The organism is Pseudomonas marginalis (assembly GCF_001645105.1).
In the GTDB taxonomy this organism is placed as follows: Bacteria; Pseudomonadota; Gammaproteobacteria; order Pseudomonadales; family Pseudomonadaceae; genus Aquipseudomonas; species Aquipseudomonas petroselini.
In genome coordinates this window covers 1-57,671 of the sequence record NZ_LKEG01000036.1, presented here as the reverse complement: position 1 = coordinate 57,671, position 57,671 = coordinate 1, and the positions used below count along the sequence as shown (strand labels likewise).

The window sequence follows — 57,671 nt, the reverse complement described above, 5'->3', positions numbered from 1 at the left end:
TGGGGATATTCCAGAAGGTCAGGATATTGCCATCACCGAGCACCGCACCAAGGCTGCGGTAGTTAAAGGTGGCCGCGAGCACGTGCTGATGCTTGCCCCACAGGCGACGTCGCACTTCGAGGTTTTTTTTCTGGTTCTTGTGCGGCAGCTTGATCACCACCATGCCGTGCTCATCGAGCAAGCGCAGGGCGACATAGTTGCCGGAACCGGAGATGACCGGCGGCAGGGTCAATGCAACCCGCGCCACTCGGCCGGCAGCGGTCGGTGCCGGCGTGTGCACGGCGTTATCGAACTGGCCCTTGAGCAAGCGCACGGCCTGCTGCTCCTCCGGCAGCGGCAGCGACACGCGCCGCGACTGCAAGGCGAACGTCAGGCTGCGCCCATCCAGGTTGCGCGTAATCTGCACGCGGTGGGTGCAGACCTTGGGATCCGTGGGCGGCAAGCGCTGGCCGACCACCCAGCATTCTCCAACCGCGTGGTCGGCCAGCGCGTCACGCCAGGCCAGCCAATGGTCGTCGCTCACGACCTCGTAGGTGCGGGCGTCGAGCAGGCGCTTGAGCTGCGCCGATGAGTCCAGCTCATGCAACTCGGGCGTGGCTTGCAGAATGCCCCAGCGCAATTGCGCCCCCGCCTCTTCGGCACGCCGCGCCAGCAGCATCAACAGCGCCAGGTGCACCAGGCGCGCAGCCCCCAGTTGCAAGGGACCCGCATCAAACAGCACCACAATCAGGCGGTTCGCTTCACGGGCACGGTAGTGCGGGGCGAGGAACATATGCTCACCGCCGACCGCCCGGCGCAGGAACTCATCAGGCACTTCATCGGCCAGCAGCCATTCACTGGACAGCAGTCGCTCATAGGCGCCGCGCCGATGCAGGTCGCCCAGGCCATCGGGCTCCGGCACTCCGCCCTGGTGCAGGCCGCGCAGCGGTCCGAGCAGAGGGTTGAGTCGACCGAGCAGGTCGGCGAACAGGGGCAGGTGTTGCGGGGCAAACCACTCCAGCCACTGCCGCCAGGGTTGCAGCGCCTCAGGCAGTTGCATGGGCGACTCCCCAATAGGCGGCGATACGTTGCAGATGCGCGGGCGACACGGCCAGCAGACGGTCCAGCGGGATCACCGCCTGCGGGTCGTGCCACACCAGCAAGGGCGCGCGTTTGAAGCGAGCGGACAAGGCCTGCCCCAACAGGTCCTGTGGCACCTGCGGTTCCCAACTGGTCGGCAGCCAGAGGTGCGGCGCGCTGGTGCTGGGCGCAGCGTAAGCAACACCGTCGACCCAAGGCAGGTCAGCCATTACGCCCGTCACCACCAGTACATCACCATTGGCAGTGGCTTGCAGCCGCGCCGCATGGTCGGCCGCGAGCAGCGCCAGGCGTGTGTGCAGGCGCCGGGCAACACCGCCCCAGGCCACGGCGGCCTGAGCCTCGGCGGGCACTGGCCGTGAACGCCAGGCCCAAGGCTGGGTCAGCGCACTCATTCGCTGGGGGTCAGCAATCGAGTGAGTTGTCCCCGCGCCTGCTGCAGAGGTTCGGGCAGGGTCTGGCTATTGAAATTGGCATCGATCTCGCGCAACAGGCCTTCGAGCAGGCTACTGGCCGGCGGCTCGGCACGGGAGAGGTAGTCTTCGGCGGTTTCCAGCAGCCGATTCACACGTGACATCGGCTGCAACGTCGCCTCTTCCACCGCGCTGAACAAATGGCTGTTGCTGGAGGCAGCAAACAGGTCGCGCAATACTTCGCGGCCGTGTTGCTGGGTAGCCTGGGTCGGCAACACGTACAGCAGCGGCCACAAGTCGGCGTCGCTGGCTTCCAGGCGACCACTGAGCAATGCAGCGGCCGCGATCAAGCGCTGGGACTTGACGATGCGCCGGTCAGACAACTGGATGCCGGCTTCGCGCAGCCGGCGAATGGCTTGGGCCAGGGCTGGGCGCACAGCGGTCAGGTCGACGTGTTTCAGGGCCTGGCCGAGCGTGTCCAGTTGCGCAAGGCCGAGCAACTGTTGCACCGGGCGCTGCTCCGACTGCCAGCCGCCGGCCAGCATGGCTTCCAATTGATTGTCCGGCACCGACTCGACAAACAGATGCAACAGGAAACGGTCGCCGAAGGCCGCCAACGCCTCATCATCCGGCAGGCCGTTGGCGGCGCCGACGCACACGCGCAGCGGGCATTGCACCTGGGTATGGCCACGACGGAATCGGCGCTCGTTGAGTACGCCCAGCAAGGTGTTGAGGATCGCGGTAGAGCCCAGGAAGACTTCGTCGAGAAACACGATATCGGCTTCCGGCAGCATGCCGCTGACGTCGGTTTCCACCGTGCCTTCGCGCAGCTTTTTCAGGTCTACCGCGCCGAACAGTTCGGACGGTTCGGTGAAACGTCCGAGCAGGTATTCGAAGTAACGCCCACCCATGGACTGCGCGACACGCCGCACCACCGCGCTTTTTGCAGTGCCGGGCGGCCCGATCACCAGGATGTGCTCCTGGGCCACGGCTGCCAGCACGATCAATTCGGCCAGTTGCTCGCGCCCGACCAAGCCTTCGGTAGCGGCACGCACGGCGTGGCGGATTTGCGCGGCAGCGCTCTGCAACGGAGCAATCATGGGTGTCTTCCCTGAAACCAAAGCGGGGAATCTTGCCTGAGGCTAAGGTATTAGCAAAGCGTTGTTACATACTCATATCAGGAGTCAGCCCATGCAGCTTGAAGGATCCTGCCATTGCGGCGCCGTGACGTTCAGCCTCACCAGTGCCCACCCCTACCCTTACCAGCGTTGCTACTGCTCGATCTGTCGCAAGACCCAGGGCGGTGGCGGTTATGCGATCAACCTGGCTGGCGATGCCCAGAGTTTGAAGGTGCGCGGGCGCAAACTGATTTCGATCTACCACGCCAGGCTCAAGCCCGAGGGGGCCAGCCGGGCCCATGCGAGCAGCGCTGAACGGCACTTCTGTTCGCAATGCGGCAGCGCCTTGTGGCTGTTCAGCCCCGAGTGGCCGGCGTTGATCCATCCGTTTGCCTCGGCCATCGACACGCCATTGCCGGTGCCGCCGGAACATACGCACCTGATGCTGGGCTCGAAGGCGCCGTGGGTGGAAGTGACGTTGCGCCAAGGCGATCTGCAGTTCGATGAGTACCCCGAAGAGTCCATCGCCCAATGGCATGAGCGCCTCGGGCGACGCCTTCAAACGTACCCATCCCCCCTGAGTTTCTGACCCCATGAAACCCCTGATGCGTTGCAAAAACCTGTGCCTGTCCCTTACCTCCGTGTGTTTGCTCGCGGGAGCCGATGGGATGAACCAGATGTGGAGCGGCGGTTGCAGACGTTGGTGATGGGGGTACTGGAATACAGCTTCTGACCTGATAACCGAATTAAAAATGTGGGAGGGGGCTTGCTCCCGATAGCGGTGTGTCAGTTGATAGACCTGGGACTGACACACTGCTATCGGGAGCAAGCCCCCTCCCACATTTGATCTGTCTTGCTTTCAAACTCGTTATTCGGCATACGCCCAGGTCATCCGGAACGACGCCCCGCCCCATTCCGAATCCAGCACTTGCACTTGGCCGCCGTGCCACTGCGACACCCGCTGCACCAGCGCCAGGCCCAGGCCGAAACCGCCGGTGCGGCGGTCGCGGCTGGCGTCCAGGCGCGTGAACGGCTGGAAGATCTTCGCCCGGCCTTCCTCCGGCACGCCGGGGCCATCGTCACACACGCGCACTTCATAGCCGCTGCCGAACCTGACCAGCGACACTTCCACGCGGCGCTCGGCGTAGCGCACGGCGTTGCGCAGCAGGTTGATCACCGCACGCGCCATAAAGCGCGGCTCGATCTGGATAACGTCCACCTCGCAGGTGCGCAACGACAGCTGGATGCCGGCCGCCTCGGCCTCCAGGGCCACGCTGCCGATCACACTGTCGAGCCAGCTGTGGGCCTCGATGCGCTCACGGGTGACCTGGGTGGCGCCACGCTCCAGGCTGGCGTAGGTGAGCAGTTCGGAGACCATTTCTTCCAGCTCGCCCAGGTCGGCATACATGTCGGCGATCAATTCGCTGCGCTGGCGCGGGTCGGTCTGTTGTTTCAACTGGTCGAGCTCGAACGACAGGCGTGCAATCGGCGTGCGCAATTCGTGGGACACGGCGTTGGTCAGTTCGCGCTGGTTGGCGATCAGGCTTTCGATGCGCTCGGCCATCTGGTTGAAGTGCCCGGCCAGCTCACGCACCGTGGAACGGCGTGGCAGCAGAATGCGTGAACCGAGGTCGTTGTCACCGAAACGTTGTGCCGCCAGGCGAATATGTTCCAGGTCACGCCAGTGCGGGCGCACCCAGAAATACAGCACGATCGCCAGGCTCAATCCCAGCAGGCAATAGGCCCACAGGTACAGCCATTTCGGTTCTTCGGGCAGTTTGATATTAAGCAGCTGCGGGCCGCCATCGATATTGGCGATGAACTCCATGAAGTCGCCGCGTACCACCAGTTTTCCGGCGGCAAGCAACTGTCGTTCACGCGGGTCGAGCGCCAAGTCATCGCGCTGGACCAGTTTCAGGTGCAGGCCGTAGTGGGGTTGCAGCTCGCTCAGGCGCGCCGCGCGGGCATCGCCCGGCAAGGGTCGCAATTGTTCCACCAAGCCATAAGCCGGGCCGCGCAGGGCTTCGCGGTTATAGGTTTCATTGGCTTCGGGCAGCAACTCATCGAAGGTGTAGTTGACCAGCCAGATCGCCCCCGCCAGCCCCAGCGCCAGGATGATGTACAGGCGAATGTAGAGCCGCAGCATCTAGACCTCCCACGCGAAGGGGTTGAACAGGTAGCCCTTGCCCCAGATCGTCTTGATGCACACCGGTTCGCGGGGGTTGTCGTTGAGTTTGCCGCGCAGCTTGCTGATGTACACATCGACACTGCGGTTAAGGCCGTCGAAGGCGATGCCGCGCATGCGGTTGAGGATGTCATCGCGGGACAGGATCGTGCCCGAGTTACTGGCCAGCAGCCACAGCAGCTCGAATTCCATGGTGGTGAGGTCGATCTGTTCGTCCCCAAGGCTGACCACGCGGCAACTGCGATCGATGGCCAGCCGCCCGAAGGCCAGGGCCCCGCGCACCGTCGGCTCCGGGGCTTGGCGCCGTTGCAGGGCGCGCAGGCGTGCCAGCAGCACGGGGGGCTTGATCGGCTTGATCACATAATCGTCGGCACCGGACTCGAGGCCGAGGATATGGTCCAGGTCGTCTTCCTTGGCGGTGAGGATCACGATGGGCGTGTCGGACACCGTGCGAATCCCGCGGCACACGTGCAGGCCGCTCTGGCCGGGCAGCATCAGGTCGAGTACGACGATCTTTGGCTTGAACTCCAGGAACGCCGCCAGGGCTTTGTCACCCCGGTGCTCCACGCGCACCTCAAAACCATGCTGCGACAGAAAGTGCGCGATCAGCCCCGCCAGTTTCTCGTCATCCTCAACGAGCAAGACCTTGCCCAGCCCCAGGTTTTCCATAAGTTCCCAATGTGCAGACGCGGATTGAAGAGCGGGCATTATAGGTGGCAAGCTGGGCAACTAAAGCCGTTGGTCAGCACAGGCCGACGAAGCTTCATGCTTTTAAGAGTTTTTAACAAATAAGCTGCAATCTTTAACGCCATGTACAGGGAGTTGTATGCGCAAGGATTACCTGGCGTTCTTTGTTTCGCTGTTCCTGTCACGGCTGGCGGACCAGATCCTGCTGTTTATCGTGCCATTGATCGTGTTTCAGACCACTCAAAGTGTGGCCTGGGCCGGGCTGGCGTTCTTTGTCGAGTCGCTGCCGCGCTATCTGGCGTTCCCGGTGTGCGGCGCAGTGTGCGACACGTTCGCGCCGGTGCGCATCCTGCATATCAGCCAGGTTTACCGGGCGCTGGCCTGTGTGCTGGCGGTTGCCCTGTACGGGGTGTTCGACGGTATTTACTGGGTCGTGCTGCTCTCGGCAGTGTGCGGGGTACTGACCACCCAAGGCATCATGGCGCGAGAAGTGCTGATGCCGCATATCTTCGCGCAATACAGCTATGCCAAGACCCTCTCCTATTCGCAGATCGCCGACCAGAGCGGGCTGGTGCTGGGGCCGTTGGTGGCCGCACTGATGCTTGAGGTATGGGCGTGGCACTGGGTGGTGCTGGGCGTGGCCGGGCTGTTCCTGCTCGCAGACCTGGCGATGCGGGTGTGGCAACGCTCCAGCACGGCCAGCCTGGCAACCTTCGAGCAACATCGGGATATCTGGCTGCGACCGCTGAAGATTGCCTTCGGACATATCCGCCGCCTGCCGGAGTTGAAGCGGGTCATCACGTTGGCGGTGGGTGTGAACCTGATCATTGGCGTCACGCTGGCCACCTCTGCGGCCATGGTGACCGGCCAGTTTGCGGCGGGCAAGGACGCCTATGCCCTGCTCCAGGCGGCGGGCGCGCTGGTGACCATCTGCATTCTGTTTTATCTGGCGCGGGCCGGCCTGCCCCTGAAGGTGCTCGGCGGACTGTCTTATTCGATGATCGGCGTGGGCGCAGTGATCATGGCGATCAGCCCCGACGTGTGGCTATACGTAGTGGGCTTCCTGCTGGTCACCGGCTTCGACAAGATGTTCAACGTCTACCTGCGCAGCACCCGTCAGCGGGTCATCCCCGTGCAGGACTTTGGCAAGACCGTGGGCGTGATCACGCTGCTCAATAACCTGCCGCAGCCCCTGGCAGGGCTGGCGGTTGCGCTGCTGGCGGCGCCCTTGGGCACGCAGACGGTGATCCTGCTGCTGGCCGCGATCACCGCCTTGATCGGCGTGGCCGTGGCCTCAGGCTGGCACGCCACTGTGAAAGCGGAACTCGATGTCGGGTGACTCGATCAGTTCCTGCTCGGTCGCCCTCACCCGCTCGATCACCTGGGCGATGTCCTTGGCGTCACCGTACTGGTACGCCAACTTCAGGTAACCCTGGAAGTGCCGCGCCTCGCTTTTCAGCAGGCCGAAGTAGAACTTGCCGAGTTCTTCGTCCAAATGCGGCACCAGCGCTTCGAAACGCTCGCAACTGCGCGCTTCGATAAAGGCGCCGACCACCAGGGTATCCACCAGTTTGACCGGTTCGTGGCTGCGCACCACTTTGCGCAAACCGGAGGCATAGCGCCCGGCGTGCAGCTGGCGCAGCTCGACCTTGCGCTTTTTGATCAAACGCATGACTTGTTCGTGGTGCACCAGCTCTTCGCGGGCCAGGCGCGACATCATGTTGATCAGGTCGACATGGCCGTGGTACTTGGCGATCAGGCTCAGGGCGGTGCTGGCGGCTTTGAATTCGCAGTTTTTGTGGTCGATCAGCAGGGTGTCCTGATCGGCCAGAGCGGCCTGGACCCAGGCATCAGGGGTGCGGCAACCGAGGAATTCGTGGATTTCTGGCAGGTTCATCGGGCTCACGGGCAAAAGGATCACAAAAGGCCGGCGATTATACCGACCCCGCCGCAGACCACCAGCCACCGGCCTTGATGTGCATCAACATGACGTGCGCCAGCCAGCAACTATAGTTGTTGCAGCCCCCACCCTTTTTGGAGATCCCGATCATGCAAGCCATCCGCAGCATCCTGGTGGTCATCGAGCCCGAGCATTCGGAAAGCCTGGCCCTCAAGCGTGCCAAGCTGATCGCCGGGGTCACCGGCGCACACCTGCATTTACTGGTCTGCGACAAGAAGCATGAGCACTCGGCGCTGCTGGCCCTGCTCAAGTCGGGCTTGCAGGAGGACGGCTACAGCGTCACCACCGAGCAGGCGTGGAATGACAGCCTGCATGACACCATTATCGACGTGCAGCAAGCCGAGGGCTGTGGGCTGGTGATCAAGCAGCACTTCCCCGACAGCCCGTTGAAAAAAGCCCTGCTGACGCCTGCGGACTGGAAGTTGCTGCGTTACTGCCCGACGGCGGTGTTGCTGGTCAAGACGGCCACGCCGTGGGCTTGCGGCGTGATCCTCGCGGCGATCGATGTGGGCAATACCGATGGCGAACACCGCTCGTTGCACACTTCGATCATCGACCATGGCTTTGATATCGCCAGCCTGGCCAAGGCGCAGTTGCACGTGATCAGCGCCCATCCGTCGCCGATGTTGTCGGCGGCGGACCCGACGTTCCAGCTCAAGGAAACCATCGAGGCGCGCTATCGCGAGCAATGCAAGGCGTTTCAGGCCGAGTTCGATGTGGACGAATCGCACCTGCATATCAAGGAAGGCCCGGCGGATGTGTTGATCCCCCATCTAGTTCACACCCTGCAAGCGGCGGTAACGATCATCGGCACCGTGGCGCGCACCGGAATCTCCGGGGCACTGATCGGCAATACGGCAGAGGTGATACTGGATGCGGTGGAGAGTGATGTGCTGGTGCTCAAGCCGCANGCGTTGATGGATCACCTGCAAGAACTCGCCAGCAAGCCCTGATCCAACCTTATGAACGATGGAGATCAAAATGTGGGAGGGGGCTTGCTCCCGATGACGGTGTGTCAGTTACAGATTAGCTGACTGATACACCACTATCGGGAGCAAGCCCCCTCCCACATTTTNGTTGTCAGTCAGCGAGCGCGTCTCTCAGGAACCCCGGCGCGATATAGCGCTGGTAATGCGCCTCGGACAGGATAAAGAACTCCCGATCAATGGCATCGCGTAATTCCGGCAAGGCCCAGTCACGAAATTCGGGTAACAGCACCATGCCGTAGGCCTCCAGGTTATTGATCACCCGCGCCCCACGCGCGATCAATTGATAGGCCCAGCAGTACTCGGACTGGTGCGGCACGAAGCGGATCTTGCGCTGTTCCAACTGGCCGCGCAGGGTTTTGGGGTCGAAAACTTCGAGCTTTCCGGCCATAACCTGCACCAACAATTGCTCCAACCGCAGCCAGACCGCGCGTTTTTCTTCTTCGTTATAGCCATTCCACAGGATCACTTCGTGGTGGAAGCGCTTGCAGCCACGGCACACGAGATCGCCGTAAACCGTGGAGCACAGGCCGACGCAGGGGGTCTTGATGGTTTGGTTGGACATGGGCAACAACACGCAGATCAGCGAAACAATGCGCCATGTTAGCCCTTTGTCTAACCTTCATCACCCTGCAAACTTGGCGAGGCAACTTACCTTTAGAATTTTTTTGCCGTAGAATCATCCGGCCTTGTAAGGCGCCAATAATCCGCTGGAAGCTGTTTTCAAAGCGTCACGAGCACAGTCGTTCCTTCAGAACGGTGTTGGCGATGGTTAATGACTCGGTAGGTCAGAGCCCTCGCCAACCCTCATCAGCTCCGTTCTGCAGGCGTAAAACTTTGAAAGCAGCTTCTGTGAGGAATGCCGGCAGCGCTGGCTTTGCGGCCCAAAAAGCCCCCGAGCGCATGCGTGCCGTTCATTTCTGGATGAGCGTCCCGTGGGACCACTGATGAGGGTAATAACTGTGCTTGAAGCCTACCGCAAACATATCGAAGAGCGTGCAGCCCTGGGTATCGTTCCCCAGCCGCTTAACGCCGAACAAACCGCAGGCCTGGTCGAGCTGCTGAAAAATCCTCCGGCTGGCGAAGAAGAATTCCTCGTTGACCTGATCACCAACCGCATTCCACCAGGTGTTGACGAAGCCGCTTACGTCAAGGCCGGTTTCCTGTCTGCCCTGGCCAAGGGCGAAGCCACTTCCCCCCTGATCGACAAGAAACGCGCGGTTGAACTGCTTGGCACCATGCAAGGCGGCTACAACATCGTGACCCTGGTTGAGCTGCTGGACGACGCCACACTGGCACCGGTCGCCGCCGCCCAACTCAAGCACACCCTGCTGATGTTCGATGCGTTCCACGACGTCGCCGAAAAAGCCAAGAACGGCAACGAACACGCCAAAGGCGTGCTTCAGTCCTGGGCTGACGGCGAGTGGTTCAGCAACCGCCCTACCCTGGCCGACAAAATCAGCCTGCGCGTGTTCAAGGTCACAGGCGAAACCAACACCGACGACCTGTCCCCTGCGCCGGATGCCTGGTCCCGTCCTGACATCCCGCTGCACGCCCTGGCCATGCTGAAAATGGCCCGTGAAGGCATCGTGCCGGACGAGCAAGGCAAGACCGGCCCGATGAAGCAGATCGAAGAGATGCGCGGCCAAGGCTTCCCGATCGCCTACGTCGGCGACGTGGTCGGTACCGGTTCCTCGCGTAAATCCGCGACCAACTCCGTGCTGTGGTTCTTCGGCGACGACGTTCCCTACGTGCCGAACAAGCGCGCCGGCGGTTTCTGCTTCGGCAGCAAAATCGCTCCGATCTTCTACAACACCATGGAAGATGCGGGCGCACTGCCCATCGAGTTCGACGTCTCCAACATCAACATGGGCGACGTGATCGACCTGTACCCGCATGCCGGCAAAGTCTGCAAGCACGGTACCGACGAAGTCATCACCACCTTCGAAATGAAGACCCCGGTGCTGTTGGACGAAGTTCGTGCCGGCGGCCGTATCCCGCTGATCATCGGTCGCGGCCTGACGGACAAGGCACGTGCTGAGCTGGGCCTGGGCCCTACCGACCTGTTCAAGCTGCCTGAAGCGCCTGTCGACACCGGCAAAGGCTTCACCCTGGCACAGAAAATGGTCGGTAAGGCGTGCGGTCTGCCGGAAGGCAAAGGCGTTCGTCCTGGCACCTACTGCGAACCGAAGATGACCACCGTGGGCTCCCAGGACACCACCGGTCCTATGACCCGTGATGAACTGAAAGACCTGGCGTGCCTGGGCTTCTCGACCGATCTGGTAATGCAGTCGTTCTGCCATACCGCGGCCTATCCAAAGCCGATCGACGTGACCACCCACCACACCCTGCCTGACTTCATCATGACCCGTGGCGGTGTATCGCTGCGTCCAGGCGACGGCATCATCCACAGCTGGCTGAACCGCATGCTGCTGCCGGACACCGTCGGCACCGGTGGCGACTCCCACACCCGTTTCCCGATGGGCATCTCGTTCCCGGCCGGCTCTGGCCTGGTCGCGTTCGCCGCAGCCACTGGCGTAATGCCACTGGACATGCCGGAATCGATCCTGGTGCGCTTCAAAGGCAAAATGAAACCTGGCATCACCCTGCGTGACCTGGTTCATGCCATTCCGTACTACGCGATCCAATCGGGTCTGCTGACCGTAGAGAAAAAAGGCAAGAAGAACGCCTTCTCCGGCCGCATCCTGGAAATCGAAGGCCTCAACGACCTGACGCTGGAGCAAGCTTTCGAGCTGTCCGACGCCTCGGCTGAACGTTCGGCTGCCGGTTGCACCATCAAGCTGTCGAAAGACTCGATCACCGAGTACCTGAACTCCAACATCACCCTGCTGCGCTGGATGATCGGTGAAGGCTACGGTGACCCGCGCACCCTGGAACGTCGCGCCCAAGCGATGGAAGCCTGGGTTGCCAACCCGGAACTGATGGAAGCCGATGCCGACGCGGAATACGCCGAAATCATCGAGATCGACCTGGCCGACATCAACGAGCCGATCCTCTGCGCACCGAACGACCCGGACGACGCCCGTCTGCTGTCCAGTGTTGCCGGTGAGAAGATCGACGAAGTGTTCATCGGTTCGTGCATGACCAACATCGGTCACTTCCGCGCTGCCGGTAAGTTGCTGGAGCAGGTCAAGGGCCAGCTGCCGACGCGTCTGTGGCTGTCGCCGCCGACCAAGATGGACGCTCACCAACTGACCGAAGAAGGCTACTACGGTATCTACGGCAAGGCTGGCGCACGCATGGAAATGCCGGGCTGCTCGCTGTGCATGGGTAACCAGGCACGTGTAGAGCCGAATTCGACCGTGGTGTCGACCTCGACCCGTAACTTCCCGAACCGTCTGGGTGACGGCGCTAACGTCTACCTGGCTTCGGCCGAGCTGGCGGCCGTGGCGTCTACCCTGGGTCGCCTGCCGACCGTCGAAGAGTACATGGGCTACGCAGCGAAACTGGACACCATGGCCAGTGACGTCTACCGCTACCTGAACTTCGACCAGATTGCTGAGTTCCGTAAGATTGCAGCGAGCGCTAACATCCCGGTGATTCAAGCCTAAGGGTTTAGCGATGTAAAAACGCCGCGTATCGCAAGGTACGCGGCGTTTTTTTATGCGTGGGAATTGGCCAGTTGCACAGCACCGTCGACGCTCAAACCGCTGAGCAGCACGTGCGGTGGCAACGCTTCAGGCAGCGCCTGCAACACCTCAAGGGCATCATGCCTTACCCGCGCCAGCACCAGCCGCTTGCCCTCCCCGCGCACCTGCGCAAAAAATGCTGCCAGCGCTTCGATACTGGTTCCGTCGAGGTCGGGGGACTCTTCGAGGCTTAGCACCACCGTCTCTGCCTGGGACCGGCGCATCAGGCGCAGGGCCGCGCCCAGGATACGTTCGGCATTGGCGAAAAACAGCGCTTCGCTGGGACGCACGATCAATAGGCCCGGTACGTCCAGCGCATCAGCATGATGTTGACGGCCTACAAAGTCATGACTGTCACCCAGGCGACCGAGCACCTGGATGTCTGCCGACGACATCTGGCGCAGCATCAACAAGACGCTGACCGCCACTGCCAGCAGCAATCCATCCAGCACGCCGAGCACCAGCACCGCAGCGACGGCACAGATCACCAGCAAGCGATCACGCCTCCACAGGAAGTAGCGTCCCAGAGGCTGCAGGCTCAAGCCACGTCCCAGCGCGTACATGACGATGGCTGCCAGCACTGGCTCCGGGGTTAGCGCAACATAGGGCAGCACCGTCAACACAATCACCAGTACCACCAGCGCGGCAATGATGCCGGCCAAACGTGAACCCGCACCCGCCGCTTCATTGGCCGAAGTCGCCGAATACCCGGCACCGACCGGCATGCCGTGGAACAATCCGGACACGAGGTTCGCCGCGCCCAACGCCAGCAAATCGCGGTTGGATGACACGCGGTCGCCATGTTTAAGCGCGAATGAGCTGATGGAGCCGTAGGACTCAGCGTACAGAATCATGACCAAGGCAAACGCCAGCTCGCCCAGACGCAACCAGTCGGCGAATGGCAACACCGGAAGGTGCCCCAGCTCCAGGCGCAGTTCGATCACGCCAATCAGCGCCACGCCATGGGTCTGCAGATCCAGGTACTGCCCGGCAACGATGCCCAGCACCACCACCAATAATCCGCCGGGCAGGCGCGGGATTCGCGCGCACAGCCACAACACCAGCAACGCAACGGCGGCCACCAGCGCAGCCGGCCAATTCCAGCGTGGCCATTGCTCCAGCAACTGCGGCAGGAAGCGGACAAGGTTGTTGTCGGTCAGGTGCACCCCAACCACGCTGGCCAATTGTTTGAGGATGATGGTCAGCGCCAGACCGAAAGCAAAACCGCGCAATACCGGCTTGGCGATAAACGAGGTGACACCACCGAGCTTGAACAGCCCGGCCAACAGGAAAAACGCACCTGTGACCAGCACCAGTCCGAATGCCAGGGGGAGCCTCAGCGCCGGGTCATCACCTGCCAGGCTAGCGGTTGCGGCCGCCAGTACCGCAGCCGAAGACGAGGTGGCCGAAACGATCGCAAAGCGGCTGGTGCCCATCAGGCCGTAGCACAGCAACCCGGCAAACAGGGCAATGACGCCGGCCTGGGGCGGCAGCGCGGCAATACTGGAATAGGCCACCGCCTCTGGCAGCAGCAAGCCGGCGATGGAGAGCCCGGCGAGTATGTCCTGGGTGCGGTTGGGTGAAGCGACGACGGCGGGAGGAGTTTGAGTGTTCAATCGGGCCAACCTTGGGGGTCTCCAAGACAGAAACCAGTAAGCCGATAAGCTTAGCCCTCATTGCAGGGCCGTGGGTTGATCCTTGTGCGGGTTTGCGCACCTAAAAAAGGCCGATTCGCGGTGTACGCGAATCAGCCTCTGTCGGTGCCATCTGTTATCGATAGGTATCTACTCCTCTTCAATGTGATAGTGCGTAAGCGCAGGATCACTCAAGATACGTAGATACCTACACTGCGATCAGGACAGCAGTGAGTAAACCAACGCAGTAATCGCCACCAGGCCTACGGCGGTGACAAACACATTCGACGCCTGCCCACGGTACTTGGCCATGGCCGGCACCTTACGAATGGCGTACATCGGCATCAGGAACAGGATCGACGCGATGATCGGCCCGCCCAGCGTCTCTATCATGCGGAGGATACTTGGGTTAAGCGTGGCAACCATCCAGCACACCACCAGCATGAAAGCGGCAGTCATGCGGTCCAGGCTCTTCGCTCCGGGCCGGCGACCGGTTTTAAGGACCAGGCCCTTGAGGCCTTCGCTGGCGCCGATGTAGTGGCCCAGGAACGACTTGGCAATCGCCACAAACGCGATCAACGGAGCGGCAAACTCGATGGTCGGGTTATCGAAGTGGTTGGCCAGGTAGGACAGGATCGACAGGTTCTGCGCCTTCGCTTCGGCTAACTGCGCCGGCGACAGGGTCAGCACGCAGCTGAACACGAAGAACAGCACCATCCCCACCATCAAGAGATGCGCGCGAGACAGGATCTGCGAGCTGCGTTCATCGGCATGGACGCCGTACTGGCGCTTCTGATCAACCGCAAAGGCCGAGATGATCGGCGAATGGTTGAACGAGAACACCATCACCGGAATCGCCAGCCACAGCGTATTGAGCAGTGCCGACGGTGCCGGGACTACGCTGGCGGTGCTGAGGATGCCGCCATTCCAATGCGGAACCAGGTACACCGCCAGGAACAGCAAGGCGACGATGAACGGATACACCATCAGGCTCATGGCCTTGACGATCACTTGCTCGCCGCAACGCACCACAGCCAGCAGGCCGAGGATCAGCACCAACGACAGGATCGCCCGTGGCGGCGGCATGATGTGCAGTTGATGCTCCATAAAGCTGCCGACGGTGTTGGTCAACGCCACGCTGTAAATCAGCAGGATCGGGAAGATCGCAAAGAAGTACAGCAAGGTGATCAGCGCACCGGCCTTGATGCCGAAGTGTTCTTCCACCACGTCGGTGATGTCGGAGCCTTCACGGCCGGACAGCACGAAACGGGTCAGGCCACGGTGGGCGAAGAACGTCATTGGGAAGGCCAGCAGCGCGAGGATCACCAGTGGCCAGAAGCCTCCCAGGCCCGCGTTGATCGGCAAGAACAGCGTGCCGGCGCCAATGGCGGTGCCGAACAGGCCAAGCATCCAGGTGGTGTCCTGGCGGCTCCAGGTCGTGAGGGTTGCAGGTGTCGTCTCATAGCGTTGGTCGACGCTATTGGCCTGATCATTCATCCAGTCGGATCTCCGCATTTACACGGCCGGGACGAGTCAGAAAAACCTGACAGGCAGCGCCCCGACCATAGAAGGGGCCGGATTGTCCGGGATTCTTGTGAAGAAGCAAAGACTTAGCTGAGGAACGGTGGCGTGGTACATCGACGCGCCGCGCACAATTCAAACACATTCGTTGACAACTTGGCGCCGCTCTCAGCATGATCCAGCCATGAACCGTATTCAGCTGAACCTCACCCGCACCACCACCACGACCGCCTCAGGCGGGTCGTGCGGTTGCTGTGGGTGTTCACGCTAAACACCTCACAGATTCAACCCAAGGCCCCGCCAGCAATGGACGGGGCCTTTTTATTGCTCCGCCATCTGGCCATTGCAAGGAGCAACACCATGACTGACGCCCTGCTGATCATCGACATGCAAGCTGGCTTATACGACGGTCCGGAAAAGCCCTTCGAGCGCGAACGTGTACTCGCCACCATCAACCAGCTGATTCAGCGTGCCCGCAACTGCGATGCACCCATCTTCGTCGCCCGCCACACTGGCCCTGCAGGTTCGCCAATTGAAGCCGGCAGCCCGCCCTGGCAGCTATGGCATGCGCTGGAGGTAGACGAGTCGCGTGACCACCTGTTCAACAAGACCCGTCCCAGTTGCTTCCTGGGCACAGACCTGGAAGCGCAATTGAAAGCGGCGCACGTCAAAGAGCTGGTGATCGTCGGCATGAAAACCCAGTTCTGTATCGATACCACGTGCCGAGTCGCGGTGGAACTGGGGTTTTCAGTGGTACTGCCCGAAGACGGCCATACCTGCATGGACACGCCGACGCTGAAGGCCGAGGTGATTATCGAGCATCACAATGCGACCCTGGCCGGGGCGTTTGTGAAGCTCACAAGCGCCGTCGAGATCAGCTTCTAAACACTCAAATACGGCATACTCCTTCCCTCAAACCCTTCAGGAAGAGCCTTCCGATGACCGCTACTGTTCTGGTCCTGGTTGAAACCATCAACGAATACCTGCCCATCATCGAGAGCAATGACTTTCACGTGATCCTGGCGCCCACACCCGCCGAGCGCACCGCGGCCATCAAGGCCCACGGCAGCCAGATCAAGGCGGTGCTCACCCGCGGCCCACTGGGCTTGTACGCCGAGGAAATCGCCGCGCTGCCCCTGCTGGAAATCATTTGCGTGATTGGCGCCGGCTACGAACACGTGGACCTGCAGGCCGCCAGCAATCGCGGGATCGTGGTCACCAATGGCGCCGGGGTGAATGCGCCGTCGGTGGCCGATCACGCCATGGCGCTGCTGCTGTCGCTGGTGCGCGGCATCCCGCAGACCGACGCAGCCGTGCGCCGCCATGAATGGCCGAAGGTGATGCGCCCGTCACTGGGCGGCAAGCAGTTGGGCATTCTCGGACTCGGTGCGGTGGGCCTGGAGATCGCCAAGCGTGCGTCCCTGGGCTTCGGCATGGAGGTGAGTTACCACAACCGCCAGCCACGCGATGATGTGGACTACACCTACTGCGCGACGGCGGTGGAGCTGGCGCGCACCTCGGACTTCCTGATCCTGGCCACGCCCGGCGGCGCCAGCACCCGCCACCTGATCGATCGGCACGCCCTGGATGCCCTGGGCCCGAATGGCTACCTGGTGAACATCGGCCGTGGCAGCGTGGTGGTCACCGCCGACCTGATCGCCGCCCTGGAACAGCGCCGCATCGGTGGCGCCGCGCTGGATGTGTTCGACGATGAGCCCAAGGTCCCCGACGCGCTCAAGAAACTCGGCAATACTGTGCTCACCTCCCACGTCGCCGGCCTGTCGCCGGAAGCCGCCCATGACACCGTGCAACGGGTGGCCGATAACCTGGTGGAGCACTTCGCCGGTCGCCCGGTACTCACCCCGGTCGCCCTGCCCCCGCCCACTAAATGACCGATCAGGCACGCTGATCATCATCCAACACGCTAACCTATTAAGCCGCCCCGACCTTGTCGCTGGGCGGTGGTGCGCATTAGATTAGGAAATAGTCCGAGGCCTTTAGAATAAGCAGAAGGGATAAGCATGGCGCTGAACGACCAATCGACCCAGATTCGCCCAGGTGAAGAACTTGATGCCAGCCTGATCGATCCCTACCTCAAGGCCCATATCCCGGGCCTGAGCGGCACGCCCACGATCAGCCAGTTCCCCGGCGGCGCGTCCAACCTGACCTACCTGCTGGAATACCCGGGCCAGGAATTCGTGCTGCGCCGCCCACCCTTTGGCCACAAGGCCAAGTCGGCCCACGACATGGGCCGCGAATACCGCATTCTCAACCAGCTCAAAGACGGCTTCCCCTATTGCCCCAAGGCCTACGTGCATTGCACCGACGAGTCGGTGATCGGTGCCGAGTTCTATGTGATGGAGCGGGTCAACGGCATCATCCTGCGCTCCGACCTGCCAGCCGAGCTGGGCCTGGACGCCGTCAAGGCCGAGGCGCTGTGCAAAAGCTTCATCGATAAGTTCGTCGAACTGCACCAGGTGGACTACAGCGCCTGCGGCCTGGCCGACCTGGGCAAACCCGAGGGCTATGTGGCACGACAGATCCGTGGCTGGAGCGATCGCTACGAAAAAGCCCTGACCCCCGACGCGCCACACTGGGAAGCCGTGCGCGCCTGGCTCAACGACAAGATGCCAGCCGATCACCCGACGTCGAGCATTGTGCACAACGACTACCGCTTCGATAACGTGATCCTCGACCCGCACAACCCGATGCAGATCATTGGCGTGCTGGACTGGGAGCTGACCACCCTCGGCGACCCGCTGATGGACCTGGGCAACACCCTCGCCTACTGGATCGAAGCGGCGGACCCGGCGCCAGTGCAGTTGATGCGCCGCCAGCCGAGCAACGCGCCCGGCATGCTCACTCGCCGTGAGTTCGTCGATTATTACGCCGAGCGCTCCGGCATCCAGATCGACAATTTCGACTTCTACTACACCTACGGCCTGTTCCGCCTGGCCGGCATCGTGCAGCAGATCTACTACCGCTTCTTCCATGGCCAGACCCAGGACAAACGCTTTGCGCAGTTCATTCAGATGAACAAACTGCTGGAGCAAATGAGCCTGAACGTCATCAGCAAATCCACGCTCTGATCGCCGACCACAAGGAACCCCCATGTCCAAGACCCACCTGTTCGACCTCGACGGCAAGATTGCTTTTGTCTCCGGCGCCAGCCGCGGCATCGGCGAAGCCATCGCCAAGTTGCTGGCCCAGCAAGGCGCCCATGTGATCGTTTCCAGCCGCAAACTGGAAGGCTGCCAACATGTGGCCGATGCGATCATCGCCGACGGCGGCAAGGCCACGGCCGTGGCCTGTCATATCGGCGAAATGGAGCAAATTACCCAAGTATTCTCCGGTATCCGTGAGCAGTTCGGCCGTCTGGATATCCTGGTCAATAACGCCGCGACCAACCCGCAGTTCTGCAATGTGCTGGACACTGATCTCGGTGCGTTCCAGAAGACCGTTGACGTGAACATCCGTGGCTACTTCTTCATGTCGGTGGAAGCCGGCAAGCTGATGCGTGAAAACGGTGGCGGCAGCATCATCAACGTCGCCTCGATCAACGGGATTTCGCCGGGTGTGTTCCAAGGCATCTACTCGGTGACCAAGGCCGCCGTGATCAACATGACCAAGGTGTTCGCCAAGGAATGCGCGGCGTTCGGCATTCGTTGCAACGCCCTGCTGCCTGGCCTGACCGACACCAAGTTCGCCTCGGCGCTGGTGAAGAACGACGCGATCCTGAAAATGGCCCTGGCGCAGATCCCTCTCAAGCGCGTGGCAGACCCGAGCGAGATGGCCGGCGCGGTGCTGTTCCTGGCCAGTGACGCGTCCAGCTACACCACGGGTGTGTCGCTGAATGTGGACGGCGGTTTCCTGTCCTGATCAAGCATTCGGCGGTTGCTGCCGAAAGCTCACCGCCAGGCGGTTCCAGCCACTGATGCTGGACACCGCCATGGTCAGGTCGACCAGTTCCTGCTCGCTGAACTCCAGCCGCACGGCGGCGAACAGTTCATCCGACACCGTTGAGGTCGGCAGCGTCGCCACCGACTCGCTCCAGGCCAATGCGGCCTTTTCCCGCGCCGTGAAAAACGGCGAATCACGCCACACGCACAACGCGAACAAGCGCCGCTCGGTTTCGCCGCGCTGACGTGCCGCCATCGAGTGCATGTCCGTGCAGAAACCACAGTGGTTGAGCTGCGAGACGCGAATCTTGATCAGCTCCAGCAAGGGGGCATCGATGGACAGACCAAACGTCGTCGCCTCCAGCATCAACATGCCCTTGAGCGCTTGCGGCGAGGCGGTGTAGTAATCCAGGCGGGGTTCCATGGGGCGGTTCTCTGGCGGCGAATGCAATCACAGTCCAGCCTAGGGGCCATGCGGCACTAGCCCTATAGCCAATCAGCCGGTTTATGCAGAGACCATTTTGAGCCTGTTACGCAGGCGCGTAATCTGGGCGCAGATTGAATGCCCCGGGATACCCCATGGAACTGCACGTTGTGATCAATGGCCGCAAGGATCTGGCCGAACAGCTCTACCAACAGCTGCGCGAAGCCATCGGTTCCGGGCGCCTGGCCGCCGGTGCGCAACTGCCGCCCAGCCGCTTGCTCGCCGAGCAACTGGGCGTGTCGCGCAAAACCGTGTCAGACACCTACGCCACCCTCACCTACGAAGGCCTGCTGGTCGGCAAGACCGGCCGTGGCACCTTCGTCAACGCCCGCGCCCCCCAGTCCGAACGCCTGCACACCTCCACCGACCTGGCCTGCGCCGCCCACCTGGCGAAGTGGCAATCGCTGCCCTCGCCCATGCGCCATCCCACCCGCGACAGCACGCTGCGCTATGAATTTATCGGCGGTGCCACCAGCCGCAACCAGTTCCCCCAGGATGAATGGCGGCGCTGTACCCAGGACGCACTGCGGCGTATTGCACAAAACAGCGGGTTCTACAGCCAACCCGAAGGCCTGCCCGCACTGCGCAGCGCAATCGCCGGGCATATCGCGTTCTCATGCGGGGTCAACTGCCGCGACAGCGACATCATCGTCACCAACGGCGCACAGCAGGCGCTGGACCTGATCGCCCGCGTGGTACTGGAGCCGGGCAGCATGGTCGCCATGGAAGATCCCGGCTACAGCCCTGCGCGCCAGTTGTTCGTGGCGATGGGGGCGAATGTCGCCAGTGTGCCGGTGGATGCCGAGGGCATCCAGGTCGACCGGATACCCGATGGCACACGACTGATCTACGTGACGCCCTCCCACCAGTTCCCCCTCGGCATGCCGATGAGCATGCCACGCCGCGAAGCCCTGCTGGCAAGGGCCTTCGAGTTGGGTGCGATCATCATCGAGGACGACTACGACAGCGAATTCCGCTACGAAGGCCGGCCCACCGACTCCCTGCAAAGCATGGACACCCACGGTGTGGTGACCTATGTCGGCACCTTCTCGAAAACCCTGCTGCCCGAATTGCGCCTGGGATACGCCGTGCTGCCACCGGCGATTTACGGCGCGGTGCTCAAGGCCAAGCAACTCACCGACCAGCACAGCTCGACGCTGCCGCAATGGGCCCTGGCCAAATTCATCAGCGAGGGCTACCTGCTCAAACATATCCGCCGCTGCCATACGGTCTATGCCGGGCGCCGTGAACGCATCCTGCAGCGCCTCGCGGGGGATTTGTCGCCGTGGTTCGAAGCGGTGCCTACCGTGGCCGGGTTCCACATGGCCGCGTTGTGCAAGGTGCCGGTGAATATACCGCTGCTGATGGAACTGGCGCGCCGGGTGGAAGTGGGTGTGTACCCGCTGGAAGTATTCTTCCACGATGCGCCCGTACGTCCCGGCCTGATCATTGGCTTCGGCGCCATCGAAACCCTCGATATCGACCCGGCGCTGGACAAAGTCCGCGATATTCTCCAGCAGATTGGCTAGCGGGTTTTCCGCCGGATTGGTCCTTGGTCCTGTCGCAACGAGGCCCTAGCCTGTGCACTGACACCTGACCTCGGAGACCATCGCCATGCCAGCCTGTGCCTGCAACACTGTCCATGTCCGCGCGGCGGCCGGGCGCTCAAGGGAATTGGGCGAACGCCTGCAGCAGATAGCCAACGCCGTGCGCACCGCTCCCGGCTGCCTGGACTACGCCGTTCAGCGCGACCCGCAGGACCTCGACCTATGGACCGTCAGCGGCCGCTGGACCTGTGCCGACCAGTTGGTTGCGCACTTCCGATTGCCGGCCCTGCAAGGGTTTATCGAACTGACCGGCGAGCACCTGGCGTGGCGCCTGGATTTCGACCATTGAGGCATTGGTCTCCTGGTCTTCGCCGGGATTGGTCATTGGTCACCCAGGCATCGCGGCGTAGGGTGAAGCGGTCTCGAACGACTCGGAAACCTCGCCATGAAACGACTGCTCGCTACCTCGCTGATGCTCGCCTCGCTCAGCGCCTTTGCCCACGAACCGGTGTACAACCAAGAGTCGATCAACGTGCTCCAAGAGCACGCCTTGCCCCATGTGCCCGGCAAGAAAACCATCATGCTCACCGTCGATTACGCCCCCGGCCAGGCCACCGTGCCCCACAGCCACACCGGCACCGCCGTGGCCTACGTGCTCGAAGGCGCGATCACCTCGCGGGTGAATGACGAGAAAGCTAAAACCTACAAGGTCGGTGAATCGTTCTACGAACCGGCAGGTTCGCGGCACTTCGAATCGAGCAATGCCAGCCAGACCCAACCGGCCAAGTTGCTGGTGGTGATGGTGCTGGATGACAAGGCGGAAGTGCTTACCCCCCTACCAAAATAACGTATCGATACAACGATGCAGCAACCACGCTAACCACGATGCGAAGCGAGAGCGGTGAATCAGGGCCGTTCAAACTGGCGGCGCAGGTCTTCGATCCTTGACCGACAAGCGCACCCTTCCAGATGATCATTGACCATCCCCATCGCCTGCATCAACGCATACATCGTGGTCGGCCCCACAAACGTCCAACCCCGTTTCTTCAACGCTTTGGACAAACGCACCGAAGCCGGCGACGTGGGATTCCCCGTCCAATACGCCATGTCCACCACCGCCGGACGCTCTTCCTCACCAGGCTCGAACGCCCACAACCAGCGCGCCAGCGAACCGGTTTCATCCACCAACTCACACGCCCGGCGCGCATTGTTGATCGTGGAGACGATCTTGGCCCGATTGCGCACGATGCCTGGGTCCTGCATCAGCCGCTCGATATCCGCGTCGCCATACTGCGCCACCCGGCGAAAATCAAACCCTTCGAACGCCACGCGGAACTGCTCGCGCTTGCGCAAAATGGTGATCCAGGCCATGCCGGCCTGAAAGCCTTCCAGGCAGATCTTCTCGTACAGCTGGATATCATCCGCCACCGGCACGCCCCACTCCGCGTCGTGATAACGCGGGTATTCCGGCGCGGCCGTGCGCCAGGTGCAGTGGGACTGCCCGGTTTCATCAAGGGTCAGTCCTGGTGTGTCCATCCATCACCTCCTGTGCCGAGCGACGGATGATAAGCGAAAAAAATTCCACGTCGCCAACCGCTCAAGCATCGCCTTCGGCGACCAACTGGTCAGACCGGGACCCGTCAACCGATGAATAATGACTTGTTATTTCAAAAATACCTGGCCTAGACTGGCGACGCACTGGACTTACCGGTATGACCACAACAATTAAGCCCTGGAACCACCAGGGCACCGAATAGAGATCCCTCCCATGCTCAGATGGTGCTCGCGTTCGATTTTCCTGCAAGTCGTGATTGGCCTGATGCTAGGCGTAGTCTGCGGCCTGGCCCTTCCCGAATTTTCCTCGCAACTCAAACCCTTGGGTGACGGCTTTATCAAGCTGATCAAAATGCTGATCGGCCTGATCGTATTCTGCGTGGTGGTCAGCGGCATTTCCGGTGCCGGCGACTTGAAGAAAGTCGGCCGCATCGGCCTCAAGTCGGTGATCTACTTTGAAGTATTGACCACCGTCGCGCTGGTGATCGGCCTGGTCATGGCCTTCAGCACCGGTATCGGCACCGGCGCCAATATCCATTTGGAGCAGCTGTCGTCCGCTGGCCTCAATGAACTGGCCGACAAGGGCCAGCATATCCGCGGCACCAGCCAATTCCTGATGGACCTGATCCCCAACTCAGTGATCGGCGCCTTTGCCGACAACAACGTGCTGCAAGTGCTGCTGTTTTCAGTGTTGTTCGGCAGTGCGTTGAACCTCGTGGGCGAAGCGGCCTCAGGCATCTCGCGGCTGATCAATGAGCTGAGCCATGTGATCTTCCGCATCATGGGCATGATCGTGCGCCTGGCGCCCATCGGTGTGTTTGGTGCGATCGCCTTCACCACCAGCACCTACGGGCTGGACTCCCTGCAACACCTGGGCAGCCTGGTGGGCCTGTTCTACCTGACGTGCCTTGCCTTCGTCGGGCTGATCCTTGGCCTGGTGATGCGCCTGTCCGGCCTGCGCATGTTGCCGCTGCTCAAATACCTGCGTGAAGAACTGCTGATCGTGATGGGCACCGCCTCCTCCGACGCCGTGCTGCCACAAATCATGCGCAAGCTTGAGCACCTGGGTATCGGCAGCTCTACCGTGGGCCTGGTGATTCCGACGGGCTATTCGTTCAACCTCGACGGTTTCTCGATCTACCTGACCCTGGCTATCGTCTTCATCGCCAACGCCACCGGCACGCCGCTGTCGATGACCGATCTGATGACGATCCTGCTGGTGTCGCTGATCACGTCCAAGGGCGCCCACGGAATCCCCGGTTCAGCGCTGGTGATTCTGGCAGCGACCCTCACCGCCATCCCGGCGATTCCGGTGGTGGGCCTGGTGCTGGTACTGGCGGTGGATTGGTTCATGGGCATCGGTCGCGCATTGACCAACCTGATCGGCAACTGCGTGGCGACCGTGGCCATTGCGCGCTGGGAGAAAGACATCGATATCCAGCGTGCCAACAAGGTGCTGGACGGCCAGCAAGGTTATGCCTTCCAGGCCAAGAAGCCGGTGTTGCCGGCGCATCAGGAATTCTAGTGAACACCGCCGGCTAAAGGTGGGAGGGGGCTTGCTCCCGATAGCGGTGAATCAGCCTGCACACCCGGCGACTGACACACCGCCATCGCTGGCAAGCCAGCTCCCACAGTAGATCTTCGTTGGATTCACCACCGTATGTGCAACATCAAGGAGCCATCGACGTGATCAGCACCTCAACCGTCGTCAATTCAGTGGTAGAAAAACTCCGTGCCGCCTTGGCGCGTGGCCAGTGGCGCCGTGGGGAAATGCTGCCCGGCCAGCGTGAACTGGCCGAACAAATGGGTATCAGCCGCCCCAGCCTGCGCGAAGCAGTGATCGTGCTGGAGACCCTCGGCCTGGTGCGCTCCATGCCGGGCAAAGGCGTGGTGGTGTTGGAAACCAGTGTCAGCGAACCGCAATCCAGCGATGCAGTGGCCGACGCCAGCCTGGAAGACATCCTGCAACTGCGCTACACCCTTGAACCGTTCATTGTCGGCCTGGTGGCCCAGTCCATCAGCAGCAAGGAGGTCGGCCAACTGCGCCTGACCCTGATGGACATGCGCGAAGCCCTCGACGCCGGCGACGCCGAAGCCGGGATGAACGCCTACATCGGCTTCCACGAAGAGCTGTTCGCCCTCACCTCCAATCCGATTTTCCAGAACGTGGTGCAACAAACCAGCAATGCCCTCAAGCAAAGCGCCCAGGTGCTGCGCAACTCCCCCGAGCACCTGGCTGAGCGCCTGCAGGAGAATGAAGCGGTGGTGCGTGCCATCCGCAATAAGAACAGCGCCTTGGCCAGTGCCGAGATGCGTCGGCATATCCTCCAGGAAGGCCTGCGCATGGGTATTCGCCTGAACATCCCGGATGACCATCTGGGCAGTTGATTTTTTGGAGACAGGCCATGACCGCCCACGCCCTGCAATACGACCCTATCCTCCCTGCCCTGCGCCTGGTCGCCGGTAAAAAACCGTCGGTGGACGACATCTACCCACGGCTGTTCGACGCCATCCTCGAGCAACGCATTGTCCCGTCCAGCCGCTTTACCGAAGAAGGCCTGGGCGAGACCTTCGGTGTGAGCCGCAGCGTGATTCGCCGCGTGTTGGCAAAGCTGTCCCATCAGCAAGTGATCATCCTGCGCCCCAACCAGCGCGCCCAAGTGGCGGCGCCGGATACGCAGCAAACCCGGGAAATTCTGGAAGCGCGGCGACTGACGGAAATCACCGTGGTGCAATTGGCCAGCGCGCAGGCCACGTCGGCGCAGATCCGGCATTTGCGCGAACTGATTGCTCGGGAGCGTGAGCATATTGAACGGGACCAACGCGGGCCAGCCATTCGCCTCTCCGGAGAATTCCACCTGCAACTCGCAGCGATGGCGCGTAATGCGCCCTTGGCGCAATTTCTCAACAGCCTGGTGCCGTTAACCTCCTTGATCATTGCCCAGTACGAAGCGAAGGCGTGCACCTATTGCGCGTGGCAAGAGCATGAAGCGATTGTGGATGCAGTAGAACAACGCGATGTGAACAGCGCAATAAACCTGATGACCCAACATCTGGATCACCTGGAAGCCAAATTGCTGAGCCACGATGGCCAGATGGCCCACCCTGACTGACTACAATTACAACGCTGATCTACGAAATGACCGACAGCACGGACGGTTATAGACCTGCAAAACTGTATTCATTCCTAAAGCCTTGAACGCGGATGAATAGCACGATGCAACCCCTCACTTTCGCACTGGTCACCGCCGCCCTGGTCGTTACGCAGTTCAATCTCTCCGTACGAGCCGGTGACGCTTTAACTGCCGGGACTGACATCATCACCCCGGCAGCCCCCGTGTGGTTGCTTGAACAACCCTACGCGGATAGCCCGATGCTAACCGCCCGTACGTTCGGTGACAGCGCTTACGGCGACTATCACGTCAAGGCCAGCCTTGAGATCAGCTGCTTCCCAAAGAGCCCCACTGCCAGTATTGCGCTGCAGATCACACCGGCAGCGCTGGGCTTTGACGTCGCCCCCTTCGAAGGTCCAGACGCCAGCGCCAATGGGCCGTTGCGCATCACTACGGCGACACGCACGGCCGTCGATCACTCGGTAAACGGCGTCTGGACTTACGGCGGAGCGTTCCAGATCGGTACGATATTTGCGCTCAGTGCTGCTGTTGCGCATGACGAATTAGCCTACTGGGCCAGCGACGCCTCACGCGGTCAAACACTCAAACTTTCAATAGCGCCCGCCAAAGAGGGTGACAAACCGCTGACCGCAACGTTCTTATTGCCTGCAAACAACAACGGCTTGAAAAGAGTCATCCAGCCGTGCCTGGTTAATGCCGGTTTTTAGGTCTAAAAAAAGCCCCGTATCTCACGATACGGGGCTTTCTGTCCTGCTAAGTCAAACCGCTTACAGCACCGACTGACCGCTCAACGCCAGGTCCAGCAGCTCACGGTTGGCCACCGCATACATGGCGTAGTCCGTGCCGACCGCAGCACGGATCTCCACCATCATCGCGACCCAGCGATCGGCCATGTCCTTGTGCTGCTCAAGCCACAAGGCCACGCGGGCTTCCATGTCTTCTGGCGCGTCGGCCATTTGCAGGACGGAGATGGTAATCGCGCGTTGCTGCCAGTCCACATCATCGCGGAACGCTTCACGGGCCTGGGCCTGCCAGTTGTTGGCCACCGGCAGATCGCTGATCTGCTGCAGGTACCACGGCAGGTCCAGGGCGCTGCCGACGGCGAAGTAGGCCTTGGCCACTTCAGCGGCGTCGTGCCCGGTGACGTCGGCGGCTTCGATGATCGGCAGCAAGGTGTACAGGTGGGTAGTGCCTGCAACCATGCGCGCCAACAGCTCAGGCACACCCGCTTCGGTGTAGGCCTGGTAGCGGTTCTGCCAACCTTCGCGGGTCGGGCCTTCCAGCAGTTCGTCGAGCTTGAGGCCCAACGCGGCCAGGTGCGGACCGAAGTGCGCGGTGTCACGGCCAGCGTCCTGCTCGTTGCGACGGCTGCGCAGGAACCAGCGCGTAGCGCGGCGGCCCAGGCGCATCAGTTCGTCCATCAACTGCAATTGCACGTCAGCGGAGACCTGGTGGTCCAGCGCTTCGATCTGACGGAACCAGTGCGGGAGATGGAAGATGTCACGCACGATCACATAAGCGCCCGCCACGTTCGCCGGGCTCATGCCGGTCGACTCTTTGAGTCGTTGAACGAAGGTGATGCCCATGTGGTTGACCAGGTCGTTGGCGATCTGGGTGCTGACGATCTCGCGCTTGAGGCGGTGACGACGCATGGCCTCGGAGAACTTGGCCACCAGGCTCGGTGGGAACGCGGTCTCCATGTCACGGGTCAGGTACTCGTCATCCGGCACCAGCGACTTGAGCAGCGCTTCCTTGAGGTCGATCTTGCTGTACGAGATCAGCACCGACAGCTCCGGACGGGTCAGGCCCTTGCCGTTCGCGGCGCGCTCTACAAGCTGCTCCTCGGTTGGCAGGTACTCGATGGCGCGGTCCAGCTTGCCACGGCCTTCCAGATCGCTCATCAGGCGCTTGTACTCGGCGGCACGCTCGTAGGCACGGCGCGCTGCCAGGGACAGGGCCTGGGTCTGCTTGTAGTTGTTGCCCAACACCAGGTGGCCGACTTCGTCGGTCATGCTCGCCAGCAACTGGTTGCGCTGCTTGTCGGTCATGTCACCGGCCTGCACCACTTCGTTGAGCAGGATCTTGATGTTCACTTCGTGGTCGGAGCAGTCCACGCCACCGGCGTTGTCGATGAAGTCGGTGTTGGAACCGCCGCCATTGAGGCCGAACTCCACACGACCCAACTGGGTCATGCCGAGGTTACCGCCCTCGCCCACCACCTTGCAGCGCAGCTCGTTACCGTTCACGCGCAGCGCATCGTTGGCCTTGTCGCCGACATCGGCGTGGCTTTCGGTGCTGGCCTTGACGTAGGTACCGATACCGCCGTTCCACAACAGGTCCACCGGCGCCTTGAGCAGGGCGTTCAGCAGTTCGGTCGGGGTCAGCTTGTCGGCTGAGATGTCGAAGCGTTCTTTCATCTGTGGCGAGATGGCAATGCTCTTCGCGCTGCGCGAGAAGATACCGCCGCCTTCGGACATGATGCTGGTGTCGTAGTCGGTCCAGGCCGAACGCGGCAGCTCGAACATGCGCTGACGCTCGACGAAGCTGGTCGCCGGGTTCGGGTTTGGATCGATGAAGATATGCAAGTGGTTGAAGGCCGCGACCAGTTGCAGCTTATCGGACATCAACAGGCCGTTACCGAACACGTCGCCGGCCATGTCGCCGACGCCCACGACCGTGATGCTGTCTTCCTGCACATTGATGCCGCGCTCACGGAAGTGACGCTGCACACCGACCCACGCGCCTTTGGCGGTGATGCCCATTTTCTTGTGGTCGTAACCGGCGGAACCACCGGAAGCGAACGCATCACCCAGCCAGAAGCCGTAGTCGATGGCGATACCGTTGGCGATGTCGGAGAAGGTTGCCGTGCCTTTGTCCGCTGCCACGACCAGGTACGGGTCATCGTCGTCATGACGCACGACGTTGGCCGGCGGCACCAGGGCGCCGTCCTTCAGGTTGTCGGTGATGTCCAACAGGCCGGAAATGAAGATGCGGTAGCAGGCGATGCCCTCGGCCGCGATCTCGTCCCGGCTGCCGCCCAATGGCAGGCGACGCGGCAGGAAGCCGCCCTTCGCACCGACGGGCACGATCACCGAGTTCTTCACTTGCTGGGCTTTCACCAGGCCAAGCACTTCGGTGCGGAAGTCTTCTTCACGGTCGGACCAACGCAGGCCGCCGCGCGCGACGTTGCCAAAGCGCAGGTGCACGCCTTCGACGCGTGGCGAGTACACGAAGATTTCAAACTTCGGCACTGGCTTAGGCAATTCAGGAATCGCGTGCGGGTTGAACTTGAAGCTGAAGTACGACTTGTTCTGGCCGTTGGCGTCGGTTTGGTAGAAGTTGGTGCGCAGGGTGGCCTTGATCAGGTCCAGGTAGCGACGCAGGATGCGGTCTTCGTTGAGCACCTGAACATCGTCCAGGGCGGTGAGGATCGCTTGCTCCAGGCGTTGCTGCTTGTCTTCCAGGTCTTCGGCGGTGAGCTTGCGCGCCAGATAGAAGCGGGTCTTGAACAACCGGGTCAACTCGCGGGCGATGTCGGTGTGGTTGTTCAGGGTGCTGGCGATGTAACCCAGGTCGAAGCCCAGGCGGATCTGCTTCAGGTAACGGGCGTAAGCACGCAGCAGCGCCACGTCGCGCCATGGCAGGCCGGCGGTGAGTACCAGGCGGTTGAACGCATCGTTCTCGGCGTCGCCATGCACGATGTGCACGAACGCGTCTTGCAGGGTGTCGTTAAGCTGCTGGATATCCAGGTTCACGCCTTCGGCGGCAATGAACGCAAAATCATGGATCCAGAACTCACGACCATTGGCGTGACGCAGGCGGTACGGGAATTCGCCCAGCACGCGAAGGCCGAGGTTTTCCAGGATCGGCAACACGTCGGACAGCGCCAGCGGGGTGTCCGCATGGTAGAGCTTGCAATGCAGCTCGCGCTGGCCGGAGACCTGGCCCAGCGGCTGGTAGAAGCTCATGACCAGCGGGTTGGCTTCGGTCAGGCTGAGCAAATGCTGCATGTCGACCACGGCCGAATGCGCGGCAAAACGCTCGCGGTAGCCCGCCGGGAAGCCTTTCGGGAAGTCGGCCAGCACGTTGGTGCCGTGCGCTTCGCCAAAGCTTTCCACGACCAGGTTGGAGTAGTCGTCCTGCCAGCTGCGGCAGGCCTGCACCACTTCTTTTTCCAGTTGCAGCGGGTCTATGTCCAGGCGGTTCTTCGGGTCGACTCGCAGAATCAGCTGCACACGCGCCAGCACGGATTCGGAGAAGAAGGTCCAGAATTCGCAGTCCGAGGCCTTCAGGCGATCCATCAGCACTTGCTGGATCTTCTGGCGCACTTCGGTGGAATAGATGTCGCGCGGCACGTAGGCCAGGCAGTAGCAGAAACGACCGTACGGGTCTTTGCGCAGGAACACGCGGATCTTGTTGCGCTCCTGGATCTGCACGATCGACATCACGGTGCTGAACAGCTCGTCGACCGGGGTCTGGAACAGGTCGTCACGCGGCAGCACTTCCACGACCTGAGCCAGTTCCTTACCCAGGTGAGCCTTGGGTTGGAAGCCGGAACGGCGTTCGATTTCCGCGACCTTGCGACGGATATACGGAATGACCCGCACGCTTTCGCCATACACCGACGAGGTGTACAGGCCCATGAAACGGTGTTCCTTGATGACCTTGCCGTCGGCGCTGATCTCACGGATCGACACGTAGTCCGGATACGCCGGACGGTGCACGCGGCTTGGGTGCGCGGCCTTGGCGAACGACAGCACGGTCGGCTCACGCAGGTAGGCCACGGCGTAGTCTTCGATGCGCAGGTCGTCGGCGGTGAGACCGGCGCGCAGCAGCTTGGTCAGACCGAGGAAGGAATCGGCGTCATATTCGATATGACCGCCATCCGCCTCGTCACGTACCACGAATTCTTCATAGCCAAGGAAGGTGAAGTGGTTGCCCACCAGCCATTCCAGGAAGTTCTTGATCTCGGCTTTTTCTTCGCCGTCGATGCTGAACGGGCTGGCGTCGATACCGGCCAGCAGGTCCTGGACCTTGGCTTTCATCGGTTCGAAGTCGGCCACGGCCACGCGCACTTCGCCCAGTACCTGCTCAAGCTCTTTGCTCAGCACGTTCAGTTCGGCGGCATTGGCGCAACGGTCGATTTCCAGGTACATCAGCGATTCTTGCTGGATACCGTCGCCCTGGGTGCCTTTGGGGAGGATTTCCAGCAACTCGCCCTTGGCGCCACGGCGTACGCTGAGCACGGTGGTCTGCAGGGTGTGGATGCTGTAGCCACGGCGGTTCAGCTCGGTACGTACCGAGTCCACCAGGAATGGCAGGTCATGGTGCAGCACTTCGACCGCGGTGTGGGTCGACTGCCAGCCATGACGTTCGTAATCGGGGTTGTAGACCCGCACTTGCGGTTGGGTGTGGTCAAAGCGCTCAAGCAGGCGCCAGGCAGACAGGGTGCAACCGGCCAGGTCGGAAAGGCGACGCTGGGTCAGTTCGTCCAGGGAAATAATGCCGAAGAATTGCTCAGCGAACAGCGCCACTTGTGGCAGTGCCTGTTCACTGATGTGCTGCGCCAGTGCCGCTTGCAGTTGATGCTGGAAGTCGGCCTTGCTGGCTGCGGTGAAGAACGCCATCTGTGGTACTCCGCTTGGGCTTGTTATTGATGGAAGCGTCGCGTGTTATCCCCTTGCGGGGAGACCGTCAGCTCTGTTCGCTGGTAACGATGATAAACACCATAAACGAATCAGGGTGACAGGTGGGTGAAGCTGGACAAGACAGTCAGGTCACATACAACTTCCACTGGAGGTACACCTTGCCAGGCGACGGTACGACGGGCAGGTCAGACTCCCGGCACAGGGCACATCCGTTGCGCAGCTTAACGAGTGTAGGAAGCCCGCTGCTTGCGGTGCTGCGACATATTCGGTCATCGGTAAGCAGGGTTGGGGTTGCGACTTGGGCAACCCGGATTTCAGGGCACTAAAACCAGCTGTTTTCCTGGCCCCGAGTACCGAAAATGACTGGTATTGACTGTCAGGTCATGCACGAGGTCTGACACAGGATGCAGCACAAAATTCGCCGCAATGGCACAATTGCCCGCATCACGCCCTACCCCAGACAGGATTCCCCATGCTGCAGCTGAAAACCGACGCCCTCATGGTTACACCGTGCGACGAAGAAGAAGACAACATGGCCATGCTCTGCTGTCACGGTAAAGGCGGCGAGATGTTCATGCTGACCCGCTACCCGGATGAAGACGAAGTGGAGCTGACCTGGGATTACGAGCCGTCGACCCTGGATGGGTTGAAGGTCACGCTGAGTGATACCACCCTGCTGATCGAATTGGCTGCCGGGGATGCCGATGCCCTGGGTGGCAAGGACCAATTGCAGATCACCCACGCCACGGCCGCCTCCGACCTGACCGAGGTGGAGCAAACCCTGCAAAACATCCTCAACGGCACCGGCACCCTAACCCGGATTTAAATCACTTTGTAGTGAGCGGGCTTGCCCCGCGCTGGGTGGCGAAGCCGCCCCAAATCCAGGCGCTTCACATTCACCTGACACACCGTGGCGGTCCCACTGGGGTGGCTTCGCCACCCAGCGCGGGGCAAGCCCGCTCACTACACACCCAGTCCAGCCCTCATTCCTAGCGGACACACAAAAATCCTACAAGTTTTGCCAAAAATACCCGTCACGCCGTTAGTCGCCACACCCCTCCATGCATTAAAGTAAGCCTCCCTAGCCCGGCGTTTGCTCTCGATCACCGGGCTCATCTTTCCAGGAACCGTCATCGATGGAACATCGTGAAGCGCTGCTTGCGCTGCGAACCTTTCTTTCTACGCAGATTCTCGGCCAGGAAAAACTCATCGATCGCCTGCTGATCGCGCTGCTCGCCGACGGCCATATGCTGGTGGAAGGCGCGCCGGGCCTGGCCAAGACCAAGGCCATCAAAGAGTTGGCCGAAGGCATCGAAGCGCAGTTCCATCGTATCCAGTTCACCCCCGACCTGTTGCCCGCCGACATCACCGGCACCGAGATCTATCGCCCGGAAACCGGCAGCTTCGTGTTCCAACAGGGGCCGATCTTCCACAACCTAGTGCTGGCGGACGAAATCAACCGCGCGCCGGCCAAGGTGCAGTCGGCACTGCTGGAAGCCATGGCCGAGCGCCAGGTCAGCGTCGGGCGCAGCACCTACGACCTGTCGCCGCTGTTCCTGGTGATGGCCACGCAAAACCCCATCGAGCAGGAAGGCACCTACCCGCTGCCCGAAGCCCAGCTCGACCGTTTCCTGATGCACGTAAAAATCGGTTTCCCGGACGCCGCCGTCGAGCGACGCATCCTGCAACAGGCCCGTGGCGAAGCGCTCAACGGCGAAACCAAGCCTGAGCGCCGCGTCAGCCAGCAGGCGATCTTCGCCGCGCGCAAGGAAATCCTCGGCCTGTACATGGCTGATGCGGTGGAGGAGTACCTGGTGCAACTGGTCATGGCCACCCGTACGCCGGCCAAGTTCGACCCGGAAATGGCCGAGTGGATCGCCTACGGCGCCAGCCCACGCGGCTCCATCGCCCTCGACCGCTGTGCCCGCGCCCATGCCTGGCTGGCCGGTCGCGACTTCGTCAGCCCGGAAGATATCCAGGCGGTGCTGTTCGACGTGCTGCGCCATCGCATCATTCTGTCGTTCGAAGCCGAAGCCGCGGGCATTGACCAGGACCGTGTGGTGCAACGTATTCTCGACGTCGTTGCCGTCGCTTGAACCCCATGAATGCCAGCGACGGGATCCGCGTCACGCTCAGCGAATTGATCGAGATGCGCCACCGCGTGCGCGAAGTCCAGCTGTTTTCCACGCCGAGCCAACGCAGCCCGCTGATCGGCCTGCACCACTCCAAGCTGCGCGGACGCGGGGTGGACTTCGACCAGGTGCGCGTGTACCAGGCCGGCGACGATGTGCGTACCATCGACTGGCGCGTGACGGCGCGGACCCAGGAGCCGCACACCAAGTTGTTCCATGAAGAGCGCGAGCGGCCGATTTTTATCATGGTCGAGCAAAGCTGCCGGCTGTTTTTCGGCTCGGGGCAGATGTTCAAGTCGGTGCTGGCGGCCCAAGCGGCCAGCCTGATTGGTTGGGCGGCGCTGGGGCACAACGACCGGGTCGGTGGCCTGGTGTTTGGCGACAGCGAGCACTACGAAATCAAGCCCCGGCGCAGCAAGCAGAGCCTGCTGCAATTGCTCAATCGCCTGGTGCGGGTGAACCAGAGCCTGAACACCGAAAGCCGCCCCGAAGCCGACGCGTTGGGCATGGCCCTGCGCCGTGGCCGCGAAGTGTTGCGCCCCGGCAGCCTGGTGATCGTGATCTGCGATGAACGCGCACTCACCGAAGGTGCCGAGCAGCAATTGAGCCTGTTGTCACGGCATTGCGACCTGCTGCTGTTGCCGATCTCCGATCCGCTGGACCACGCCCTGCCCGCTGCCGGGCTGCTGCGTTTTGCCGAACGCGGCGCCCAGCTGGAACTGGACACACTGAACTACGATTTGCGGCAGGCCTACAAAGCCCAGGCCGAAGCGCGCATCGCCCGCTGGGAACTGCTTGCACAGAAACTGCGAATCCTGCTGATGCCGTTAAGCACCCAAAGCGAAATGGTCGAGCAACTGCGCGAATACCTCAACCCGCAACGCCCGGTTAAAAAGCAATGAGCAGCCTCGACCAGTTGCAACCGCTGATCGCGCCGCCGGCCATCGGTTTCTGGCCGCCTGCGCCGGGTTGGTGGCTGTTGCTGCTGGTGATTCCATTGCTCGGCTGGGGGCTGTGGTCACTGCGCCGCTTCCTGCCCGCACGGCGCCCCATCGCCCGCGCCGAACAACCGCTGGACCCGCTGCGCATCGCCGCCCTGGCGGAACTGGCGCTGATGCCCAAACCCTACGATGGCGCCCCTGCCGGGGCCTGGCTGCAGCAACTCAACGGGCTGCTCAAGCGCCTGTGCCGCAATGACTACCCCTACAGCCAAAGCCATACGTTAAATGGTCGCAAATGGCTGGCGTTCCTGGATAACCGCTGCCCGGCCGCGGGCCTGACGCGCTGGATGGTGCTGGTAGAAGGCGCCTACAAACCCGAATGCAAACTCGACGACAAAGCCATTGCCGGCCTGACCCAAGCGGTCGACACCTGGATCCGCAAACATGTTTGAGTTCGCCTGGCCGTGGGTCTTCGTCCTGTTGCCATTACCCTGGTTGATGCGCCTGGTGCTGCCGACAGCCGACAGCGGCGAACCCGCCTTGAAAGTCAGCTACCTCAGCGACCTCGAAGGCCTGGCCCGTCGCCGCGCCCGTGTCAACCTGCCCGGCTGGCGCCAGCAAGCGCCGTTCGTGGTGTTGTGGTTGCTGCTGCTGACCGCCGCCGCGCGCCCGGAATGGCTGGGCGAGCCGTTGCCGATCGCCGCCAGTGGCCGCGACCTGCTGGTGGCGGTGGACGTGTCCGGCTCCATGGATTTCCCCGACATGAATTGGCAGGGCGAAGACGTAAGTCGCCTGAGCCTGGTCAAACACCTGCTCGGCGATTTCCTTGAAGGGCGCGAAGGGGATCGCGTCGGCCTGATTCTGTTCGGCAGCCAAGCCTACCTGCAAGCGCCGCTGACCTTCGACCGCCGCACCGTGCGTACCTGGCTGGATGAAGCGCGGATCGGCATTGCCGGTAAAAACACCGCGATCGGCGATGCCATTGGCCTGGCCCTGAAACGCCTGCGCCAGCGTCCGGCGCAGAGCCGCGTACTGATCCTGGTCACCGACGGCGCCAACAATGCCGGGCAGATCGACCCGCTGACCGCCGCGCGCCTGGCCGCCGAAGAAGGCGTAAAAATCTACCCGATCGGCATCGGCGCCGACCCGGAACAGACCGGTTCCCTGGGTATCCTCGGCGTCAACCCGAGCCTGGACCTCGACGAACCGGCGCTCAAAGCCATCGCCGAGGCCACCGGTGGCCAGTATTTCCGTGCCCGTGATGGCGAAGAATTGCAGGCCATCAAGGCAACCCTCGACACCCTCGAACCCGTCGAACAACAGCCCACCCAGGCGCGCCCGGCGCTGGCGCTGTACAGCGCGCCGCTGGCCCTGGCGTTGGTACTGAGCATGCTGCTGGTGATTCAAGAACGCTGGCCGAACAACGCCTTGCAACGGTTGTTCAACAAATGGTCGAGCAAGGGGATTTTCCTGCAACAACACCCGGAATGGCGCCAACGCCTTAAACGCCTGCGCTTGCGGAGGCGTCGATGATCGACCTCTGGCCGCACTGGTTCCGCCCCTGGTGGCTGTTGCTCCTGCCGTTGCTCGGCGGGTTGCTGTGGCAACTGTGGCACCGGCAAAAGCGCGCCGGGCGCTGGCAGGTGATCCTGCCCCCGGCCTTCCACGCCGTGTTGCTCAGTGGTGGCAACGGGCGTGAGAGCAAATCGCCCTGGGTGGTGCTCGGCATTGCCTGGCTATTGGCGGTGATGGCGTTGCTCGGCCCCAGTTGGCAAAGAGTCGAGCAGTCCAGCCAGAAGCCGTCCGACCCGTTGGTGGTGCTGCTGGAACTGACCCCGGAAATGCTCGCCACCGACAGCCCGCCGAACCGCTTGGAGCAGGCGCGGCGCAAGCTGTACGACCTGTTGCAGGCGCGCACCGATGCGCAAACCGCCATCGTCGTGTACGCCGGCAGCGCCCACACCCTGGTGCCGTTATCGGATGACCTCGGCACCAGCCGCAACTTGCTGGAGGCCTTGCGCCCGTCGATCATGCCCGAGCCCGGCCACCGTGCCGACCTGGCCGTCGAGAAAGCCCTGGGCCTGCTCAAGCAAGGTGGCCTCGGCCAGGGTCGCCTGCTGCTGATTGGCTCCTCACTGTCCAAACAGGAACGCCAGGGCATCCGCCTGCTGCTGCAAAGCGGCCAGGCGCCGGCCCTGTCGATCCTCGGCATCGGCAGCCGTGAAGGCACGCCGGTGACCCAGGAAAACGGTGAGTTTCTCAAGGACGAGCAAGGCGCAATCCTGGTGCCACGCCTCGACAGCCCCACCTTGAAGGCGTTCGCCAGCGAAATGAGCGGCCGCTACCGTGCTGCGCGCCTGGACGACAAGGACCTGCGCCAACTCGGCGTGCTGGACCCGCCGCAAGCCTTGCGCAACGACGGTCAACTGCTGCACCTGGACACCTGGGCCGACCAGGGTTACTGGCTGCTCCTGCCATTGTTGCTGCTCGCCGCCTGCGCCGGGCGGCGTGGCTGGTTGTTCTGCCTGCCGCTGCTGCTGTTGAGCGCGCCGCAGCCCAGTTATGCCTTCGGCCTGCAGGATTTGTGGCTGCGTCCCGACCAGCAAGGCCAGTACCTGCTGAAGAAAAAACGCCCCGCCGAAGCCGCCGAGCATTTCGAAGACCCGCAGTGGCAAGGCGTAGCGCTGTACGAAGCCGGCAACTATGCCGAAGCCATCAAGCGTTTCGCCGAGGGCAATGACGCCTACTCCCACTACAATCGGGGTAATGCCCTGGCCAAGTCCGGTGAACTGGAAGCGGCGATCGACGCCTACGAGCAGGCCCTGGAAGCCCAGCCCGACCTGCAACCCGCGTTGAAAAACAAAGCGTTGGTGGAAACCCTGATGCAGGAACAGGCACAGCCGGAGCCAAGCAAACCTGCCGAAAACGAGGATGACGAAACCACCCAACCCGGCCAAACTGCGCAGCCGGGCGCCAGCGGGCAAAGCACCACGGGCGGCGAGCAGTCGTCCCAGGGCCAGGGTGAAGCCGGCAGCGGTGACACCCAGACCGGCAATACGCCGCAAACCGCAGGCAATGAAGTACCGGGCAGCGAACTGGGCGACGAACACACCACCACCCCGCCGTTGCGCCCCACTGACGCCAGCCTTGACGGTGAACATCGCCAGGCCCTGGAGCAATGGCTGCAGCAGATCCCGGATAACCCCGGCGAACTGCTGCGCCGCAAATTCTGGTACGAACAGCAACAACATCAGGACAAGACGCGATGAGCCGCCGCACCACCCTACTGTTCCTGCTCGCCCTGTCGACAGGCCATGCCCAGGCGGCGAACCTGGTGGCCAGCGTCGACCGCAGCCGCGTCAATTCCGGAGAAACCGTGGAATTGACGGTGGAGTCCAGCGATGTCACGCAGTTCGGCAAGCCCGACCTGTCGCCGCTGGATGCGCAGTTCGAAGTCAGCGGCACCCGCCAGATCAACCAACTCACCACGTTGGACGGCGATAACCACGCCACCACGCGCTGGATCATCACCCTGCTGCCCAAGGAAAACGGCACGGTGGTCATCCCGCCCCTGCAAGTGGGCGAGTACAAGACCCAGCCGATCAGCCTGCAAGTGGTGGAAACCGCCAGCCAGAACACCGCCGCCGAACTGGCGCCGGTGTTCGTCGAGGCCAACCTCGACCAGTCCAGCGTCTACGTCCAGGCCCAGGCGCTGTTGACCGTGCGCGTGTACCACTCGGTGTCGCTGTATGACGACAGCAGCCTCACGCCGTTGCAGATTGCCGATGCACGCGTGGAGCAGTTGGGCGAGTCGCGCACCTACGAGAAGGTCATCAACAGCATCCGCCATGGCGTGATCGAAACCCGCTACGCGATCTACCCGCAGCACAGCGGCACCCTGGAGGTCCCCGCGCAGACGTTCAGTGCAACCCTGGTGGAATCGCGCCCGCCGCAGGAAAACACCCTGCAAGGCACCAAGCCCGGCAAGCTCATCCATGTCAGCTCGGCGCCGTCGCCGCTGACGGTCAAGCCCAAGCCCGCGCTGTATCCCGCCGATACGCCTTGGTTGCCGGCACGCAGCCTGACCCTGAGCGAAAACTGGAACCCGGAGCCTGAGCATGTGCAGGTCGGCGACTCCCTGACCCGTAGCCTCACGGTCAAGGCCGAAGGCCTGTCCAGCGCGCAATTGCCCGCCCTGCCCAGCACCGACATCAACGGCCTGCGCCGCTACCCGGACCAACCGGTGCTCGGCAACCAGACCAGCGACCGTGGCCTGATCGGCAGCCGCGAAGACCGCGAAGCGCTGGTGCCGACCCGCGCCGGCGCACTGGAATTGCCTGCCGTGGACCTGGTGTGGTGGAACACCCATGAAGACCATCTTGAGCGCACCAGCTTGCCGGCCCGCACGTTGCAGGTCGCCATCAACCCGAGCCTGGCCGTGGATACCCCCGCCACGCCGACCGTGATCACCGCGCCGGACGATGAACGCCTGTGGCTGTGGCAACTGAGCACATTGATCCTCGCCTGCACGACCCTGCTGGGTTTTGGCCTGTGGTGGCGCGCACGTCGTCAACCGGCCGTGCAACGCGCCGCGCAAACCGGCCCGAGCCCGCGCACCCTGCTCGACGACCTCAAGCGCGCCACCCAAGCCAACGACCCCCAGGCCACCCGCCAGGCCCTCGATGCCTGGGCGCGGCAACAGCCGGAAACCCTGGCGGATATGGCGGCGCGGTTCGTGCCGCTGTCGGATGCGCTTGATGGGTTGAATGGCGCGCTGTACAGCGAGAGCGGGCATTTCTGGCTGGGCGAAGACCTGTGGCGCGCGGTCAAGGCCATTCCGGTGGCTGAGCGTGAACTGGACCCGGCGACCGATACCACCAGTTTGCCGCCGCTGTACCCCAAATAGCCCACTCTAAAACCGTCTTGTGTGGTGAGCGGGTCTATTGTGGTGAACAGGCTTACTGTGGTGAGCGGGCTTGCCCCGCGCTGGGCTGCGAAGCGGCCCCAAAACCTGCCAATGAGGTCTGGCTGAATGATTGAGTCGTCTGGATGGGGGCTGCTTCGCACCCCAGCGCGGGGCAAGCCCGCTCACCACAACAAGCCAGCTCACCACAACAGACCCGCTAACCACAACAGCGCTGCGCAATCAATCTCTACGTTGTGTCTTGGATGGTTAAAAGCCCCCCTCCCACATTGAATCTGTGTCGCCTGGGGGCAGCATGGTCGCATTACAGGTAAACTCCCCTCCTTTTCATCTTTTCTACGGAGTTCGCCTTGCGTCTGTTTCACACCTCCGACTGGCACCTGGGCCAAAACCTCCATGGCCAGGAACGCGACTTCGAACACGCCTGTTTCCTCGAGTGGCTGCTGGGCCAACTCAACGCCCATAGCCCGGATGTACTGCTCATCGCCGGCGATATTTTCGACACGGTCAACCCACCGCTCAAGGCGCAGGAGCGGCTGTATGACTTCATCATCAGCGCCCATGAACAAAACCCGAAGCTGACCATCGTGATGATCGCCGGCAACCACGACTCCGGCTCGCGTATCGAACTGCCCGCGCCGCTGATGCGCCGTCTGCGCACCCACGCTCTCGGCCGGGTGTTGTGGCTGGATGATGGCGAACTCGACGCCGAGCGCCTGCTGATCCCGCTGCCGGATGCCAAAGGCAAGGTCGCCGCGTGGTGCCTGGCGCTGCCGTTCCTGCGGCCGGCGGAAGTCACCGGCGCGCACCTGGGTGACGATTACCTGCGCGGTATCGGCCAGGTCCATGAATGGCTGATCGCCGCCGCCAACGCCAAACGCAAAAAAGGCCAGGCGCTGATTGCCATCAGCCATGCGCACATGGCCGGTGGTTCGGTGTCGGAAGACTCCGAACGCAGCCTGATCATCGGCAATGCCGAGGCGCTGCCGGCCAGTCTGTTCGATAGAAGCGTCGCGTACGTTGCCCTCGGCCACTTGCACAAGCCGCAAAAGGTCAATGGCGAAGAACGCATTCGCTACAGCGGTTCGCCGATTCCGCTGTCGTTTTCCGAAATCGGCTACAAGCATCAGATCCTTGACGTGACGTTCCAGGGCCAATGCCTGGTGAGTGTCGAACCGCTGCTGATCCCCCGTTCGGTCGACCTGCAACGCCTGGAAGCCGCGCCCCTGGCCGACATCCTCAAGGCGTTGGCCGAGTTGCCGGACGTCGACCTGCTCGCCGAGACCCAGCGCCACCCCTGGCTCGAAGTCCGTGTGCGCCTCGACGAGCCGCAGCCCGACCTGCGCCAGCAGATTGAGACTGCGCTGCAAGGCAAGGCCGTGCGCCTGGTGCGCATCGCCGCCGAGTACGCCGGCAAGCGCGGCAGCGACGACACCTGTGAGGAGCGCCTGATCGAGCTCGACCAGCTCACGCCCCAGGAATTGTTCAGCCGCGCCTGGCAGGACAGCTACGGCAGTGAAGTGGATGAACAAACCTTGAAGGACTTCGCCGTGCTGCTCCAGGAAGTGCAACAGGAGGGCGAACAGCCATGAAGATCCTCGCCATCCGCCTGAAAAACCTCGCCTCCCTGGCCGGCCCGTTCGAGATCGACTTCACCGCCGAGCCCCTGGCCAGTGCCGGTTTGTTTGCCATCACCGGGCCGACCGGCGCCGGTAAAAGCACCTTGCTCGATGCCTTGTGCCTGGCGCTGTTTGGCGCGGTGCCCCGCCTGGGCGATACCGGCCAGGCGAAGATGCCGGATGCCGACAGCGATATTTCCATCGGCGACCCGCGCACCCTGCTGCGGCGCGGCACGGGCGGCGGTTATGCTGAAGTGGATTTTGTCGGCGTCAGCGGCCGTCGCTACCGGGCGCGCTGGGAAGCCAACCGCGCCCGCGACAAGGCCAGCGGCAAGTTGCAGAACAGCCGCCAGAGCCTGATCGACCTGGACAGCGATCAACTGCTGGCCAGCCAGAAAACCGAATACAAGACCCAGCTGGAACTGGCCCTGGGCCTGAACTTCGAACAATTCACCCGCGCCGTGTTGCTGGCGCAAAGCGAGTTCAGCGCGTTCCTCAAGGCCAATGACAACGAGCGCAGCGAGCTGCTGGAAAAGCTCACCGATACCGCGCTTTACACCCAGCTCGGGCGGCGCGCCTTTGACAAGGCCAAAGACGCCAGGGACGCGCACAAGCAGTTGCAGGACCAGGCCACCGGCGTGGTGCCCTTGGCCGCCGAAGCCCGCGCCGAACTGGATCAGCAATTCGACGCGGCGCAACAGCAGCTCAAGGCCCAGCAGGCCCAGCTCAAGCAGTTGGAGCAGCAGCACACGTGGCTCAAGGAGCTGCGCGAATGGCAGGAACGCCAACTCGCCGCGACCGAACAGCTGCAGCGCGCGCAGGCGGAGTGGGACACCCAGGCCCCGCAACGCCAGGACCTCAGCCGCCTGGAGCAGTTGGCACCGCAACGTCATCAGTTCGCGCGCCAGGCGGAACTCAATACCGTGCTGGCGCCGTTGGCCGCACAGATTCAATCGCATAGCCAACAACAGGCCGAATTGCATACCCGCCAGGAACAGGCACAGCAGCAACAGGCCAGCGCGCAAACCGCATTGGCTGCGGCCTTGAAACATCAAGGCGACGCGGCGCCACTGCTGCGTCAGGCGTTCGAAGAACAGAGCACCCTCGCCCACTTGACCAAAGCGCTGGCCAAACGCACCGAGGACAAACAGCAGCACGAAACTGCCTGCGCCGAAGGCCAGTCGCAGCTCAACGGCTTGCTGGAAAAACAACGCCAAGTCGCCGAACGCCTGCAACGCCTGGCGACCGAGCTTGATCGCAGCGCTGCCCTCGCCCCGCTGAGCGATGCCTGGTCCGCCTACCGCGATCGCCTGCAACAGCTGATGTTGATCGGCAATCGCTTGAACAAAGGCCAGGCGGAACTGCCGCAATTGGAACAGCGCGCCACCGCCGCCGCCGAACAGTTCACTCAGCAACGCGAGGCCTTGGACCTGCTGTACCAGGAAGCCGGTGCCGAGCCGCATGCCGTGGCCGAGCAGATCCAGTTGCTCGCCAGCCTGCTGCAGGACAATCGCAAGCAGCAACGTGCCTTCGAAGACCTGACGCGCCTGTGGGACAGCCAGCAACAGCTGGATCAGCAAGCCAGCGCATTGACGCAAAAGCTCACCGATGCCCAACAGCAGCGCGAGCAACTGAACCAGACCGGCCTGCACACCAAGGCTGAACTGGCGATTGCCGAACAGACGCTGACCGTGACCAAGCAACTGCTGGAACGCCAGCGCCTGGCCCGTAGCGCCAGCGTCGAGGAGTTGCGCGCGCAGTTGCAGGACGACCAACCCTGCCCGGTGTGCGGCAGTCATGAGCACCCGTATCACCAGCCCGAAGCACTGCTGCAAAGCCTCGGTCGCCATGACGAAAACGAAGAAGCCACGGCGCAGAAAGCTGTCGATACCCTCAAGGAAAAACTCACCGAGCTACGTGGCGAAGTGGGCGGTTTGATCGCCCAGCAGAAGGAATACCTGCAACAGCAGGAGCAACTGGCGACGCAACAGCAAGCACTTAAGCCCAGCCTGGAGGCGCACCCGCTGGCCGCCACCTTGTTCAACCAGGACGCAGCCAGGCGCAGTGCCTGGCTAGACCAACAGCTGAGCCAACTGACCCAGAGCATCACCCAGGACGAACAACGCCAGGCTGCCCTGCTCAACCTGCAACAAAACGCCGGGCGTTTGCAGCAGCAAGTGCAAGCCGCCCAGGAAGCGAGCCAGCAGGCCCGTCAGTTGCTGGTGGACCAGCAACGCGAATTGGCCAGCGACCGTGAACGTCTTGAGCAGGAACTGAATGCCTTTACCAGCCTGTTGCCCGCCGACACCCTGGAAGGTTTACGCGCCGAGCCCGCTGCCACCTTCATGCAGTTGGACCAACAGGTCAGCCAGCGTCTTGAACAGCTGGGCCATCAACGCGATGAGTTGGCCGAGCAACAAGCGCGTCAACAGGCGATCGAGAAAGAACAGACCCATCAGCAGCATCGCCAGCAGCAACTTGAAGCGCTGGTCCAACAGGTCACCGAGCTGGCCACCCAACAACAGGCGGCTCAGCAAACGCTCAGCGCGTTGCTCGGCGAACACAGCAGCGCCGAACAGTGGCAACAGCACGTGGATCAGGCGGTGACCCAGTCACGCCAGAACGAAACCGACGCCAACCAACAACTGCAAGCGATCCACAACGCACGGCTCCAACTGACTGCCGACCTCAAGGCCCTGCACGAACGCCAGCAGGCGTTGCAGGCCGAGCAACACAGCCTGGACACGCGCATCAGCGAATGGCGCGCCCTTCACCCGGAACTCGACGACGAAGGTCTCAACCGTTTGTTGGCCTACGACGACGCCCAGGTCAGCCAACTGCGCCAGCAGCTGCAGCACAGCGAAAAAGCCGTCGAACAAGCCAAGGTTTTGCTGCAGGAGCGCGAACAACGCCTCGCCGAGCACCAAGCCCTGCACAACGGCAACCTCGATACCGAAGCACTCGACAGCGCCCTGGCCTCCCTCAACCAGCAACTGGCCGAGGGTGAGAAGCAGTGCGCGGAGCTGCGCGCGCGCCAATCCGAAGACCAGCGCCGCCAGGATGCCAACCAGGCCTTCGCCGAGCAGATCGCCAAGGCCTATGACGAGTGGCAACGCTGGGCACGCCTGAATGCACTGATCGGCTCGGCCACCGGCGACACCTTCCGCAAGATCGCCCAGGCCTACAACCTCGACCTGCTGGTGCACCACGCCAACGTGCAATTACGCCAACTGGTACGTCGCTACCGCCTCAAGCGCGGTGGCAGCATGTTGGGCCTGTTGGTCATGGACACCGAGATGGGCGACGAACTGCGCTCGGTGCATTCGCTGTCCGGTGGCGAGACGTTCCTGGTGTCGCTGGCACTCGCCTTGGGCCTGGCCTCGATGGCTTCGAGTACCTTGAAGATCGAGTCGCTGTTTATCGATGAAGGCTTCGGCAGCCTGGATCCAGAATCGCTGCAATTGGCCATGGACGCGCTGGACGGCTTGCAGGCCCAAGGCCGCAAAGTCGCGGTGATTTCCCACGTGCAGGAAATGCACGAACGCATCCCGGTGCAGATTCAGGTCAAGCGCCAGGGCAATGGGCTGAGCACCCTGGAGGTCAAGTGAGCGAAGTGCTGCTGTATTCGTTCCGGCGCTGCCCGTATGCGATGCGTGCGCGCCTGGCCTTGCGCTACTCCGGCGTGCCTGTACGGATCGTCGAGGTGAGCCTCAAAGCCAAGCCGGCCGAGATGCTGGCCCTCTCACCCAAGGGCACCGTGCCAGTGTTGAGTGTGGACGGCGAGGTGATCGATGAAAGCCTGGCGATCATGCAATGGGCGCTGGCGCAGCACGATCCGGATAATTGGCTGCTGGGGGGTGACCCGGCGGTACTGGCGCTGGTGGCCGAAAACGACCAAGGCTTCAAGTATCAATTGGATCGATACAAGTACGCCGAGCGCTACCCGGAACAGCCAATGGAACATTATCGGGCCGAGGGTGAAGTGTTCTTGCAGAAGCTGGAGGGGTTACTGACAGGCCGCGCCTATTTGCTGGCCGATCATCCGAGTCTGGCAGACATGGCCCTGGCGCCGTTTGTGCGCCAATTTGCGCATGTGGACCGGGACTGGTTCGCGGCTGCGCCGTATCCCCGGCTGCAGCAGTGGCTGGAGCGGTTTCTGCAATCGCCCTTGTTTGTTGGCGTGATGGCAAAAACCTGACTGCTTCCCTCTGCTTAGCCTTCAACCAGGTTAAGCAGCCGCTCGCGGGCGATCTCAGGCTCGCCGTCCACCAGCTGCACGGAGGACAGGATCGGGGCGGAATAGAGGACCAGGATGAGTGCGGCGAGTCGAAGTGCCATGCTGTCGATTCCAGGAATAAACGCGTCAATATTTGAGCGCCAAATTTAAACACATGGCAATCTGATATCAATCATTTTATTCAGCAGATGCACAAACGCCAAACCACTTGAACGAGCCAGGCTCCGTTCCAGTGGTTTGGCGTCTGCTGTTGTGCAGGTTATTGCTGGGTTTTGTGATCCAGTGCAGCGTAGAAGTTGGCGCTTTGTTGCAGGTATTTCTGGGTGTAGGCACTGGTGCTGGATTTTTTGCCGGTGACTTCCACACTGGCGGCGGCAGGCAAGGCCACAGTGGCGGAAACAGCGGAAGCAGCGATGATGGAGAAGAGGTTCAAGTTCATGTCGGTAGCCCTTGTATTCGTTTGGTTGAGTGGCCGGGGAAGGCCTTGGAACCCAACTTACGCCCGAGGGCCGAGCCTTAGAAATGCTTTGAAACAGTAGCCGCTATTAATAGAATTAATACACCGGGTCAGGCCCCGCAGTGCGGGGCCTGTGGCTTATTGACGCACCAGGAACTTGAGGTCGCTGGGGGCATCGATCGGCAATTTCTGCACGGTTTTACCCAGCAGGCCGGTCTTGGGGTCGCGTTCAACCACCACGATTTCATTGCTTTTCTGGTTGGCGATCAGCAAAAACCTGCCGCTCGGGTCGAGGCTGAACTCGCGCGGGTGGTCGCCTTCCACGGAGCGGCGTTGCAGCTCCTTGAGGTGCCCGCTGGCCGGGTCGATGCTGAACACCAGCAGCTGATTCGCCGTGCCACGGTTGCTCACGTACAAGAACTTGCCATCACTGGACGCATGCAACGCCGCGCCCGCCTTATCTGATACCGGCTGCCCGGCGGCGAACTCCACCAACTGGGTCTGGGTCAGTTGGCCGTCCTTGTAATCAAACACCGCAACCTGGGCGCTCATCTCGGTTGTCAGCCAGGCGTGTTTGCCATCGCCGCTGAACAACAGGTGACGCGGGCCGCTGCCCGGTGGCAATTGTACCGAGGCCGGGTTGGCCGGGGTCAGTGGCAGCTCGTGGTTGGCCTTGGGGTCGTAGCGATAGGCAAACATTTTGTCCGCCCCCAGGTCCTGGACAAACACGTACTTGCCGTCCGGCGACGACACCACCGAGTGCACATGGTTGGACGCCTGGCGTTCAGGATTCACCCGGCTGGCCGGGTGCCCGCTCAACTGGACGGGCGCCGACAGCTTGCCCTCGGCATCCACCGGCAGGATCGCCAGGCTGCCGCCCGGATCTTCCAGTACCGAGTAGTTGGCGACAAACAGGTAGCGCCCGTCAGCGGCCACGCTGGAATGGGTCGGTTCATTGCCCAGGCTTTGCACCTGATTGATCAGGGTCAGTTGGTGACTGTTCGGGTCGATGCGGTAGCTGCTGACGCGCCCTACCGCGTCCTTTTGGCCTGGGCCATTCTCGTTGACCACGAACAGATGCTTCTGGTCCTTGGAGACCGTCAGCCACGATGGGTTGGCGGCCTTCGCGGCCAGCACCGGCTGACCGTTGAACTTACCCGTACGGCTGTCGAATTGCAGGCGGTAGATCCCTTCACTGCTGCCGGCGGTGTAGCTGCCCACCAAGAGTTCATAAGTGTCGACCGGCGCGGCCTGCACCGACATGGCACCGACACTGCCGGCCATCAGCAGGGGCCAGAATTTACGCATCATCATCCGCTTGATCCTCGTCGTTATTGTTGCCGGTGAACGCGCTCATGCAGATCAGGCGGTGCTCGCCCGACTCACCGGTAAGGGTCCAGCTTTGCAAGGTGTCATCGAAGGTGGCGGCCTGTACCTGCTCCAGGCTGAAGCGCCAACGTTTTTCCGCACGGCCGTCCATGGCGGTGATCAGCAGTTTTTCGTTATCGAGTTCGAAGTCGAAGGCGTGCAGCCCGTCGATTTCAAGCATGTCGGACGTTTCCAGGACGGCAGGCAAATTCTCAGTCATCACAGTCTTTCATCAGGTTCAAAGGGCTAATCATAGGCCAGTTTGCCGCCAAGGCCTAAGACCATAACGGGCTACCGCCTCGCGGCAACGCAACCCTTTACTTTGGGCTGGCGCGTCTTTATCCCCTGTAAAGGAATACCCATGACAGACCCGAACTCGTTCCCGCCTGCACACCCAACCCGACAAGTGGTTGAGGCTCAATTTCTCACGCGACCGACAGTGCGCTCCGTCACCACGCAGTTGCTGGCCCTCCACCTGGCGGAAAAATACCCTCCCCTGACGGCTCCCCTCGATGACCTGCGGCTGGCCGTACCCCGGGAGGGTGGCGGCCGGGCGCTGCTCCCGCTGCTGGACGTGGCGCTGACCCATATGGCGGACGGCAGCTTTCCCGACGTGTCGCCACGCGGTGGCCTGGACAGCTACTTGAGCGACGCCACCGGCACTCGGCTCCGCTACGACGCCAATGGACCTCGCGACTATGATCTGGAGGTCATCGAAGCGGTCATCAGAGAGCTGCCACTGATTCTGTTCGTCAGCTTCCAAGACGCCTTGGCCAACTATTGGAGCCAGGACAGCGACGCCGGTGGCAGCCGCTGGAAGTGGCTGGCCGTGGTGCTGCAAGGCGCGCTGCTCGACTCAGCCATTCGCCAGGTGGGCGCCAACGCCAAGTACCTGAACGTCATCAGCGCATTGAACCGCTACCCTGACCGAAGCACACGCGCCCGCCAACCCTGGCCCGATAACGCGGTCCGCGCCTATACCCTGGAAACGCAGGTGACTCAGGCGGGCACTCAACTCGCCCGGCAAGCCTGCGACCTTTTGCTGGTCTGCCGCGAGCACGTCTTGCTGTGTCGCCTGTCAGGGGAAGTCACGCCATTCCCCGACCTGGATGCCTTCGGCAAAGCATGGGGCGACGCCCTGCAACAGCGCTTCAGCGCCGACAAAATCACCTGGCAGCAATACGAACCCGATGGCGATATTTTCGAAGTCCAAGCCGGGCTGATACTGAACCAGCAGTTGGAAGATCTCGCGGCCCTCCAGCTTCCGGCGCGTTCCAGCGTAGAGGCGCTGGAGCAGTTGTTTGCGCGGGTCACTGATCCGGCACGGCTATTCGCCCACGCATCCGCCCTGCCCCTGTCCGGCCTGCCGCGCCTCCAGGCAGCTCTTCCCGACTGGCTGAAAAACGCCAGCGCCGGTGACCGCATTGCCTACCGCCAATGCGTGCTTGAACAAGCCGGTATCCGGCGCCGGACACTCGGCGACTCAGACTTCGATGGCCTGGATACACTGCGCAGCTATGCAGCCCAGCATTTGGACCACCAACTGTGCCTGGACCGCGCCGACGCCCTGCGCGGCCAGCGCACCTGCGATGCCGGCGCACTGGCCAGCGGGTACCGTGCCGACGACCTGGTGCTGACCTTTCACGTTGCAGTGGGCAGCCTTGAAGGCGGTTATGTCGAGCCGGTTTCGATGAGCCTGGTGGACCTGGCGCTGAAAAACCTCTCAGGGAAACCCAAAGGTCGCCTGACACTCAGCCATCGCACCGGCAGGGCGCTGGAAGCGTGGTTGACCGCCGACTATATCCTGAGGTTGATTCAGCGTGTCGACATCGGCAAAAACTACCCTGAATACCTGCGCCAAGCATTGATGAGCGACACCGAGGCGGCGCAAAAACGCCGGCAGTTGTTTCAGCAGCAGCGGCCTGTGCACCTGAAAACCCAGGCACTGGAACACAAGATCAAGGCCGAAGCGGGCCTGACGCTGCGCGGGGTTCATTGTGTGAATGCCGTGGTCAACCTGGACCCCGCTGAGCGCCAGGTCGACGGCGACGACATCGTCATCCGCCCGCTGGCGTTTGTGCGCAAACCCAGCGCTACGGCGGACGTGGTGCAAAACATGTTCATCATCGAGCCGCTCGATACCCGGCAGGGGCCGCACCTGCTTTATCGCCCAGCCTATCGCGATTCGCTGCAGGAGTTTGCCAGCCGCGAGCAACTGCTCGCCGCCATCGTGCAACCTGGCCAACTGCAGGACAGTATCCTGACGTGGCTGCCGGACCTCGCCAGGGCGATCTACAGCAACGGCGGCTTTACCCAGCCCCACTACGTACGTGTCGGCATCGGTTCGGATTTCGACAGCCTGCCCAGAGTGCCGGAGCCCGCACAGCTGGCCCAGGCGGATGACGAGACGGGCGACGAAATCCGTCAGGCCCTCGGCAATGGCACACTCATGGAGTACCTGTTTGGCAGTGAAACCCGGCAGCTGTTGGACCAGGCCGCACGTGAGTCAACGTCCAACAACGAAAGCCGCTGGGCATTGATTCTCGAAGGTATGCAGTTAGGGTTCAACACGCTGTTGATCGCTGTGCGCGGACCGCTCGCAGCCGTCGGCTGGCTGATGCAACTGGCGCAAGGCCTGCAGCACGACCTGCCGGCGCTCGAGAGTCACGACCCCACCGCTCGGGAGCTGGCGTGGGTCGATCTGCTGCTCAACATCGGCATGCTGATGCTGCATCATGGGTTCCCCAGCACGGCCCACGAAAGCGCCGCGCTCGATGAGCAGCCCCTCATTCGCCAGCCCGTGCCCGGCCAGGGAGCGAGCCGGGCGCCGGTGGTTGAACGGGGCGCCGTCGGCCTGCCCGCCGAACCGCCGGGCGGCGGCCGCACGCTGCTGGACTTTGACCACTCCCTGGCCGGCGACGGCGCCTCGGCAAAACTGCTGAAAAAGCTGCGGGCGGTCAACGTCCCCTGGCCTGTGCCGGCGCCGGAGCCGATCCAAATCGGCCCCCATCAGGGTTTGTACACTATCAACGGCCGATGGCATGCCTCGGTCGCGGCCCTGTTGTTCAGGGTCAGTATTGTTCCGGGCTTCAACGAAGTCTTCATCATTCATCCAGAGAAAATCGATCATCCGGGCATCAAGCTTAAATCCGATGGCAAAGGCCACTGGTCCCTGGACCGTGGGATCAAGCTGATAGGCGGCGGCCCGAAGCGAATGGCGGCGTTGCGCGAGGAAAACCTGCGTAGAAAGGACCAACTGGTCGCACACATGTACGCACTCAACGCCGAAATGACGGAAGTGATGGCGCCGTTCCAGTCGTCAATCAGCCGAATATCACCGGCGCTTGAGGCCCTGAAAAAGCAACGTAAAACCGCGCAGCTGGTGTGGAATCTGCTGCAAAAAGCCACTGAAGCACAACAGCCGGCCCTTGAAGCGCGCCACATGAAGGAGGCACTTAGGCACCGGGAACTGCGTACCGAGTTTCAGGTTCTGCTGCACAACCTGGAAGTGCAGTTTGCCCAATCGCTGACCCCACGCCTGGAAATGGTCAAGCTTGGCCAGGAACTGGAAAGAGTCGGCGGCGCCAGCGTGCACGTGCATGACCGGGCGAAAATCCTCAAAACCATCTGGGACCAGCAATTGCTCATCAGCACCCTGCTCTTGGGCCGGTTGAACTCCATGCGCTTTTCCATCGCCGGTGAGCCGATGGCAGAGATGGGGGGCAGAATGTTTATCGACCATTTGCTGGGTGACTCCACGATCTACGATGAATACATCAGCAACACCGTGGAGTCGGCGAACATCCGCCAACACATGGCCGAGGTGTCCGCGGCGATGGAAACCACCCTTGAACAACTGGAGCAAGACTCGTCGGCAGGCCGCGCACTGCGCCAGGAATGCCTGGCGCAGATCCAGTACCCGCAGAATTTTTTCTCCGACAACCTGAAACTCAATGCGCTGAACTATCTCGCCGCCGCCAGTGTGGCGACCGCCGATCGGCTGCTGCCACCCCAAGAAGACTTTTACCTCAATCGCCTTGAGCAGACCGACCTGATCCAAGCCTTGCAGTCTCACGTCGAAGTACGCAGCGGCGTCGAATTCACGCTGGCCGAGCAGCGTAATGTGTATGAGACCGTCCTCGAGCAGTACCGCCGCTATGAGGATGCCATTCGTGCCCTCAAGGCCCTCAACCCACGGCGTCTGCGCCCGGAGGCCGACCGCCTGCTGGAGGGGCTTGAATACGCCCAGGCGCTGGCGCAACGCGAGCTGGAGTCAGTGGTGCGCAAGCAGGAAGCGCTGGACGTCGAGCTGCCGTTGTCAAAAACCCTACGGCCCAAAAGTCCGGCCAAGCGGGTGTTCAAAACCAGGAAAAAGGCGTACCTCATCGGTGACTTCAAGGCGGCCGATACACCGGGTGCCGAGGAGCAGTTCACCCTCACCGATACGCTGACCGGCGAAACCATTGCTTCATTCAGCCCACATGCAGACGGCTGGGCAGCGAAGACCGATGCCCCCTCTCCGCCAGCGAAACCCCAACCGCAGGCACGCACGCTGGCCACGCTCAAAGGTCTGGCGCAGGACCTGACAGCGCAGCGCAAAGGCATTGAGCAGGTGATCAGCGCGGACCAGCTGAAACTCGACGCCCAGCTCACCCGACAACAGGTCAACCCAGCAGACTGGGATGAACTGTTGACCCGGCACGCGAATAAATTCACGGCCCTGGCGGATGAACTGAAACGGGATCACCTTGCCGGCAAACCCGTGGTCCAGCGCCTGATCGATGAATACCTGGCGCAAGCCCGGGACATCACGCGGCTGGCGGAGCGCGTGTGCAGTGAGGCCTACAAGCGGCAATGGCCGACGCAGGAGAGCCTCAATTACTTGTGGGAACATCAACAGATCGATATCAACCTGACGAGCCGGGCGGACCCGGAACGTCCGACCCTCAGTGGCGACTTCTTCACCGAATACGCCGTGTACGACACAGCCAAAAAACCCGCGCAGGTGTTGTGGTACGCCCACTTCCATTACGCAGCCGCCGACGCAGCCCCCAATCGCTACACCCGTGCGCACCTGAAACTGCCGGAGCAGCGCAAATACACGCAGAAGGACCTGCTCAAACAACATGTTCAAGACGCCTTGCGCCACCAGCAAGAACCCGGCGGCGTGCCGCTCAGCCGTATCATCTACGTCTTGATCACCCCACCCGTCGACAGCATTTTCCTGGCGATCGCGCCAGGGCAGCGCGCAAGCCAGTGATACGGCCTCTCTGTGGTGAGGGCGTGAACACCCTCACCACAGGGCTCAGTGGGCAAACAACGAGTTGCCCTTCTGCCCCGCCAGCTTCTCGGGCTTGATCAGGAACCGCGCCAGCGCCGGCAGCAGCCACAGCGCGCCGAACATGTTCCACAGCAGCATGAACGTCAGCATCAGGCCCATGTCGGCCTGGAACTTGATGGCCGAGAAGATCCAGGTGCACACGCCGATTGCCAGGCACAGGCCGGTAAACAGCACGGCTTTACCGGTGGATTTGAGCGTCTGGTAATACGCCTCTTGCAGCGGCAGGCCAGCGCGCAGGAAGCTTTCCAGGCGGCTGTAGATGTAGATGCCGTAGTCGACGCCGATCCCCACGCCCAGGGCCACCACCGGCAAGGTCGCGACCTTGACGCCGATGCCCATGAACGCCATCAGCGCGTTACCGAGCACCGAGGTCAGCACCAGCGGCAACACGATGCACAGGGTCGCCGCCCAGGAGCGGAAGGTGATCATGCACATGGTCGCCACGCACAGGTACACCAGGATCAGGATAGTCAGCTCCGACTCCTTGATCACCTCGTTGGTGGCGGCTTCGATGCCGGCGTTACCGGCGGCGAGGATGAATTCCAGGCCGTCCTTGTTGTTTTCCTTGGCGAAGTCCTGCACCGCATGCACGGCGCGGTCGAGGGTTTCGGCCTTGTGGTCGTTGAGGAACACCAGCACCGGCGCCAGCGAGCAATTGTTGTTGTACAAGCCATCGGCACGGGCGATGGAGTTGTTCAGCACATCCGGGTTGCGCGACAGGGTTTCCCATTTCAGGTTGCCCTCGTTCATGCCCTTGATCATCTGCTTGGACACGGTCACCAGCGAGATCGCCGACTGCACGCCCTCGGTGTTCTGCATCTTCCACATCAACTGATCGATGGGCGCCATGGCTTCATAGCGCGAGCAGCCTTCGGCCTTGGTCTTGACCATCACCACCAGCACGTCGGAGCTGGTGGAATAGTTGCTGATGATGAAGTTGTTGTCTTTGTTGTAGCGCGAGTCCGGACGCAGTTCCGGCGCGCCCTGGTCGAGGTCGCCGATCTTCAGGTTCTGGCTGTACCAGAGGCCGCCGCCGAAGGCGACCAGCGCGAGCAGAATCGAGACCGGTGCCACTTTGGCGCTGGCGAATTTCGACAGCAGGCGCCAGAACGGATGGTCGCGGTGTGCGTCCTTCTTGCTCCGGGCGATGGCGCGCTGGCTGATGCCGGCATAGGAAATCGCTACCGGCAGCAGGATCAGGTTGGTAAACACGATCACCGCGACACCGATGGACGCACCGATGGCCAGTTCACGGATCACGCCGATGTCGATGATCAGCAGTGTGATGAAGCCCACCGCGTCGGCCAGGATCGCAATCATCCCCGGCAGGAACAGTTGCCGGAAGGTGCGCCGCGCAGCCGTCAGCGCGTTGTCCGCGTCACTGGATTGCAGGGCGATACCATTGATCTTTTGCACACCGTGGGAAATACCGATGGCGAAGATCAGGAACGGCACCAGCATCGAATACGGATCCAGGCCGAAACCGAAAAAGTGCATCAAGCCGAGTTGCCAGACCACCGCCACCAGCGTGGTGCTCAACACCGCGACCGTGCTGCGCAGGCAGTTGGTGAACCACAGCAACAGGATCAAGGTGATGACGAACGCAACGCCGAAGAACAGCACCACCATCACCAGCCCGTCGATCAAGTCACCGACTTTCTTGGCGAAACCGACAATGTGGATCTTGACGTTAGGGTTCTGGGCTTCGAACTTGTCGCGGATCTTGTCTTCCAGTTCATGGGAAAACTTGCGGTAGTCCAAGGCCAGCAGCTTGCCCTGGTCCTGCGGGTCCGGGTAGGACTCCAGCAGCGGGATGTCGACAATGCTCGACTTGAAGTCGTTGGCCACCAGGCGCCCGACCTGGCCGGACTTGAGCACGTTGTTGCGCAACTGATCCAGGCTTTGTGGCGAGCCGTTGTAGCTCTGCGGGATCACTTCACCGCCGGCAAAGCCCTCTTCGGTGACTTCGGTCCAGCGCACGCTGGGGCTCCACAGCGACTTGAGGCCCGAGCGGTCGACGCCGGAGATGTAGAACACCTCATCGTTGATCTGGCGCAGGGTCTCCATGTACTCCTTGGTGAAAATGTCACCGTCCTTGGCTTCCACCGAGATCCGCACGGTGTTGCCCAGGTTCGCCAGGTCGTTGCGGTGCTCCATCATCTTTTCGATGAAGGGGTGCTTGAGGGGGATCATTTTTTCGAAGCTGGTAGACGGGCGAATCAACGTCGCCTGCCAGAACAGGAAGATACTCACCAGCAGGCAGATGACGATCACTGCCGGGCGGTTGTTGAAAATCAGGCGCTCAAGAAAGGTCGCTTTATCGTTGTGATGACTGCTCATTCTATCCCCGCCCTTCTTATTGTTTTGTCGGTTCAGCGCCGGTCGGCGTGGCAACACGCACACCGCCCTGCCCGGCCAGAATCAAGTTACCGTTGCCTGCGGCCGTGACGGACGACAGCGAAATACGGTCCGGGCGGTTGAACACGCTGAAGGTCACCCCATCGTCATGGCTGACCACCACGCTGCCGCCGTTACCAACGACGACAATGGAGCCATCCTCCAGCAAGGTCGCGCCCGACAAACCAAACTCGAGCGCTCCCCGCGCCGCGTTCAATTCGACGGGCTCCCAGGTGCTGCCGAAATCCGTGGAGCGGTACAGGTTGCCGCGCAAGCCATAAGCCAGCAGGGTCTGCGGCTGCGCCGTGCTGATCACACCAAACAGCGAGCCCTCGTAGGGGCCTTCGAGTTTTTCCCAGGTCTGGCCGTCGTCGCTGGAGCGAAACATGCTCCCTTGCTCGCCGACGATGAACAGGCCGGCGTCCTTGATGTGGGCGATGGCGTTGAGGTGGAACTGGTCTTCGTTGTCGAGGCGGTCGCTGACGTCTTGCCAGGTCTTGCCGCCGTCGGTGGTTTCGATCAGCGCACCGTAGGCGCCCACGGCCAGGCCGTGGTTGGCGTCGTTGAACCACACATCCAGTAAAGGGGCTTCGCGCTTGAGGTCCTGGTATTGCTGGGTCCAGGTGGCGCCGCCGTCGGAGCTGGCAAGGATTTGCGCATCGTGGCCGACCGCCCAGCCCTGTTTGTCATCGACGAAAAACACCGCCGTGAGCAGTTGCCGGGTGGGGACTTTGGCTTGGGTCCAGGTGCTGCCCTGGTCATCGGAATAGAGGATGTGCCCGCGGTCACCGACCGCCACCAGCCGCTTGCCCGCGTGGACGACGTCGATCATCAGGCCTTTGGCGGCCTTGGGGGATTCAATCGCAAACGCAGGCGTTGCGACGGTATCGCTGGCTGCCAGTGCCGGCGTGACTGACACGCCACCGACCAGCAACGAGAGCGCTGTGGCCAGCAACGCAACCCTGCGTGCGGCACGTGGGCGGCAAACAACCCAACCCATGACAGGCTCACTCATAGACCTTTCTCCCATTTATTATTGTTATCGCCTGCCTTCCGGGGCCTTGAAACCTGCAATCTAGAGCGCCTGGAGGAAGCAGGGGCCATCCTATCGGGCTTTCGAATCGTCTGACAATCGGCGCTACGTTATCTTTTGTTAACTGAAGGCATTTGGCCGCATGGTGAATGTAGCTCTATTCGCCGAGGTGATCGTCGACGCCTCAATGAATTTTTATTCTATCTATTGAAATATGCGAATTTTTATTCCATTAATACGCCTTCTGAAAACAATAATGCAAAGGACCACGACGATGCGTGAACTCGGAATCGGCTTGATCGGCACAGGCTTCATGGGCCGCGCCCATGCGCTGGCCTTCAATAACGCCCGCGCAGTGTTCGAGTTGCCGGTACACCTCAAGCTGGCCGCCCTGGCCGATGCCGACACCGAACGCGCGCAGCGCTGCGCCACGGCCTGGGGATTCGCCCAGGCTCATAGCGATTGGCAAGCGTTGATCAATGATCCCAGCGTCGACGTGGTGGCCATCACCACCCCCAACCACCTGCACTACCCCATGGCGATGGCGGCGATTGCCGCGGGCAAGGCGGTGTACTGCGAAAAACCCCTGGCCGTGAGCCTGGAACAAGCCGACGCCATGCGCCGCGCCGCCAGTGCGGCCGGGGTGGTGACGCGGGTGGGCTACAACTACCAGCACAACCCGATGATCTCGCTGGCACGGCAGATGATTGTCGATGGCGACCTTGGCGACATCATCAGCTTCCAGGGTGAATTCAGCGAGGACTTCATGGCCGACCCGGCCTCGCCATGGTCGTGGCGTTGCGAAGTGGAACATGCCGGTGGCGCCTTGGCGGACCTGGGCAGTCATTTGTTGTCGATGGCGCGTTACCTGGTCGGTGATGTGGTGAGTGTGTGTGCCGATACGCAGACCGTGCACGCCAAGCGCCCGGCCGTCAAAGGCAGCGCCGAGCTGAAATCGATTGCAGTGGATGATCAGGTGCACGCCCTGCTGCGTTTCGCCAACGGCGCGCGCGGGACCGTGAGCAGCAGCTGGCTCAAGCAGGGCTACAAGAATCACCTGAGCTTTGAAATCAGCGGGACCAAAGGCACTCTGGCGTTCGATCAAGAGCGTTTGAACGAGTTGCGGGTGTGTCGCGAGGGTCAGGACGGCTTCCAGCGATTACTCGCCGGCCCTGCCCTTGCGGGTTATGCGGCCTTCAGCCCGGCAGCCGGGCATCAGTTGGGGTACAACGAACTGAAGACGCTGGAGGTACAGGAGCTGATCATGGCCGTGGCCGGTCAGGGTGCGGAGGGTACGGACTTTGAAGCGGCGTGGGAGGTGGAGCGGCTGGCGACAGCGATTCGCGTGGCGGCCCGTGAAGAGCGCTGGGTCACCGTGAACGCGGTCTGAAACACAGTAAAGATCCCCTGTGGGAGGGGGCTTGCTCCCGATGGCGGAGTGTCAGCCAGTGTATTTCTAGCTGATGCACAGCCATCGGGAGCAAGCCCCCTCCCACATTTAGATCATCGACACGTTCGCGCTAGCGCAAGGCCCGGCGAAGGACTTTGCCCACGGTGGTCTTGGGCAACTCGGTGGTGCGGAACTCCACATACTTCGGCATCTTGTAACCCGTCAGTCAGGACGGCTTCCAGCGTTTACTCTCCGGCCCTGCCCTTGCGGGTTATGCGGCCTTCAGCCCGGCGGCCCGTGAAGAGCGCTGGGTCACCGTGAACGCGGTCTAGAAC

General features: G+C 62.0%; 45 protein-coding genes (1 of these 45 running past the window's edge). 27 read left to right on the top strand and 18 right to left on the bottom strand.

Annotated elements, in window-relative coordinates; translation table 11 throughout:
* The 3 genes in view from AO064_RS11865 to AO064_RS11855 are tightly spaced (each overlapping or abutting the next) and all read right to left on the bottom strand, a layout consistent with a single transcriptional unit that may run on beyond the window.
* On the bottom strand, nt 1–1,039 hold the 5' portion of the coding sequence (locus tag AO064_RS11865) for a hypothetical protein (RefSeq protein WP_064053397.1). The gene continues 758 nt to the left of window position 1, outside the view; 1,039 of the gene's 1,797 nt are visible here — the first part of the coding sequence; it begins with the start codon at nt 1,037–1,039; its stop codon lies beyond the left edge, outside the window.
* A complete protein-coding gene (locus AO064_RS11860) occupies nt 1,026–1,472 on the bottom strand; it encodes a bpX5 domain-containing protein (RefSeq protein WP_064053396.1) in 447 nt (148 codons plus the stop codon). Before AO064_RS11860 ends, AO064_RS11865 begins: the two co-directional genes overlap by 14 nt.
* Nucleotides 1,469–2,590 (bottom strand): AAA family ATPase, encoded by a 1,122-nt coding sequence (locus tag AO064_RS11855; RefSeq protein ID WP_064053395.1) that lies wholly within the window; start codon nt 2,588–2,590, stop codon nt 1,469–1,471. The genes AO064_RS11860 and AO064_RS11855 overlap by 4 nt, the downstream gene beginning before the upstream one ends.
* Before the next feature lie 91 nt (nt 2,591–2,681).
* Here AO064_RS11855 and AO064_RS11850 point away from each other — a divergent pair, with 91 nt between their 5' ends.
* The gene (locus AO064_RS11850) at nt 2,682–3,197 is read left to right on the top strand and encodes a GFA family protein (RefSeq protein ID WP_064053394.1); all 516 of its coding nucleotides are present in this window, start codon (nt 2,682–2,684) and stop codon (nt 3,195–3,197) included.
* 279 nt (nt 3,198–3,476) lie between these two features.
* On the opposite strand, the gene AO064_RS11845 is transcribed toward AO064_RS11850, so the two are convergent.
* Nucleotides 3,477–4,754: an ATP-binding protein gene (locus tag AO064_RS11845; protein ID WP_064053393.1), complete on the bottom strand. Its 1,278-nt coding sequence runs from the start codon at nt 4,752–4,754 to the stop codon at nt 3,477–3,479.
* Complete coding sequence (locus tag AO064_RS11840) at nt 4,755–5,462, bottom strand: winged helix-turn-helix domain-containing protein (RefSeq protein ID WP_012724637.1); 708 nt, start codon at nt 5,460–5,462, stop codon at nt 4,755–4,757.
* A gap of 157 nt (nt 5,463–5,619) precedes the next feature.
* Here AO064_RS11840 and AO064_RS11835 point away from each other — a divergent pair, with 157 nt between their 5' ends.
* Nucleotides 5,620–6,819: an MFS transporter gene (locus tag AO064_RS11835; RefSeq protein WP_064053392.1), complete on the top strand. Its 1,200-nt coding sequence runs from the start codon at nt 5,620–5,622 to the stop codon at nt 6,817–6,819.
* On the opposite strand, the gene AO064_RS11830 is transcribed toward AO064_RS11835, so the two are convergent.
* On the bottom strand, nt 6,775–7,377 hold the full coding sequence (locus tag AO064_RS11830) for a MiaE family protein (protein ID WP_046034797.1): 603 nt from the start codon (nt 7,375–7,377) through the stop codon (nt 6,775–6,777). The genes AO064_RS11835 and AO064_RS11830 overlap by 45 nt on opposite strands.
* A 152-nt stretch (nt 7,378–7,529) precedes the next feature.
* Here AO064_RS11830 and AO064_RS11825 point away from each other — a divergent pair, with 152 nt between their 5' ends.
* The gene (locus AO064_RS11825; RefSeq protein WP_064053391.1) at nt 7,530–8,393 is read left to right on the top strand and encodes a universal stress protein; all 864 of its coding nucleotides are present in this window, start codon (nt 7,530–7,532) and stop codon (nt 8,391–8,393) included.
* Between the two features lie 127 nt (nt 8,394–8,520).
* Here the strand turns inward: AO064_RS11825 and AO064_RS11820 are convergent, their stop codons facing one another.
* Entirely contained in the window at nt 8,521–8,991 is a 471-nt protein-coding gene (locus AO064_RS11820; RefSeq protein ID WP_064053390.1) for a DUF1289 domain-containing protein, read from the bottom strand.
* Between the two features lie 397 nt (nt 8,992–9,388).
* Here AO064_RS11820 and acnB point away from each other — a divergent pair, with 397 nt between their 5' ends.
* Nucleotides 9,389–11,998: a bifunctional aconitate hydratase 2/2-methylisocitrate dehydratase gene (gene acnB / locus AO064_RS11815; protein WP_064053389.1), complete on the top strand. Its 2,610-nt coding sequence runs from the start codon at nt 9,389–9,391 to the stop codon at nt 11,996–11,998.
* A 50-nt stretch (nt 11,999–12,048) separates the two neighbouring features.
* On the opposite strand, the gene AO064_RS11810 is transcribed toward acnB, so the two are convergent.
* Together AO064_RS11810 and AO064_RS11805 are read right to left on the bottom strand one after the other, a co-directional pair.
* A complete protein-coding gene (locus AO064_RS11810) occupies nt 12,049–13,692 on the bottom strand; it encodes a SulP family inorganic anion transporter (RefSeq protein ID WP_064053388.1) in 1,644 nt (547 codons plus the stop codon).
* Between the two features lie 237 nt (nt 13,693–13,929).
* Complete coding sequence (locus AO064_RS11805; protein ID WP_064053387.1) at nt 13,930–15,207, bottom strand: serine/threonine transporter; 1,278 nt, start codon at nt 15,205–15,207, stop codon at nt 13,930–13,932.
* A 384-nt stretch (nt 15,208–15,591) separates the two neighbouring features.
* On the opposite strand from AO064_RS11805, the gene AO064_RS11800 reads away from it, so the two are divergent.
* The 4 genes from AO064_RS11800 (at nt 15,592) to AO064_RS11785 (ending at nt 19,110) form a co-directional block, all read left to right on the top strand.
* Complete coding sequence (locus AO064_RS11800) at nt 15,592–16,116, top strand: cysteine hydrolase family protein (RefSeq protein WP_064053386.1); 525 nt, start codon at nt 15,592–15,594, stop codon at nt 16,114–16,116.
* Between the two features lie 53 nt (nt 16,117–16,169).
* Nucleotides 16,170–17,123 (top strand): 2-hydroxyacid dehydrogenase, encoded by a 954-nt coding sequence (locus AO064_RS11795; protein ID WP_064053385.1) that lies wholly within the window; start codon nt 16,170–16,172, stop codon nt 17,121–17,123.
* A gap of 129 nt (nt 17,124–17,252) precedes the next feature.
* Nucleotides 17,253–18,320: a phosphotransferase family protein gene (locus AO064_RS11790; protein ID WP_064053384.1), complete on the top strand. Its 1,068-nt coding sequence runs from the start codon at nt 17,253–17,255 to the stop codon at nt 18,318–18,320.
* Nucleotides 18,321–18,342: 22 nt separating this feature from the next.
* Nucleotides 18,343–19,110, top strand: coding sequence for an SDR family oxidoreductase (locus AO064_RS11785; protein WP_064053383.1), 768 nt, complete (start codon nt 18,343–18,345; stop codon nt 19,108–19,110).
* On the opposite strand, the gene AO064_RS11780 is transcribed toward AO064_RS11785, so the two are convergent.
* A complete protein-coding gene (locus AO064_RS11780) occupies nt 19,111–19,554 on the bottom strand; it encodes a carboxymuconolactone decarboxylase family protein (RefSeq protein ID WP_012724647.1) in 444 nt (147 codons plus the stop codon). It abuts the gene before it with no gap.
* 155 nt (nt 19,555–19,709) lie between these two features.
* Between AO064_RS11780 and pdxR the strand changes: the two genes are divergently transcribed.
* The 3 genes from pdxR (at nt 19,710) to AO064_RS11765 (ending at nt 22,008) form a co-directional block, all read left to right on the top strand.
* Nucleotides 19,710–21,143, top strand: a complete 1,434-nt coding sequence (pdxR, locus tag AO064_RS11775; RefSeq protein WP_064053382.1) for a MocR-like pyridoxine biosynthesis transcription factor PdxR — start codon at nt 19,710–19,712, stop codon at nt 21,141–21,143.
* A gap of 85 nt (nt 21,144–21,228) precedes the next feature.
* On the top strand, nt 21,229–21,510 hold the full coding sequence (locus AO064_RS11770; RefSeq protein ID WP_012724649.1) for a putative quinol monooxygenase: 282 nt from the start codon (nt 21,229–21,231) through the stop codon (nt 21,508–21,510).
* A gap of 96 nt (nt 21,511–21,606) precedes the next feature.
* The gene (locus AO064_RS11765; protein ID WP_012724650.1) at nt 21,607–22,008 is read left to right on the top strand and encodes a cupin domain-containing protein; all 402 of its coding nucleotides are present in this window, start codon (nt 21,607–21,609) and stop codon (nt 22,006–22,008) included.
* A 59-nt stretch (nt 22,009–22,067) separates the two neighbouring features.
* On the opposite strand, the gene AO064_RS11760 is transcribed toward AO064_RS11765, so the two are convergent.
* Entirely contained in the window at nt 22,068–22,697 is a 630-nt protein-coding gene (locus AO064_RS11760; protein WP_064053381.1) for a DNA-3-methyladenine glycosylase I, read from the bottom strand.
* 217 nt (nt 22,698–22,914) lie between these two features.
* On the opposite strand from AO064_RS11760, the gene AO064_RS11755 reads away from it, so the two are divergent.
* From AO064_RS11755 to AO064_RS11740, 4 genes are all read left to right on the top strand, one after another.
* Nucleotides 22,915–24,240 carry a C4-dicarboxylate transporter DctA gene (locus AO064_RS11755; protein WP_183143915.1) on the top strand — a complete coding sequence of 442 codons (1,326 nt, stop codon included), beginning with the start codon at nt 22,915–22,917 and terminating at the stop codon, nt 24,238–24,240.
* A 161-nt stretch (nt 24,241–24,401) separates the two neighbouring features.
* A complete protein-coding gene (locus tag AO064_RS11750; RefSeq protein ID WP_012724653.1) occupies nt 24,402–25,103 on the top strand; it encodes a FadR/GntR family transcriptional regulator in 702 nt (233 codons plus the stop codon).
* A 17-nt stretch (nt 25,104–25,120) separates the two neighbouring features.
* Nucleotides 25,121–25,828, top strand: a complete 708-nt coding sequence (locus AO064_RS11745; RefSeq protein ID WP_064053379.1) for a GntR family transcriptional regulator — start codon at nt 25,121–25,123, stop codon at nt 25,826–25,828.
* A 104-nt stretch (nt 25,829–25,932) separates the two neighbouring features.
* Nucleotides 25,933–26,556 carry a hypothetical protein gene (locus AO064_RS11740; protein ID WP_064053639.1) on the top strand — a complete coding sequence of 208 codons (624 nt, stop codon included), beginning with the start codon at nt 25,933–25,935 and terminating at the stop codon, nt 26,554–26,556.
* Nucleotides 26,557–26,616: 60 nt separating this feature from the next.
* Here the strand turns inward: AO064_RS11740 and AO064_RS11735 are convergent, their stop codons facing one another.
* On the bottom strand, nt 26,617–31,476 hold the full coding sequence (locus AO064_RS11735; protein ID WP_064053378.1) for an NAD-glutamate dehydrogenase: 4,860 nt from the start codon (nt 31,474–31,476) through the stop codon (nt 26,617–26,619).
* 493 nt (nt 31,477–31,969) lie between these two features.
* Here AO064_RS11735 and AO064_RS11730 point away from each other — a divergent pair, with 493 nt between their 5' ends.
* The 10 genes from AO064_RS11730 (at nt 31,970) to AO064_RS11685 (ending at nt 45,311) form a co-directional block, all read left to right on the top strand.
* Nucleotides 31,970–32,323 (top strand): hypothetical protein, encoded by a 354-nt coding sequence (locus AO064_RS11730; protein ID WP_012724657.1) that lies wholly within the window; start codon nt 31,970–31,972, stop codon nt 32,321–32,323.
* Nucleotides 32,324–32,633: 310 nt separating this feature from the next.
* On the top strand, nt 32,634–33,593 hold the full coding sequence (locus tag AO064_RS11725) for an AAA family ATPase (RefSeq protein ID WP_003174327.1): 960 nt from the start codon (nt 32,634–32,636) through the stop codon (nt 33,591–33,593).
* Between the two features lie 5 nt (nt 33,594–33,598).
* Nucleotides 33,599–34,531, top strand: a complete 933-nt coding sequence (locus AO064_RS11720) for a DUF58 domain-containing protein (protein WP_046034784.1) — start codon at nt 33,599–33,601, stop codon at nt 34,529–34,531.
* Nucleotides 34,528–35,022, top strand: a complete 495-nt coding sequence (locus AO064_RS11715) for a DUF4381 domain-containing protein (protein WP_012724659.1) — start codon at nt 34,528–34,530, stop codon at nt 35,020–35,022. The genes AO064_RS11720 and AO064_RS11715 overlap by 4 nt, the downstream gene beginning before the upstream one ends.
* A complete protein-coding gene (locus AO064_RS11710) occupies nt 35,015–36,103 on the top strand; it encodes a vWA domain-containing protein (RefSeq protein WP_012724660.1) in 1,089 nt (362 codons plus the stop codon). Before AO064_RS11715 ends, AO064_RS11710 begins: the two co-directional genes overlap by 8 nt.
* Nucleotides 36,100–37,839, top strand: a complete 1,740-nt coding sequence (locus tag AO064_RS11705) for a tetratricopeptide repeat protein (protein ID WP_064053377.1) — start codon at nt 36,100–36,102, stop codon at nt 37,837–37,839. The genes AO064_RS11710 and AO064_RS11705 overlap by 4 nt, the downstream gene beginning before the upstream one ends.
* On the top strand, nt 37,836–39,476 hold the full coding sequence (locus AO064_RS11700) for a BatD family protein (RefSeq protein ID WP_012724662.1): 1,641 nt from the start codon (nt 37,836–37,838) through the stop codon (nt 39,474–39,476). The genes AO064_RS11705 and AO064_RS11700 overlap by 4 nt, the downstream gene beginning before the upstream one ends.
* Nucleotides 39,477–39,844: 368 nt before the next feature.
* A complete protein-coding gene (locus tag AO064_RS11695; RefSeq protein ID WP_012724663.1) occupies nt 39,845–41,086 on the top strand; it encodes an exonuclease SbcCD subunit D C-terminal domain-containing protein in 1,242 nt (413 codons plus the stop codon).
* Entirely contained in the window at nt 41,083–44,721 is a 3,639-nt protein-coding gene (locus AO064_RS11690) for an AAA family ATPase (RefSeq protein ID WP_064053376.1), read from the top strand. Before AO064_RS11695 ends, AO064_RS11690 begins: the two co-directional genes overlap by 4 nt.
* Nucleotides 44,718–45,311 (top strand): glutathione S-transferase, encoded by a 594-nt coding sequence (locus AO064_RS11685; protein ID WP_064053375.1) that lies wholly within the window; start codon nt 44,718–44,720, stop codon nt 45,309–45,311. Before AO064_RS11690 ends, AO064_RS11685 begins: the two co-directional genes overlap by 4 nt.
* 14 nt (nt 45,312–45,325) lie before the next feature.
* Here AO064_RS11685 and AO064_RS31475 read toward each other — a convergent pair whose 3' ends face one another.
* From AO064_RS31475 to AO064_RS11670, 4 genes are all read right to left on the bottom strand, one after another.
* Nucleotides 45,326–45,451 (bottom strand): hypothetical protein, encoded by a 126-nt coding sequence (locus tag AO064_RS31475; protein WP_012724666.1) that lies wholly within the window; start codon nt 45,449–45,451, stop codon nt 45,326–45,328.
* A 158-nt stretch (nt 45,452–45,609) separates the two neighbouring features.
* A complete protein-coding gene (locus AO064_RS11680; protein WP_010210027.1) occupies nt 45,610–45,789 on the bottom strand; it encodes a hypothetical protein in 180 nt (59 codons plus the stop codon).
* Between the two features lie 156 nt (nt 45,790–45,945).
* On the bottom strand, nt 45,946–47,121 hold the full coding sequence (locus AO064_RS11675) for a lactonase family protein (RefSeq protein ID WP_064053374.1): 1,176 nt from the start codon (nt 47,119–47,121) through the stop codon (nt 45,946–45,948).
* Entirely contained in the window at nt 47,108–47,395 is a 288-nt protein-coding gene (locus AO064_RS11670; protein WP_043205453.1) for a DUF5629 family protein, read from the bottom strand. Before AO064_RS11670 ends, AO064_RS11675 begins: the two co-directional genes overlap by 14 nt.
* A 141-nt stretch (nt 47,396–47,536) precedes the next feature.
* Between AO064_RS11670 and AO064_RS11665 the strand changes: the two genes are divergently transcribed.
* Nucleotides 47,537–52,435, top strand: a complete 4,899-nt coding sequence (locus AO064_RS11665; RefSeq protein ID WP_064053373.1) for a dermonecrotic toxin domain-containing protein — start codon at nt 47,537–47,539, stop codon at nt 52,433–52,435.
* 45 nt (nt 52,436–52,480) lie between these two features.
* Here AO064_RS11665 and AO064_RS11660 read toward each other — a convergent pair whose 3' ends face one another.
* Nucleotides 52,481–54,856 carry an efflux RND transporter permease subunit gene (locus AO064_RS11660; protein WP_012724670.1) on the bottom strand — a complete coding sequence of 792 codons (2,376 nt, stop codon included), beginning with the start codon at nt 54,854–54,856 and terminating at the stop codon, nt 52,481–52,483.
* 16 nt (nt 54,857–54,872) lie between these two features.
* Nucleotides 54,873–55,913, bottom strand: a complete 1,041-nt coding sequence (locus AO064_RS11655) for a WD40/YVTN/BNR-like repeat-containing protein (RefSeq protein WP_082893924.1) — start codon at nt 55,911–55,913, stop codon at nt 54,873–54,875.
* A 307-nt stretch (nt 55,914–56,220) separates the two neighbouring features.
* Between AO064_RS11655 and AO064_RS11650 the strand changes: the two genes are divergently transcribed.
* On the top strand, nt 56,221–57,336 hold the full coding sequence (locus tag AO064_RS11650; protein WP_064053371.1) for a Gfo/Idh/MocA family protein: 1,116 nt from the start codon (nt 56,221–56,223) through the stop codon (nt 57,334–57,336).
* The last annotated feature ends 335 nt before the right edge of the window (nt 57,337–57,671 follow it).

Excerpts from the sequence above, each read along its gene's own strand:
- AO064_RS11790 (WP_064053384.1), top strand. The coding sequence starts at position 17,253 with ATGGCGCTGAACGACCAATCGACCCAGATTCGCCCAGGTGAAGAACTT.
- AO064_RS11830 (WP_046034797.1), bottom strand. The coding sequence starts at position 7,377 with ATGAACCTGCCAGAAATCCACGAATTCCTCGGTTGCCGCACCCCTGAT.
- AO064_RS11835 (WP_064053392.1), top strand. The coding sequence starts at position 5,620 with ATGCGCAAGGATTACCTGGCGTTCTTTGTTTCGCTGTTCCTGTCACGG.
- AO064_RS11675 (WP_064053374.1), bottom strand. The coding sequence starts at position 47,121 with ATGATGATGCGTAAATTCTGGCCCCTGCTGATGGCCGGCAGTGTCGGT.
- AO064_RS11730 (WP_012724657.1), top strand. The coding sequence starts at position 31,970 with ATGCTGCAGCTGAAAACCGACGCCCTCATGGTTACACCGTGCGACGAA.
- AO064_RS11670 (WP_043205453.1), bottom strand. The coding sequence starts at position 47,395 with ATGACTGAGAATTTGCCTGCCGTCCTGGAAACGTCCGACATGCTTGAA.
- AO064_RS11725 (WP_003174327.1), top strand. The coding sequence starts at position 32,634 with ATGGAACATCGTGAAGCGCTGCTTGCGCTGCGAACCTTTCTTTCTACG.
- AO064_RS11700 (WP_012724662.1), top strand. The coding sequence starts at position 37,836 with ATGAGCCGCCGCACCACCCTACTGTTCCTGCTCGCCCTGTCGACAGGC.
- AO064_RS11650 (WP_064053371.1), top strand. The coding sequence starts at position 56,221 with ATGCGTGAACTCGGAATCGGCTTGATCGGCACAGGCTTCATGGGCCGC.
- AO064_RS11715 (WP_012724659.1), top strand. The coding sequence starts at position 34,528 with ATGAGCAGCCTCGACCAGTTGCAACCGCTGATCGCGCCGCCGGCCATC.
- AO064_RS11785 (WP_064053383.1), top strand. The coding sequence starts at position 18,343 with ATGTCCAAGACCCACCTGTTCGACCTCGACGGCAAGATTGCTTTTGTC.
- AO064_RS11770 (WP_012724649.1), top strand. The coding sequence starts at position 21,229 with ATGCCAGCCTGTGCCTGCAACACTGTCCATGTCCGCGCGGCGGCCGGG.
- AO064_RS11735 (WP_064053378.1), bottom strand. The coding sequence starts at position 31,476 with ATGGCGTTCTTCACCGCAGCCAGCAAGGCCGACTTCCAGCATCAACTG.
- AO064_RS11655 (WP_082893924.1), bottom strand. The coding sequence starts at position 55,913 with ATGGGTTGGGTTGTTTGCCGCCCACGTGCCGCACGCAGGGTTGCGTTG.
- AO064_RS11805 (WP_064053387.1), bottom strand. The coding sequence starts at position 15,207 with ATGAATGATCAGGCCAATAGCGTCGACCAACGCTATGAGACGACACCT.
- AO064_RS11765 (WP_012724650.1), top strand. The coding sequence starts at position 21,607 with ATGAAACGACTGCTCGCTACCTCGCTGATGCTCGCCTCGCTCAGCGCC.
- pdxR (WP_064053382.1), top strand. The coding sequence starts at position 19,710 with ATGGAACTGCACGTTGTGATCAATGGCCGCAAGGATCTGGCCGAACAG.
- AO064_RS11710 (WP_012724660.1), top strand. The coding sequence starts at position 35,015 with ATGTTTGAGTTCGCCTGGCCGTGGGTCTTCGTCCTGTTGCCATTACCC.
- AO064_RS11800 (WP_064053386.1), top strand. The coding sequence starts at position 15,592 with ATGACTGACGCCCTGCTGATCATCGACATGCAAGCTGGCTTATACGAC.
- AO064_RS11660 (WP_012724670.1), bottom strand. The coding sequence starts at position 54,856 with ATGAGCAGTCATCACAACGATAAAGCGACCTTTCTTGAGCGCCTGATT.
- AO064_RS11795 (WP_064053385.1), top strand. The coding sequence starts at position 16,170 with ATGACCGCTACTGTTCTGGTCCTGGTTGAAACCATCAACGAATACCTG.
- AO064_RS11740 (WP_064053639.1), top strand. The coding sequence starts at position 25,933 with ATGCAACCCCTCACTTTCGCACTGGTCACCGCCGCCCTGGTCGTTACG.
- AO064_RS11720 (WP_046034784.1), top strand. The coding sequence starts at position 33,599 with ATGAATGCCAGCGACGGGATCCGCGTCACGCTCAGCGAATTGATCGAG.
- AO064_RS31475 (WP_012724666.1), bottom strand. The coding sequence starts at position 45,451 with ATGGCACTTCGACTCGCCGCACTCATCCTGGTCCTCTATTCCGCCCCG.
- AO064_RS11745 (WP_064053379.1), top strand. The coding sequence starts at position 25,121 with ATGACCGCCCACGCCCTGCAATACGACCCTATCCTCCCTGCCCTGCGC.
- AO064_RS11665 (WP_064053373.1), top strand. The coding sequence starts at position 47,537 with ATGACAGACCCGAACTCGTTCCCGCCTGCACACCCAACCCGACAAGTG.
- AO064_RS11820 (WP_064053390.1), bottom strand. The coding sequence starts at position 8,991 with ATGTCCAACCAAACCATCAAGACCCCCTGCGTCGGCCTGTGCTCCACG.
- AO064_RS11780 (WP_012724647.1), bottom strand. The coding sequence starts at position 19,554 with ATGGAACCCCGCCTGGATTACTACACCGCCTCGCCGCAAGCGCTCAAG.
- AO064_RS11840 (WP_012724637.1), bottom strand. The coding sequence starts at position 5,462 with ATGGAAAACCTGGGGCTGGGCAAGGTCTTGCTCGTTGAGGATGACGAG.
- AO064_RS11855 (WP_064053395.1), bottom strand. The coding sequence starts at position 2,590 with ATGATTGCTCCGTTGCAGAGCGCTGCCGCGCAAATCCGCCACGCCGTG.
- AO064_RS11680 (WP_010210027.1), bottom strand. The coding sequence starts at position 45,789 with ATGAACTTGAACCTCTTCTCCATCATCGCTGCTTCCGCTGTTTCCGCC.
- AO064_RS11850 (WP_064053394.1), top strand. The coding sequence starts at position 2,682 with ATGCAGCTTGAAGGATCCTGCCATTGCGGCGCCGTGACGTTCAGCCTC.
- AO064_RS11845 (WP_064053393.1), bottom strand. The coding sequence starts at position 4,754 with ATGCTGCGGCTCTACATTCGCCTGTACATCATCCTGGCGCTGGGGCTG.
- AO064_RS11690 (WP_064053376.1), top strand. The coding sequence starts at position 41,083 with ATGAAGATCCTCGCCATCCGCCTGAAAAACCTCGCCTCCCTGGCCGGC.
- AO064_RS11860 (WP_064053396.1), bottom strand. The coding sequence starts at position 1,472 with ATGAGTGCGCTGACCCAGCCTTGGGCCTGGCGTTCACGGCCAGTGCCC.
- AO064_RS11760 (WP_064053381.1), bottom strand. The coding sequence starts at position 22,697 with ATGGACACACCAGGACTGACCCTTGATGAAACCGGGCAGTCCCACTGC.
- AO064_RS11705 (WP_064053377.1), top strand. The coding sequence starts at position 36,100 with ATGATCGACCTCTGGCCGCACTGGTTCCGCCCCTGGTGGCTGTTGCTC.